Origin of the sequence: Streptomyces sp. NPDC088766 (assembly GCF_044750845.1) — a bacterium.
GTDB lineage: Bacteria > Actinomycetota > Actinomycetes > Streptomycetales > Streptomycetaceae > Streptomyces.
On sequence record NZ_JBIVKQ010000005.1, the window covers coordinates 115187 to 172113 of the forward strand.

The window sequence follows — 56927 nt, forward strand, 5'->3', positions numbered from 1 at the left end:
TCCTGGTCGACCTGCGGCACAGCGGCGCGGGCGACGGCCAGGTCCGCGTCGAGGTGTCGGCGTACAGCGGGGGCCGCCGGCACCCGGTCGGGTCCGACACCGTCCCGCAGTCCCGGCTGCCCGCCTACGTCCAGGACCGGATCGAGGCGGCGTTCGGGTATCTGACGCCGGGCTGCGACGAGTTGATCGCGTTCGCGCTGCCCCGCGACTGGATCGACCTGCCCGTGGACCGCTGGGCGAGCGCGCCCGACGACGACACCCCGCTCGGCTGCGTGCATCCCGTCGTGGTCACCGACCAGGCGCGGCGGCGGGCGGGCACCCGGCACCAGCTGACCCGCGCCTGGAACCGGCTCGACTCCGCGTCCGGCGCCCAGCTGCACCGGGTGGAGTGCGGCACGCCCGAGGAGCCGCGCCGGCTGCGGGTACGGCTGCGGCAGTCCGACGCCTGTCTCGCCGGGTTCGCCACCGCGCCGGCCGCGCCCCGCACCCGGGCCCACTTCGACACCACGCTCACCGCGCCCGCCCCGCTCGTCGTCTGGTCCCGGGAGGGCTGCGACAGCGGCCCCGAGGAGCCCTGCGCGGGCGGCGCCGACTGCACGGGCAAGACCTTCCTGGACCAGCTCGACGACTGCGTGTCCGGCGTCCCGCCCGCGGAACTGCCGCGCCGGATCCTTCAGTTGCGGGAGGAGGCCGACGCCGAGGACGAGCACTGGGCGCGTGACATCCAGCTGCTGTGGGACGACCCGCGCGTCTTCACCGACCCGCACGGCGAGACGGGGGCGCACGTCCGATCGCCCGTGGCCTGACCCGCCCGCCCCCACGCCGAGTCCATCGCACGGAGAGATCCCGCATGCCCCACTGGTCCGTCTACACCGGGAACAGCGAGCCGCACGACGGCATCGACGACCTGCCCGCCCCGCCGCCCTGGCGGGCGTTCGACGGCGGGCCCGTCCTGCCCCCGCCGCGGGACACCGACGACGGGGCGGCCGTCTCCCCCGACCGCGCGCACCGCGCCCGCACCTACGTGGCCGCCCCCGAGACCGTCCAGCTCGTCAACGCCGCGCTGGTGCTGCGCCGGCCGCTGCTGGTCACCGGACCGCCCGGCACCGGCAAGTCCTCGCTGGCCTACGCGGTGGCGCGGGAACTGCGGCTCGGCCCGGTCCTGCGCTGGAACATCACCAGCCGCTCCAGCCTGTCCGACGGCCTCTACCAGTACGACCCGCTGTCCCGGCTGTACGCGGCGCGGCGGGCGGCGTGGCGGGCGGGGGACGGGACGCCCGGGGCGAAGGCGTCCGGTACCGGCCGGCCGGACGACGGCCCGCCCGCGGGCACCGACGTCGAGGAACACCTGCGCCTCGGCCCCCTCGGCACGGCCCTGCTCCCCTACGGCCGCCCCCGCGTGCTCCTCGTCGACGAGATCGACAAGAGCGACCTGGACCTGCCCAACGACCTGCTGAACGTGCTGGAGGAGGGGCAGTACGAGATCCCCGAACTGATGCGCGCCGCACGCCACTCCGGCGACGGCGCCACCGCCGAGGTCCTCGCCGACGGCACGGACGCGCCGGTCGCGGTCACCCGTGGCCGGGTGCGCTGCCGCGCCTTCCCGTTCGTGGTGCTGACGAGCAACGGCGAGCGCGAGTTCCCGCCCGCCTTCCTGCGCCGCTGTGTCCGGCTGCGGCTGCGGCGCCCGGACCACGAGCAGCTCACCGAGATCGTCCGCGCCCACCTCGACACCCCGGCGGGCGAGGCGGAACACCTCATCAACCGCTTCCTGGCCCGCGCCGCCGACGGCGAACTCGCCACCGACCAGCTGCTGAACGCCCTCTACCTCACGGGCGTCGCCGGTCTGGACGCGGACTCCCGCGACGCTCTCGCCGACGAGCTGATGCCGTATCTGAGCGCGACGGCGGACGGCGATGGCTTCTGAGGACCCGCCGACGGCGTCCGGCGGGACCCCGCGGGAGCGCGAGGGCACGGCCGTCGGCAGGCTCGCCGCGCTCCTGACGGCCGCCGCCGGGACCCCGCCGACCCCGCGCGAACTGGCGGAACTGCTGTGGCTGGCCGCACGGTCGCAGGGCGGGCCGCAGGCCGGGGAGCGGCCCGAGGACGGCCCGCCGGCCGGGGGGCGGCCCGAGGAGCGCGTGCCGCCCGCTCCCGCGCGGCCGCGCCGGGACGAGGTCACCGCGCCCGCCCCGCCCCCGGCCGGACCGCCGCCCCCGCCACGCCCCCCGGCCGGGGCCTCCCGCGTCCCCCTGCACCTGCCGTCCCCGGCCCCGCCGCCCCCCGGCGAGCGGGACGGCGGCGCTGCGCTGCTCGCCCCCGCGCCGGCGATGCTCCCCCGCCCCCTCGCCCTCCAACGGGCCCTGCGCCCGCTGAAACGCACGGTGCCGGCGGCCCGCGCCCGGCTCCTGGACGAGCGGGCGACGGCCGACCGCATCGCCCGGCTCGGCGCGCACCCGGACGTCTGGCTCCCCGTGCTGCGCCCGGCGCGCGAGCGCTGGCTGCGCCTGGCCCTCGTGCACGACACCGGTCCGACCATGCCGGTCTGGCGCCCGCTCGTGCGGGAACTGCACACCGTGCTGGCCCAGTCGGGCGTCTTCCGCACGGTCACGCTCCATCCCGCCGGTCCCGACGGCCGGGCCCGGCACGTGCCCGACCCGGCGGACGGGCGGACGCTCACCCTGGTCGTCAGCGACTGCACGGGCCCGCAGTGGCGGCCCGGCCCGGCGGGCACCCGCTGGTACGCCACGCTGCGGCACTGGGCGTCCCGGATGCCGCTGGCCGTCGTACAGCCGCTGCCGGAGCGGCTGTGGCCGGCCACGGCCCTGCCGGCCGAGCCGGGGGTGCTGTCCGCGCCCGGCGCGGCGGCCCCGGCCACCGCCGTGGCCTTCACCCCGTACGACCCCGAGGCCGGCCGCCCGCACCCCGCCGCCGTCCCGCTGCCCGTCCTGGAACCGGGCGCCCCCTGGCTCGCCCACTGGGCGGCGCTGGTGGCCGGCCCCGGCGGCGCACGCGCCCCGGGCGCGGCGGCCTGGCTGACCCCGGCGCCGCCCGAGCGGGACCCGGCGGCCGATCCGGCGGGCCTGCCCGCGCGGGACCTGGTCCTGCGGTTCCGCGCCACCGCCTCCCCGGAGGCCTTCCGCCTCGCCGGCCACCTGGCGCTGGCCGACCCGTCCGTGCCGGTGATGCGCCTGGTGCAGCGCGCGGTGGAGCGCGACCCGCGCCCGCAGCACCTCGCCGAGGTGATCCTCAGCGGCATGCTCACGGCGGTGCCGGGCCCGCCCGGCTCGTACGCCTTCCGCCCCGGCGTCGGCGAACTGCTCGTGCGGACGCTCCCCCGCACCGCGCGCGGCCGCACCCGCGACCTCCTGGAACGGATGGGCCGCCTCATCGACGACCGGGCGGGCCGCGCGGCGGGCGAGTTCCGCGCGCGGACCGGCACCGGGGACGGCACCGGGGACGGCGGGGCGGCGTTCGCGACGGTCACCGAGGAGACCGTACGGCGACTGGGCGCGGGCACCGGCGACGCGGTGCGGCCGGAGCCCGCCGGTTCCGGGCCGGACGACGGCCGGGACGCCACGGCCCGCCCCACCCTGCTCTTCGAGACCGGCACCGACCTCGGCGCCCGCCCCGAGGCGCGGATCAGCCTCGAGTACGCCGTGCACCAGGTCCTGTCCCGCGGCGGTCTGACGCCGCAGCAGTACGAGGTGCTGGTGCGGCCCGACGGGTACCGCGTCCGCGTCGACCCCGGCGTCTTCCTGCTGCCGGTGCTGGCGGCGGCCCTGCGCTGGCTGCCGGGGCCCCTGACCGACCGGGCGGCGGCGCCGCGGCTGCGGGTGACCTTCCGGGACGGGCGGCCGACCGCGCCCCCGCCGCCGCAGGGATCCGCCCCGGTGCTGGTGCTCGTCCCGCCCGCCCTCTACGAGGCGTTCGCCGACAGCTCCGCCGCCGCCGGACCGCACCGATTCCACCCGCTGTACGGGGACGCCCCCGACGCCCCGCCGCTCGCCTGGTACTGCCCGCTGCCCGCGCCGCGCGCCGAGGAGGAGCGGGACCTGGTGCGCGGCCCCCTCATCGCCAGGGGCCCCGACCGGCCGGGCATACCCGTGCCGGGCCGGTCCGCCGTCGTGCACCTGTCGTCCGGGCGCCCGCCCGCCCTCCTCGACCCGGCCGACGCGCACGCCGGGCGCCTGCCGCGGCCGGTGACGTACTACGAGGTCGACCTCACGCCGCGGCAGACCACCCGCACGGTGTCGCTGCCCAGTTCCGGCAAGGGCGACTTCGTGGGGACCGCCGAGCTGACCTGGCGGGTGGAGGACCCGGTGGCCTTCGTACGGGCGCAGACCACGGGGGTCGCGGACCGGCTCCTCGCCCATCTGCTCCAGGCCGCGCCGCGCATCACCCGCCACCACTCGCCGCGCCGTGCGGCCGGGGCGCAGCGCGCGCTCGGCGCGCAGCTGGGCGGGTGGCCGGTGCCGGGGCTCGCGGTGCGCTGCACGGTGCGGCTGGCCCCGGAGTGGGCGCCGCCGCCCGCGTCGCCGCGGCCGGAGCCGGCCGCCGCGTCCGCACCGGCCGGTCTCCTCGCGGGCGCCGACGCCGTGCTGCTCGGCTTCGACGGCCCGGTGGCCCGGCTGTTCACGGCGTCGACGGCGCGCCGGGCCGCGCTGGACCTGCTGGCGGTCGCCGCCGCCGAACGAGGCCCGGGGAATGCGCCGGCGGACCTTGCGTCGCCCCCCGCTCCGGCGCGGGACACGCCGGCGCATCCGCTGGACGTGCTGCGCGGGTACGCCCGCGACCCGCTCGGGCCCCTGCTGCGGGCCCGCCTGGACGAGCTGGAACTGGCGGCCGTCCCGCACGCGCCGACCACCCACCACTGCGTCGCCCTGGTGCGCGCGCTGCACGAGTCGGGCCGGCGGGTGGCCGTGGTGACGGACGTCTGCGAGGAGGCCGTACGCCGCTATGTGGAGCCGTACCGGCTGCCGCTGGACGGCGTCCACGGGCGCGGTCCGCATCCGGCGCCGCTCATGCCGGACCCCGAGCGTCTGCTGGGGGCGCTGCGGTCCCTGGGCGTCGGGGCGGCGGCCGGCGTGCTGATCGGGGCCACGGTGGCGGAGCTGACCGCCGCCCAGCGGGCGGGTCTGCGGTTCGTCGGCCTCGCGCGCAGTCCCACCGTGGAGCAGGATCTGCGGGCCGCCGGGTGCCGGGTGACCGTCCGGTCGCTGACGGAGGTGCTGGAGGCGGCACGCGCCCGGTAGTCGGTGCCCGGCCAGGGACGGGGGCGACGGGCGGCCGGACACCGGCGAACCCCCCGTTCGGCGGCTCCCCGCCCGGCCCCCTCCAGCGGGCGCCCGCCCTCCCGCCCCCGCACGATGCGAAGGAGGGTCACCACCCGGCGGCCCGCTCACGAAGGCCCGGCGGCCGCCACGGCCTGTGCTCTCGGGAGGACCTTCCATGACCGCCAGTCTGGAGCAGCTGCGACGCTGCCACTTCGCCGTCGACCTCGGCGCGGCGCGGACGCGGGTGTACGTCAAGGGGGCCGGCCTCGTCGTCGACCAGCCGTCCGTCGCCGCCATGAACACCCGCACCGGCGCGCTGATCGCGGTCGGCGAGTTCGCCGAGAAGATGACCGGCCGCACCCCGCACTACATCCGCGTCATCCGCCCGGTCTCCGGCGGCACGGTCGTCGACATCGAGATGGCACAGCGCATGCTGCGGCACCTGATCGGCGACAAGATCCGCCGCCAGCTGCGCCGCAAGCCGTTCCTGCGGGCCGCCGCCTGCACCCCGCACGACGCCGACCCGCTGGCCCAGCGCGCGGCCGTCGAGACGCTGGTCGGGCTCGGCGCCCGGCGCGTCGAACTCGTCGACACCCTCATCGCCGCCGCCGTCGGCTGCGGGCTGCCCGTGGAACGGCCGGAAGCCACCATGATCATGGTGTGCGGAGCGGCCGCCACCCAGGTCGCCGTCCTCTCCCTGGGCTCGATCGTGACCGCCGAACGCGTCCCCGTCGGCGGCGAGGCCGTGGACCACGCGATCGTCCAGCACCTGCGCCACGAACACGAGTTGATGCTCCCGAGCCAGTCCGTACGGCCGCTCCAGCTGGCCCTGTCCGGCAACGGCCTCACCCCGGAGGGCCCGGCCTCCACGGAGATCCACGGCCGGGACGTGGCCACCGGCCTGGCCCGGTCCGTGCGGATCGACACCGCGGCCGTACGGGTCGCCATCGAGACTCCGCTGACCGCCGTCCTGGACGGCATCGGACGAGTGCTGCGGGACTGCCCTCCGGACCTGGTGGCCGACCTCGCCGACCGCGGGATCATGATGGTCGGCGGCTCCGCCCTGCTGCCCGGCTTCGACCAGATGCTCCGTGAGGCCACCGGCATGCCGGTGGCCATCGCCGAACGGCCCGACATCTGCGCCGCCCAGGGCCTGGGCGCGATGCTGGAGGGCAGGATCGAGCCGCTCACACTGCGGCCCATCGCGACCGCCTGACGGATCGTCAGCAACCGTACGGGAGGCGTCACAGGCTTTCCGGGGCAGCCCGCGACCGACGCACGGCCCCCGGCGCGACCCCGTTCCCGGCCGGCCGGCAGCCGTGCGTCGGTCGTACGGTGCGCCGCACGGCCTCACGCCGCGAACGCGTGCGGCGTCCTGCCCGGCCCTACGCCGCGAGCGCGTGACCGGGGTGCAGGACGACCTTGGTGTAGCCCTCGACCCGCTGGTCGAACTTCTCGTACGCCCTGGGCGCCTCCTCCAGCGGCACCTCGTGGGAGACCACGAAACTGGGCTCGGCGCGCCCCGCGACGATCATGTCGCGCAGCTGGCGGTTGTACCGCTTGACGTTGCACTGGCCGGTGCCCATCTGCTGGCCCTTCTCGAACATCCTGCCGATGGAGACCAGCAGCTGACCGCGCTTGGCGTGCTCGTCGGGCGCGCCCGGGTCGGACGGCACGTACAGACCCGGTATGCCGAGCATGCCCGTCGGCCGGACCGTCTCCACCAGGGTGTTGAGGACGACGGCGGGTTCCTCGTGGCTCGCGTCGTGCGCCTGGGCCTGGTAGCCGACGGCGTCGACGCCCTTGTCCGTTCCCTCGCCGCCGGTCTGCTCCTTGATCTGCTCGGTCGGATCGCCCTGGGTGAAGTCGATCGGGACGACTCCGATCTCCTCGGCCTTGGCGAGCCGCTCGGGCACCCGGTCCACGCAGAACACCTTCGCCGCACCGCGCAGCATCGCGGAGTACGCGGCCATCAGCCCGACCGGGCCGGCACCGAAGACGGCCACGCTCTCGCCGGGGGACACCTGGGCGAGTTCGCACCCGTGGTAGCCGGTCGGGAAGATGTCGGCGAGCAGCACGAAATCGGTCTCGAACTCGTCGCCCGGCGGCAGCTTCAGACAGTTGAAGTCGGCGAACGGCACCCGCAGCCGCTCGGCCTGCCCGCCGGTGTACGGACCCATGGCCACATAGCCGTAGGCGCCGCCGGCGAAGCCGGGATTGACCGTCAGGCAGAAGCCGGTCTTCCCGGCGAGGCAGTTCTTGCAGAATCCGCAGGCGACGTTGAACGGCATGACGACCCGGTCGCCCTCGGACAGGGAGGTCACGCCCGAGCCGACCTCCTCGACGATGCCGAGGTTCTCGTGCCCGAACACGATGCCCGCCTCGGCCGCGGTCCGGCCCTCGTACATGTGCAGGTCGGAGCCGCAGATGGCGGAGGACGTGACGCGCACCAGCACGTCGTTGGGGTGCTGGATCCGTGGATCCTCGACGTCCCTGACGGTGACACTGAAGGGCTTCTCATAGACGACGGCTTTCACCTGGCTCACCTCCGCGTCGAACGCCGGGTGACGACGGACCGCCCTGACCGAGACCCTGCCGGCACGCACCGGAAGAAGGCCCCCCGGTCCGTTTCGCAGCCCCGGGCGCTCTGGCTCCCACTGGATACTTCCAGGGAACGCCCCTCCCGCACGCGCTGCAACTCCCGGCCGGGCACCGCCCGCGGGAAGGCGCACGCGGTGCCCGCCGGTGCCGTGCGGGCGACACACGGTGCCGCCGGGACCGGGTGGCCAGGTGGTCCGGGCGGCCAGGTGGTCCGGACGGCCAGGCAGTCCGGACGGCCGGGAGGTCAGGACGGCCGGACGGTCCGGACGGCCAGGCAGTCAGGACGGCCGGGAGGTCCGGGCGGTCTAGCGGGCGTGCCAGTGATACCGGCGTTCCGGCCGGCCCGCCTGCCCGTAGCGCAGGGAGACCACCGCGCGGCCCGTGACGGCGAGGTGTTCGAGGTAGCGGCGCGCGCTGACGCGGGAGATGCCGACGCGGGTCGCGCACTCGGCGGCGGAGAGGGTGCCCTCGGCCGTGCGCAGCGCCCGTTCGACGAGCTCCGAGGTCTCCACGCTCATGCCCTTCGGCAGGGCGGGCGCCGCCGCCGGCGCCGCGACCCGGCCCAGCGCCCGGTCCACGTCAGCCTGTCCGCGCACGACCCCGGCGCCCAGTTCGCCGCGCCGGGTGCCGTAGCGCTCCAGCCGGTCCCTCAGCTCCTCGGCGTCGAACGGTTTCAGCAGGTAGTCCACGACTCCGTGGCGGACCGCTCTGCGCACCGCCTCCGCCTCCCGGGCGGCGCTGATCACCATCACGTCGCAGTCGTGGCCGGCGGACCGCAGCCGGGGGACGACGTCCAGGCCGAACATGTCGGGCAGGTAGAGATCGAGCAGCACCAGGTCGGGCTCCAGCTCGGCGGCGGCGGTGAGCGCCCGCTCGCCGCAGTCCGCGGTGCCGACGACGCGGAATCCCTCGACGCTGTCGACGAACCCGCGGTGGATCCGCGCCACCATGAAGTCGTCCTCGACCACGAGTACGTCGATCATCGGACCTCCTCCGTCTCCCTGTCGGCCGGCCGGCCCACGGACATCCACGCGATGAACATGGCGCCCTCCTGCGTGTTGGACACCGACACCTCGCCCCCTCTGCGGGTGCAGACCAGCCGCGTCAGCGCCAGTCCGATCCCCCGGTCGCCGCCCTGTGCGGCCTTGGTGGTGAAACCGTGCCCGAACACCTCCTGCGCGAGCTCCGGGGCCACACCCGGCCCCGAGTCCCGTACGACGATCTCCACGCTGGAGGCGTCCTGGCGGAGTTCGACCTCCACCCAGGCCTCGCCGTCGTGGTCGCCGGCGGCCGGAGCGGCCGCGTCGAGGGCGTTGTCGACGAGGTTGCCGAGGACGGTCGCCACGTCCGCGGAGTCCGTCGGCTCCAGCTTGTCGAGAGCGGTGCGCTCGGAGATCCGCAGCCCGACCCTGCGCTCCGCGGCGAGCGCCGACTTGGCCATGAGCAGCGCGGCGACGGCCCGGTCCCGGACCCGGCTGGTGAGCGTCAGGTCGAGCGACTCGCGGTGTCTGCGCAGGGCACGGACGTACCGTACGACCTCGTCGTGCTCGCCGATCTGGATGAGTCCGGAGATGGTGTGCAGCTGGTTGGAGAACTCGTGGGTCTGGGCGCGCAGCAACTCGGTGCTGCTGCGGAAGGACCCCAGCTCACGCTCCAGCTGGGCGAGTTCGGTGCGGTCGCGGAGGGTGGTCACCGAGCCGAGGCGGCGGCCGTCCTTGGTGACGTCCATCCGGTTCATCACCAGCACCCGGCCCCGGCGCAGGACCACCTCGTCCCGGTGCTCCCCGCCGGTCCCGGACAGGACGTCGTACAGCCTGCCGCCGACGCCCAGCTCGGCCAGGCTCCTGCCGACGCAGTCCTCGGGCAGGCCGAGGAGTGCGCGGCCGACCTCGTTGACGAGGGTGAGTCTGAGCTGGGGGTCGAGCGCGATCACCCCCTCCGCCATCCCGAACAGCATGGCCTCGCGGTGCTCGGCGAGGCCGGCGATCTCCCGCGGTTCGAGGCCGAGGGTCTGGCGTTTGATGCGCCGGGCCAGCAGCCAGGAGCCGGCCACCCCGAGCACGCTGGCGATGCCGAGGTAGGCGAGCAGATAGGAGGAGGCGCCGTTCAGGCGCTGCCAGACCGTGGGCGAGACCCGTCCGATCATGACGGTGCCGAGGTGCTCGCCGAGGTGGTCCGGGTCGGCGCCGAGCACCGGGACCTGGGCCACCAGCTCGCGGACCCCGCCCACCGGCAGTTCTCCGGACCAGCCGCGGGCCAACCCCACGTCGGGGCCCGACACCGGCAGCCGGGTGCCGACCAGGGTGGGGTTGGTGGCGGCGACGATTCTGCCGCGGGCGTCGGCGACCGTCACGGAGGAGACGTTCGACTGGGTCAGCCTGGTCTGCAGCAGCGGCGCGAGGGTCTCGGCGGGCGCGGGCCCGGCGAGCTGGCTGCGCAACAGGGGGTTTCCGGCCATCTCCTCGGCGAGGGCGGTGACCCGGCGGCCCTCCACCCGGTCGAAGGTCGCCTCGGACTGTGCCAGCGAGACAGCGGCCACCGCGACCAGCACGACCAGCACGATGGCGAGCTGCAGTACCAGCAGCTCACCGGCGAGCGTATGGCGACGTGACGCAACGACCACTATGAACTCAACCTTCAATGCTCACACAAGGCAGACGGGCTGTCCGGGGAATCGCACAATCATGGCGCCGGACTCGCCCAAGCGAAAGAGATGAGCCATGAGATCTCGCAGAGCCGCGTTTCTCACCGCGCTTGCCACCGTGTCGATGCTCTCCGTCAGCGCCTGCGGCGCCACGGCGGAGAAGGAGGACTCGGGCGGCGCGGGCGCGGGCGACAAGCCCGTCTCCGGACTGCGCCTGATGGTCCCCAACACGCCGGGCAGCGGCTACGACACCACCGCCCGCACCGTCGCCCAGGTCATGCAGGACTCCGAGGTCGCCTCCGGGGTCCAGGTGTACAACCTGCCCGGCGCGGGCGGCACGGTGGGCCTGCAGCGCCTGGTGAACGAGAAGGGCAACGGCAAGCTGGCCATGCAGATGGGCCTGGGGGTCGTGGGAGCCGCCCACACCTCGAAGTCGTCGGCGACCCTGACCGACACCACCCCGATCGCCAAGCTGATCGAGGAGGCCGGCGCGATCGTCGTGTCCAAGGACTCCCCGTACAAGACGATCGACGACCTCGTCACCGCGTGGAAGAAGAACCCCAGGAAGGTCGCCGTGGGCGGCGGCTCCTCGCCGGGCGGCCCGGACCACCTGCTGCCGATGCAGCTGGCGCAGGCCGTCGGCATCGAGCCGAAGCAGGTCAACTACGTCGGCTACGACGGCGGCGGCGAGCTGCTGCCCGCCATCCTGGGCGACAAGGTCGCCTTCGGCGCCAGCGGCTTCGGCGAGTTCCTCGACCAGATCGAGGCCGGCCAGGTGCGGGTCCTCGCGGTGACCAGCGAGAAGCCGATCGACGCGGTGAAGGACGCCCCCACGCTGAAGGACTCCGGCATCGACCTGGTCTTCACCAACTGGCGCGGCATCGTCGCCCCGCCCGGGATCACCGAGGCGCAGAAGAAGACCTGGACCGACAGCCTGACCAGGATGCACGACTCCGAGCAGTGGAAGACCGAGCTGACCAAGCGCGGCTGGACCGACGCCTTCGTCACCGGCGACGCCTTCAGCACGTACCTGAAGAACCAGGACAAGTCCGTCGGCGGTCTGCTGACCGAGCTCGGGCTGGCATGAGCGCCCCGACGGACGAGCTGAGCACGAAGAGCACCCGTCCGCCGGAGGGCGGGGACCGCGCGCAGTACGGCGTGTGCGCGTTCGTCGCCCTCCTGGGCGCCGCGGTGATCGTCGACGCGTTCGGGATCCCGCACGTCAACAGCGGCACCGACCCGGTCGGGCCACGCACGGTGCCGCTCGTCCTCGGCGTCCTGCTCGTGCTGGTCGCCGCCCTGTACGCCGTCGACGTGGCCCGCGGCGGCCACGGCGAACCCGAGGCCGGCGAGGACGTCGACCTCTCCCAGGGCAGCGACTGGCGCACGGTCCTGCTGCTGACCGGCGTGTTCCTGGTGAACGCGGTGCTGATCGAACCGCTCGGCTGGGTGATCAGCGGGACGCTGCTCTTCTGGGGCACGGCCCTCACCCTCGGCAACCGGCACTACGTCCGCAGCCTGCTGATCGCGGTGGCGCTGTCCCTCACCACCTTCTACGCCTTCGCGATCGGGCTCGGTGTGAACCTCCCGGCCGGTGTCCTGCAAGGAATCCTGTGATGGACAACCTGAACAACCTCATGCAGGGCTTCGCGGACGTCCTCGCCCCGATGAACCTGCTGCTGGCGCTGATCGGCGTCGTCATCGGCACCGCGGTGGGCGTCCTGCCGGGCATCGGCCCGGCGATGACGGTGGCCCTGCTGCTGCCGATCACCTACGGAATGGAGCCGGTCCAGGCGTTCATCATGTTCGCCGGCATCTTCTACGGCGGCATGTACGGCGGCTCGACCACCTCCATCCTGCTGAACACCCCCGGGGAGTCGTCCTCGGTGGTGACGGCCATCGAGGGCAACAAGATGGCCAAGGCGGGCCGGGCGGCGCAGGCCCTGGCCACCGCCGCGATCGGCTCCTTCGTGGCGGGCACCATCGGCACGCTGCTGCTGGTGCTGGTGACCCCCTTCGTGGTCCGGTTCGCGGTCGGTCTGGGCGCGCCGGACTACTTCGCCCTGATGCTGCTGTCGTTCATCGCGGTGACGTCCGTGCTGGGCTCCTCCCGCATCCGCGGTCTGATCTCGCTGCTGCTGGGGCTGACGATCGGTCTGATCGGCATCGACGCGGTCTCCGGGCAGCAGCGGCTCACCCTGGGCGTTCCGCAGCTGGCGGACGGCATCGACGTGGTCGTCGTCGCCGTCGGCATCTTCGCCGTCGGCGAGGCGCTGTGGGTGGCCGCGCACCTGCGGCGCAGGCCGGCCGAGGTCGTCCCGGTCGGGCGGCCGTGGATGGGCCGGGCCGACTGGAAGCGGTCGTGGAAGCCCTGGCTGCGGGGCACGGCGTACGGTTTCCCGTTCGGCGCGCTGCCGGCCGGCGGCGCGGAGATCCCCACCTTCCTGTCGTACGCCACCGAGAAGCGGCTGTCGCGGCACCCCGAGGAGTTCGGCAAGGGCGCGATCGAGGGCGTGGCCGGTCCCGAGGCGGCGAACAACGCCTCCGCCGCCGGCACCCTGGTCCCGATGCTGGCCATCGGCCTGCCGACCAACGCGACCGCCGCGGTGATGCTCGCCGCGTTCCAGTCGTACGGCATCCAGCCCGGGCCGCTGCTGTTCGAGCGCGAGGCGAGCCTGGTGTGGGTGCTGATAGCCAGCCTGTTCGTCGGCAACCTGCTGCTGCTCCTGCTGAACCTGCCGCTCGCGCCCGCCTGGGCGAAGCTGCTGCGGATCCCGCGCCCCTATCTGTACGCGGGGATCCTGTTCTTCGCGTCGATGGGCGCGTACGCGGTCAACGCCCAGCCGCTGGACCTGTTCCTGCTGCTGGTGCTGGGCCTGCTCGGCTTCGCGATGCGGCGGTTCGGACTGCCCGTGCTGCCGCTGATCGTCGGCGTGATCCTCGGCCCGCGCGCCGAACTCCAGGGCCGGCGCTCCCTTCAGCTGTCCGGCGGCGAACTGTCCGGCCTGGTGGGCGGACCGGTGTCCTGGACCGTCTACACGGTGATCGTCCTGGTGCTGGCCTGGCCGCTGGTCCGGCGGTTCGTGGTCCGTCCCCCGCGTCGCGAGACCCCCGCGTGAGCGAAGAGTGCCCGAAGAGGCAGGAGGAGAAGCTGACATGACCGTACTGGTCGGATACGTGCCCTCACCCGAGGGGGAGGCCGCGCTGCGGGCGGGGATCGACGAGGCCCGGCTGCGCGGCGAGAGGCTGCTGGTGGTGAACACCTCGCGCGGGGACGCCACGGTGGATCCGCGGTTCGCGCAGGAGCCCGAACTGGCCCATGTCCGCGAGGACCTGGCCGCGCTGGGCGTCGAGTTCGACATCCGCCAGGTGCTCGGCGGCCGGGACGCGGCCGAGGAGATCGTCGAACTGGCCGCGGGGGCGGACGTGTCCCTCGTGGTGATAGGCCTGCGGCGGCGGAGCGCGGTCGGCAAGCTGATCATGGGCTCGGCGGCGCAGCGGATCCTGCTGGACGCCGGGTGCCCGGTCCTCGCGGTGAAGGCGGCGGGTTAGGCGATGATCTGGAAGACGTTCGGCTGGTCGTTCGCCGTCACGGCGCTCGGGCTCGCCTTCGCGGCGTGGCAGTGGGGCTGGAAGGCCTTCGGGATCGTCCTGATCCTCTCCGTCCTGGAGATCTCGCTGTCGTTCGACAACGCGGTGGTCAACGCCGGGATCCTGAAGAAGATGAACGCCTTCTGGCAGAGGATCTTCCTCACCCTCGGCATCCTGATCGCGGTGTTCGGCATGCGGCTGGTCTTCCCGGTGGTGATCGTGGCGATCAGCGCCGAGGTGGGCCCGGTGGAGGCCGTCCGGCTCGCCCTCGACGAGCCGGAGCGGTACCAGGGCCTGGTCACCGACGCCCACCCGGCGATCGCGGCCTTCGGCGGCATGTTCCTGCTGATGATCTTCCTGGACTTCGTCCTCGAGGAGCGGGAGATCGCGTGGCTGGCCTGGCTGGAGCGGCCGCTGGCCAGGCTGGGCAAGGTCGACATGCTGTCGGTGTGCGTCGCGCTGATCGCCCTGGCGGTGACGGCGACGACCTTCGCGACCCACGCGCACGTCAGCACCGGCCATGCCGACAAGTCGGCCACCGTGCTGCTCTCGGGTGTCGCCGGCCTGATCACGTACCTCGTGGTCGGCGGTCTCTCCGCCTACTTCGAGAACAGACTCGAGGACGAGGACGAGGACGAGCAGGAGCAGGAGGAACAGGAGAAGGAGGAGGCGGCGGCGGTCCGGGCCGGGGGCCGGCCGGTCTCGGCGGCCGCCCTGGCGGGCAGGGCCGCGTTCTTCCTCTTCCTGTACCTGGAGGTCCTGGACGCCTCCTTCTCGTTCGACGGGGTGATCGGCGCCTTCGCCGTCACCAACCACATCTTCTGGATGGCGCTCGGCCTCGGCATCGGCGCCATGTACGTCCGGTCGCTGACGATCCACCTGGTCCGCCAGGGCACCCTGGACGACTACGTCTACCTCGAACACGGCGCCCACTACGCGATCGGGGCCCTCGCCGTGATCCTGCTGGTCACCGTGGAGCACCAGATCAGTGAGGTCGTCACCGGTCTGATCGGAGTGGTCCTGATCGCGGCCTCGTTCCTGTCGTCCGTGCGCCGCAACAAGGCGCTCGAAGCGGCCGGGGCGGGCCGGCCGACCCCGGCGGAGGAGACCGGCCGGTCCCTGACCGCGTAGTGCCCGCACCTCGTCCTTCCCTCGCGCAGCCGGCTCCGCCCCCTCGTCGGGCGGAGCCGGCTGCGTGTCCGTGACACCGCGTCTTCGCGTCTCCGCCTCTCCGGTCTCCGGTCTCCGGTCTCCGCGCCGGGTTCCCCGTATGGCCGACGTGGCCGACGTGGCCGACGTGACCGGCACGATCCGCCACCGCACCGTCCTGCGCGACCGTCCCGCCGACGGCCGATGCCTGCGAGCCGTGCCCGACGGGGCGAACGTCGCCCGATGCTGCACTAGCCTCTTCACCCTCAACGAAGGCGAACTGACTTACGTCGAACACCGTTTAGGGGAACACACGTGTCAGATCAGCGGCCGTCGCCGTCGGACCCGGCGACGAGCGAGGCCACCGCGCTGCGGCAGGCAGGCGCCTCCCCCCTGCGTCCGGACGACCCCGAACAGGTCGGCCCCTACGTGCCGTTGGCCCGGCTGGGCAGCGGCGGCATGGGACGCGTCTACCTGGCACGCCCCGTCGACGACAGCCCCGGCCTCGTCGCCCTGAAGGTGATCCGGCCGGAGTACGCGGAGGACCCCCGCTTCCGGCGCCGGTTCGAACGGGAGGCAGCCGTGCACGCCAGGCTGCGCACCCCGCACGCGCCGAAGCTGTGCGGCACCGGTTTCCGGGACGAACTGCTGTGGATGGCCACCGAGTACCTCCCCGGACCGGACCTCGCGCAGGCCGTACGGGAGGACGGCCCGCTCGCCACCGCAACGGTCTGGCAGGTGGCGGAGCACCTCGCGCGGGCCCTGTGCGAACTCGCCGCCGCGGACATCGTCCACCGCGACCTCAAGCCGTCCAACGTCCTGCTCACCCTCCGCGGCGCGCACCTCATCGACTTCGGCATCTCCAGGGCGGCGGAGGCGAGTTCGATCACCGGCACGGGCAACCGGGTCGGCACCCCCGCCTACATGTCGCCGGAGCACCTCAGGACGGGCCGCTCCGACACGGCGTCGGACGTGTTCTCGCTGGCGGGGACGCTGGTCTTCGCGGTGGCCGGACGGGCCCCGTTCGGCGACGGCACCGGCGTCGACGTCATGCACCGGGTGGCCTTCGAGGAACCCGACCGGGAACTGCTCGGCGAGATCTCGTCGACGGACCCGGCACTCGGCTCGCTGCTGTCGGCCTGCCTGGCCAAGGAGCCCGGCCGGCGCCCCACCCCGGCGGAACTCCTGCGGACGGCCGCACGGCACGCCGGCCCGCCCGGCTGGCCCGACCCGCTGGGCGGCAGGGTCCTGGCCCGGCAGCGGGCGTACGAGGTGCTGTTCCGGATCCCGGTCGACCGCAGGGCCCGCTTAGCCCGCCCCACCCCGGCACCGCCCCCTCCGCCCGCTCCGCCCGCTCCGCCCGCGGAACCGACGCCCTCCCCCGCGGCGACGCACCCGCCCGGCACCCCTCGCGGCGGCCGGCGCCGCAAGCCGCTGCTGGCCGGCGCCGCCGTCGTCGCCCTCTGTCTGACCGCCGCGGGAATCTACGCCCTGACCGGCCGGAACATCCCCGCCACGGCCGGCTCCCCCGGATCGGCCGCGACCGCCCCCGCCGACTCCGGTGCGGGTTCCGGCGGCACCGCCTCCTCCCCCTCGCGCGGCATCCGCGGCGGCGCGTCCACCAGGGGCGGTGTGTCCACCGGGGGCGGCAGCGCGGCCCGCCCCGACGGCTCCACCGACGAGACCTCCGGCCCGCTCGCCACCGCCTCCCCGTCCCCCTCCGACGGCCGTACGCCCACCCCCGCCGCCCCACCGGCCGGACCCGGTGCCTCCACCGACCCCGCCCCGGCCCCCAGCAGCCCCGCCGCGGAGCCCGTGACCGCGCCCTGGAACACCGACTGCACCCACTACCTCGGCAGCGGCCGCACCCGCCGGGGCGACACCGGAAAACGCGTCCTGCAGGTGCAGTGCATGCTGACGAAGCGCGGCTACGGCCTCGGCGACAGCGACAGCGACGGCGACTTCGGCCCCGGCACGGAAACCGCCGTACGCGATTTCCAGAACGACCGGGGACTGACGGGCGACGGCATCGTCGACCACGACACCTGGACGGCCCTGCACGCCGAGGACTGACGGCCGGACGCCCCCTCAGGACGCAACGGGCCACGGCCGGTTACGTCCATACGATCTCCCTTCTCACCCCCGTGACCTGCGGCGAGAGTAGTTCCTGCCACCGGGCGCACCACCCGCTGCGAACCCTCACAGCTGCACCTGCAGGGCAGCTGTCCGGGGAGCGACGTGCCATCGCCCGCTCGACTTCCACGCCGCAGGAGAACACCATGAAGCTGGGCAACACCGTTCGTCGCGCCTCCGCCGCCCTCGCCGTCGGCGCCATGTCCCTCGGACTGGTCACGGTCACCGGCGGAGCCGCGCAGGCCGCCGCCTCGTGCACCGGTGACGTGTCGATCTACGGCACGCTGTCGGACGGCAAGCTGACGTACACCCAGATCGCGCCGAACACCGGCGACCGGGTCAAGACGCTGATCGGGCCGGCCCTCGGCTTCACGCCCAAGGCGATGGCGACCCTCAACTTCAACACCGTCCTGGTCACCTCGACCGCCGGCGACCTCTACCGGGTGGACGTGCAGACGAACAACACCTCGCTCGCCCTCGCCGGGGTCGAGAAGATCTGGGACGGCGGCTGGACCTTCGACAAGATGGTCTACGACGGCGCCGGTCATCTCTACGGAACGGTCGAGGGCCAGCTCCACCAGTACCTCGTGTCGCAGGACAAGCCCCAGGGCTCGGCACACATAGGCCAGCACGTCGTCATCGACACCGGCTTCGTCCTGAAGACGCTGGCCGCGGCCGGTGACGACCGCATCATCGCCTCGACGGCGGACGGCCGCCTGCTCAGCTACAAGATCAACGGTGTGAACGACTGGGACCGCGCGGTCCTGAAGTCGAGCGGCTGGTCGGGGGTGGACTCGCTCTCCTCGCCGGGCGGCGGCCTCTACTACGGCCGTACCAACGGCGGCATGTACTGGTACCACGACGTGGACCCGACCGACGGTGACGGCAGTGACATCGCCTACCACACCAACGACCCGGTGGACGCGTCCGGCTGGACCCAGAGCCTGCTGTCGGCCTACGCGGACAACTGCGCCTACGTGGCGCCGGCCCCTCCGAAGTCCGTACAGGGCGGCACGATCTACCGCAACGAGGTCATCGCCCGGGCCAAGGACTGGTACGGCCGCAACGTCCAGTACAGCCAGACCGCCTACGCCACCGACGTCGACGGCGACCACTCCTACCGCACCGACTGCTCCGGCTTCGTCTCCATGACCTGGCACCTCACCACCTCGCTGACGACGTCGACCCTCCCCAGCGCGGGCACGCAGATCTCCAAGGCCGACCTCCGGCCCGGTGACGCGCTGAACTCCAGCAGCGAGGGGCACGTGGTCCTCTTCGCGGGCTGGAAGGACCAGGACGCGGGCTCCTTCTACTACTACTCCGAGGGCAGCCCGAGCTCCGACATGAACTACTCGACCGCCAACGTCTACAGCGGCACCATCGACAGCCACCCGGCCTCGTCGTACGTCGCCCTGCGCTACGACAAGATCGCCTGACACACCGCCCGACGCCCCGAAGGCCCCGCCGATCCCGGCGGGGCCTTCCCGCGTTCCGGCCGGCTGCCCCGGAACGGCCGTCCCGGAACGCTGTCGTCCCCCTCTCAAGATCACCTACGCTCCGTGGAGCCGATCAGACCCGCGTGACCGAAGGAGCCCTCACCGTGCAGCAGACCGGCAGATTCCCCACCGCCGCAACAGCCACCGCAGCAGCCGTGGCGGCAGGCCTGCTCCTTGCGTCAGCACCCGCCGGGGCGGCGCCGAACTGGCAGACGGTCTCCACCGGCCCCACCTGGAGCTGCGCCCCCACCGTCGTCCACACCGCCGGGGCGGGCGTGGGCCTCCAGGCCTGTCTCGTGCGCAACGCGAACGACGACGCGCAGACCGTCCTGGTGGTCGTCAACAACTCCGGCTCGGCCGTGACGGTCTCGGCAACCGTCACCTCGGACTTCGCGGCCTCCGCCGGCTGCTCGACGTACACCCTGACGGCCGGAGAGCGCCGGGGCTGCTTCGGTACGACCGCGCACGTGCCGGACTGCCTGTACGGCGCCGGCCACCCCGACCCCGACGGCCAGACGTACGGCGGAAGCGCCCGGCTCACCGTGAACGGCGTGACCGGGTCGACCAGTTCACCGAGGACCGGCTGCGTCCCCGCCTGAGACACCGCGGCCCCGGCGGCCCCGGCTCGGACGGCTCACGTGAAAGGGCGGCGCCCCCTCGGTCCGAGGGGGCGCCGCCCTTTCGCGTGTGTCCAGGTGATCAGTACCAGTTGTTGGCCCGCCAGAAGTCCCACGCGCCGCACGGCGAGCCGTAGCGGCCGTCGATGTAGCTCAGACCCCACTTGATCTGGGTGAGGGGGTTCTCCTTCCAGTCGTCGCCCGCGACGTCCATCTTGGAGGCGGGCAGCGACTGCGGGATGCCGTAGGCGCCGGAGGACGGGTTGGTGGCGTTCCAGCGCCAGTTGCTCTCGTGGTCCCAGAGCTGCTCGAGGCAGGACCACTGGGCGGAAGTGGCCCAGGCGGTGTCCTTGTTGTTCATCATCTGCCGGCCGGCGGCCTTGACCTCGGTGATGTTGTCGCGGTCGACCGTGTCCGTGGTGGTGGTGCAGGTGTAGGTGCCCGGCTGGGCGGACAGCAGCTTCTGCGTCCAGCCGCTGGTGTTGACCGGGTCGTCCAGGTGGTAGGAGATGTCGGAGCCGGAGCCGTCGGTGGGGTTGGCGTCCTTGTACCAGTACATGGCACCGGTCGAGAGCCGGCCGTAGTAGAGGCCGCCACCGGGCGAGACGAGCTGGTTGAAGCCGGACCAGCCGGACGTCTTCAGGGCGTTGCTCTTCCAGGAGCCGGCGCCGGCGATCGAGTAGTCGAGCAGGCGCCCGTCCTCGGTGGTGGCGCTGAGCCGGTCGTCGCCGGTGGCGGTGAGCGTCTTCAGGACGAACCCGGTGTCGATCTCGGTGCGCACCCCGATGTGCTGGGAGCCCGCGGGCTTGTCCTCGGTCACGTTGTAGCGCAGCAACAGGCCCGCGGCCGTCGTGCCGTAGAGGTGCCCGTGACCGTCGTAGGTGAGCTTGTCATGGGTCCAGCCGCTGTCGGCGATCTTCACCGGTGCGTTGAGCAGGGCCAGGCTGGTGTTGTTGGTCTTGATGTCGACGCGGTAGAGGGCGCCGGCGGTCGACGTCATCAGCACGGTGTTGAAGTTGAGGGTCGCCATCGCCTTCGGCTCGAAGCCGAGGTCGGGACCGACGAGCACCTTGGCGAGGTCGCCGGTGGCCGGGTTGATGCTGCTGAAGGTCAGCCTGCCGTCGTCGAGCACGCCGTAGATGTTGACCCCGCCCGAACAGGTGGTGGCCGCTTCGGCGGTGGAGGCGGTGACCGTGAGGAGTCCGGTGGTGAGGACGCCGGCGGTCAGCAGGCCCGCGACTCTACGGCCGGTCGTGCGGATGTTCTTCACTTTTCGGTCCCCCTGGGGCGAGTGCGATCGGTAGGTCGGGCATCGGAAGGCGGCCGGCGGCGCGACCCGTGCGCGAGGTGCGTGCCGCGCGGCGGAGGCGGCGGTCGGCCTACTGCCAGCCGGCGTCGGCCGGGGCGACCTGCCAGCCGGCATCGGCGACGACGGAGAAGGAGGTGTCGGCTTCGGACAGGGACGCGACGGCCGGGGCGGCGACGGACGCGGCGATGACGAGGGAGGCGACCGCGGCGGCCTTGGCGATCCGAGTGCGAAGCATGACTGGTCCCGTTTCTGAGTCGGTTGCGGTGTCCCGGTCCGGTGGCCGCGTCCCGCGGTGACGCTCGCCCTGGCCGGTGATCAATAGCTTCGCCGCAGCTCAAGTCCGTGAGAAGGGCTCATGGATGGACGGAAGGGGCCTTGGACTCATACGTCCACGGCGGCCGTTTCAGTCCACCGGCTGCGGCACGAACGCCAACGGCAGCAGCGGCACCCCCGCGCCGGTCAGCCGTGCCGACGCCAACTGCGGTACGGCGCGCCGCAGTCGGCCGCAGACCCGGACGGCCCGCTCCTCCGCCTCGTCGAGCGCACCGGCCACGACATAGAAGCCGAGCGTGAGCGCGGACGAGGAGCGGGGGTGCACGGCGACGTGCTCGACACGGTCACCGGGGAGAATCGCTGATCGCACCAGGACCTTCACGTCGTGCGGGAGTTGCTCTCCGCACGGCAGTTCCAGATGCGTGTGCACAAGGTACATGCGCTCCAGGGTCGCAAGCGGAGAACCCCTCGGAGCCCCTCCGGTATGGCCGGTTGAGGCCGGGGCCCGTTCCGGCCCCACCTCTCTCCCCGTGACGATGCCTCACCTCTCTGCGAAGATCTTGTTCGAATCAGGGACGTGCCGTGCAGAAAATGGGGGGCCACATGCTGACCGCACTCGGACTCGACACCGTCGCGGAGACGGTGTACCGCGCCATGCTCAGAGAGCCGACGGCAGGCGTCACGGCGCTCGCCACCGAGGTGGGGCTGCCCGAGGAAGAGGTGCGCGACGCCCTCGACACGCTGAGCGAACTGGCTCTGGTGCGTCCCGCCGCCGGGGACGCGGGCCGGCTCCGCGCGGTCTCCCCCGACATCGGCATGGAAATCCTGATGGCCCGCCAGCAAGCGCAACTGGCGGCTCACCAGCGGCGTCTGGAGGCCTCTCGGGCGGCCGCGGCCCAGCTCATATCCGAGTACGCCGAGCTCCGTCCGGACGCCAGTCATCCGGGTGTGGAGCAGCTCGTCGGACTCGACCGGATCCGCGACCGGCTGGCGGTGCTCACCCGTGAGGTGACAAAGGAGTTCCTGGCCTTCGCGCCGGGCGGACCGCAGACCGCCGAGAACATGGCCGCGTCACGGCCGCTGAACCAGGACCTCCTCGGCCGCGGGGTCCGCATGCGGACGATCTACCTCGACAGCGTCCGCACCCACCGGCCGACCGTCGAACACGCCACCTGGCTCTCCGGGCTGGGCGGCCGGGTCCGCACGGTCCCCTCCCTGCCGACCCGCATGATCCTCATGGACCGGCGGATCGCCATGATCCCGGTCAGCAGCGACGACACCGCCGCCGGAGCGGTCCTCCTGACCGGGCAGGGCACGCTCACCGCGCTGTGCGCGCTCTTCGAGACCACCTGGGAGGCCGCCCAGCCGCTCGGTGAGGTCGTCCCCACCGATCCCCACGGCCTCACCGGCCAGCAGGCGACCGCCCTGCGCCTGCTGGCCGAGGGCCACACCGACGAGACGATCGCCAAGCGGCTCGGGGTCTCCCACCGCACGGCCCGGCGGATCGCCTCCGAACTGATGGACCGCCTCGCCGCCCGCAGCCGCTTCGAGGCCGGCGTCCGGGCCGTCCAGCAGGGCTGGCTTCCGGCCTGCCCCTGACCGCGCGGCCGCAGATCCCGCCCGGTGTCCTCCCCGGGGTTCGCGAGGGTGACCCGAACAGGTACCGGGCCGCGCCCGTCGGCCGGGGTGGACAAGCCGCAGGCGGATGCCCGGTTACGGTCGGTCGGCGAGCGGCCGGGACCGGCCGGCGTACGGGAGGTGCAGTTGTGTCGACCACGGGCCCACGATCCACTGTCGCGATGCTCCCGGTCATCTCGGGACTCGCGCTGGCTTTCACCATCACGGCCGTCGACCCGCTGGTCCTCAGTCTGAACATGCCGCAGATCAGCCGGGCCCTCGACGTGCCGCCCGACGCCGTCGGGTTCCTGGGCGGCGCGGCGACGCTGATCGTGGCCGCCGCAGTGCTCGCAGTCGGCAGCCTCGGGGACGCATTCGGGCTCAAGCGGCTGCTGATGCTCGGGCTGGTCGGCGACATCGTCGTCAACCTGCTCTCCGCGATCTCCCCCGGCTACGTCTTCCTGCTGGTGACGCGCCTCCTCGACGGTCTGGCGCTGGCCGCGATCCTGGGCGTGTCGATGGCCCTGCTCAAGGCGTCGGTGCCGCCGGAGAAACGGCCGACGGCCATCGGCATCTTCATGGCCATCGACATGGTGATGTGCGGGGTGGTCCCCGCGGCCGGGGGCTGGGTGGTGGAGGCCGTCGGCTGGCGGTGGCTGTTCCTGGTCGCCCCCCTGCTGTCGCTCATCGCGCTCTGGCTGACCGTGCGGCACGTCACCGAGCCCCCCGTCCTGCAAGGGCGCAGGATCGACGTCGTCGGCATCAGCCTGGTCGGCGTCACCCTGCTGACCCTCGTCCACGGCGTCGCCGAGGCGGAGAACGGGATCTCCCAGCGCCAGGCCTGGCTGCCGCTGGCGATCAGTGCGGTCGCCGGGGTGCTGTTCGTGCTCCGTGAGCGCCGGACACCGGACCCGGTACTGGACCTGTCGCTGTTCCGCAGCGGCCCGTTCGCGGTGGCCGCACTGGCCAGCCTGACGCTCAACTTCCTCGTCGCCGGGTTCAGTTTCGCCCTCGGGCAGTTCGGCAGTGTGATCCTCTCGCTGCCCCCGCGCACCATCGGTCTGCTGTTCCTTCCCGGCACCCTGGCGATCGCGGCCGGTGTCATCCTCGCCGGGCGCCTGATCGGGAAGTACACCCCCCGGCCGGTCCTCATCACCGGCCTGCTGGTGATGGTCGCGGGCGGGCTGCTGATGGCGGCCACCGCCGATCCCGCGATGGCGCTGTGGATCGTCGTACTGGCGACCTGGCTCACCAACCTCGGATCGCTGGTGACCTCCTCGGCCGTGGCCGAGACCATCCTGGCGTCCGCCCCACCGGGGAAGTCCGGCGCCGTGGCCTCCGTGCAGCCGGCGTTCGGAATGACCGGCTACGCGCTCGGCCCCGCCGTATACCTCCTGCTGCTCAACCTCTTCTTCCAGCGGCAGTGGCTCAACGACGCCGAAGCGCGCGGCATTTCCGTCTCCGAGGCCCAACAGGCGGTGGACGCGACACGCAGCGCGATGGCCCACAGTCCGGGCACCGCCGGGTACGACCCGAACCTGCTCCAGCAGTCCGGACTCGACCTCGGGCTGGACTTCACCGACGGCCTGCGGCTCACCATGCTGGTCGTGAGCCTCCTGCCGATGGCCCTGGCCGTGGTGGCGTACCGCGTCATGCCCCGACGGCCCCGCACCACACCGGAGGGACCGACCGGGTCACCGGCCGCGGGGTCCTGATCCCGAACGCCACTCGGTCCGAAGGCGAGAAGGTCCCTTCGGCTGTCCGGCCCGGCGCGGAGGGTGCTCACCTCCTCGTGGGCGGCCACCGGGCGATGTCCGGCTGTCCGCCAGGGGATGCACGGCCGGACGCAGCGGGCGAGCATGGAAGAAAAGGGATGTTTCCCATGGAGGTTCCCATGACCGACAACGAGACCTTCGTCCGTGATCTTTTTCGGGCGTGGAACGAACGGGACTACGACTCGATCGCCGGGTCCGTCTCTCAGGACTGCACCCTCGTCGAGGAGGGCAGCGGAAGGACGCTGAAGGGTCCGGAGGGCTTCACCCAGCTCGCCAGAGCGATGTTCGACGCGATGCCCGACGGCACCTTCACCCTCGACCACCTCACGTCCCAGGGGGACACGGTGGTCGTCGAGTACACGGGCAGCGGGACCCAGACCGGCGACCTGGTCCTGCACGCGGGCACCGTGCCCGCCACGGGGCGTCAGGTCACGGTGCACGCGTGCGACATCTACGAGGTCGAGGACGACAAGATCAAGCGGGGCCGCGCCTATCTGGACACCGGCGCCATCATGAGCCAGCTGGGCCTGACCGAGCAGCTGCGGGGCTGACGGGAGTACGTCCGCGGCGGAGGGCTCCGGCCACGCCGACGACCGGGGGGCCGACGGCCGGGGGCCCAGAGCTGGTTTCGGCTGTCGGCTGTCGGCTGTCGGCTGTCGGCTGTCGGCTGTCGGCTGTCGGCTGTCGGCTGTCGGCTGTCGGCTGTCGGCTGTCGGCTGTCGGCAGCTTCCGACGGCACCGGCGGCACCGGCGGCTCGGGGGTCACGCGGTCGGCCCAACGGACCGCTCCCCGGCGGCGGAACCGGCGGGCCTGCGTAACATGAGGGCTGTGACAGCCCGTGCACAACACCTCCGAGCGTCATCACCCACGGGGTGGTGGCCGGCACCGCTGGTGCTCGGGCTGCTGATCGGCCTGTTCGGCATGCACGGCCTCGCGCCGGGTGGAACCGCCGTCAGCCGTCACCCCTCGTCCTCCTCCCACTCCGCCCACTCCTGGGGCCCTTCCCACTCCGTCCGCCCCTCCGCCGCCCCGCAGCACGCGGACCCGGCGGTGGTGAGTGCCGAACGCGTCTGCCACGGCGGCGGTGACGGCCGCGGGCACGCGGAGCATGCCGATCCGACGTGTTCCTCGGGCGCCGTGGGTGCGGGCCCGCTCCTTCCCGTGCCGGCACTCGACCCCACCGGTCAGGCGGTGGACCTGGTGGGCAGCCGCTCGTCCACGGCGACCGGACCGGAGGGCGGTCGCGCGCCTCCGTCACTCGCCGAGCTGCAACTCCTGCGGATATAGGCCGGTTCCGAGCCGTGTCGCCGCCGCCGCGCGTATCGCGGCGGGCAGGCGTACGGCCCTCCGCCACGTCCCGCGCCCTTCGCGCGCCCGTTCGCACACCGCAGGAGTTTCCGCATGACCAGCACTCGTTCCCTGATCCGCCGCGCCGCGCTCGGCACGGCGGCCGTCACCGCCGCTCTCGTCCTCGCCGCCTGCGGCAACGACGACGGCGGTTCCGACTCCGGAGCCGGCGCCGGCTCCGCGGCCGAGGGGTCGGCCTCGGCGAGCGCCGAAGCACACAACGACCAGGACGTGTCCTTCGCGCAGGGCATGATCCCGCACCACGAGCAGGCCATTCAGATGTCCCGGACGGCCGAGAGCCGTGCCTCCTCCAGCGAGGTCAAGGACCTCGCCGCGCGGATCGAGAAGGCGCAGGACCCGGAGATCACGGCCATGTCCGGGTGGCTGAAGGCGTGGGGGGAGGACGTGCCGGCGTCCATGCCCGGCATGGACCACTCGATGCACGGCACGGACGAGTCCTCGGGCCCGGGCATGCCCGGGATGATGGACGCCGAGGACATGGACGAGCTGATGAAGGAGTCCGGCAAGGGCTTCGACTCGATGTTCCTGACCATGATGGTCGAGCACCACGAGGGGGCCGTGGAGATGGCCACCACGGAGAAGGAGAAGGGCCGGTACGCGCCGGCCAAGGAGATGGCCGCGGACATCATCACCACGCAGAACGCCGAGATCGAGGAGATGAACAAGCTCCTCGGCAAGAGCTGACGACACCACCGTGCGGGGTCCGGGCCGCGACGGGGCGGCCCGGACGTCAGGGTCTGGTGAGAGGGCCGGCGTGCAACGCGCCCAGGCGGCGCCGGTACTCCTCCTCGTCGATCTCCCCGCGGGCCAGCCGCTCCCGGAGGATCTCCTCGGGCGTGGGCGCGGCCGGGGTGTGGGTGTGCTGCCGCGGGCTGTTGAGGGCGCGGATGAGCAGCACGACGACCGTGATGACCAGGGCCCAGAACAGAATCATGCCGGCCGACATCGCGAACCAGCCCCACCCGCCGACGTCGTGGTCGTACCAGAACATCATCGCCACTCACCTGCTCAGGCGTACCGGCGAAGGGGAGCCGGACGCCCCCCGGGACTTCTCGACTTCACCGACATGGTCCCTCCGGCCGGGGTGGCGGGTCAAGGGCCGTTGTTGCAGGCCAGACGTCTTCTCCCAGACGGTGATGGAGGAGGTGCTACGGCTGGAGGCGGAGACGGAGACGGAGACGGAGACGGAGGCGCGGGGATGGGCACCCCGGAAAGCACTCCGCCCCGCCGGGCGAACCCGGCGGGGCGGAGACGAGCACGAGGACCAGGTCTCAGATCCATCGTGCCGGGAGTTCAGGGAACCCCTGGCCGACCGTCGAGAAGCTCGGACACGGCAGGGACCGGACAAGTTCGGAACCGGCCGGCAGCGCCGGGTCCGCCACCACGACATGGACCCGGGGCGGGCGGGCGGGGTCGCCGATCGGCAGACCGCGACGCCCCAGTTCGCACAGTGCCGACCTCCTCCTCAACACCGCGTCCCTGCCGGCACACCGGTTCACCGGAATCAACGCCCTCCCTCCGCCCGAGACCTGGCCGACCGTTCCCCGCCCGGTCCTGCGAAACCGCTACGTCGCCCTGCTGAACTCCCAGCACCGGGGCCTGCATCAGCTGCCCCACAGGCATCACCTGCAATCCCGTCACCGGCTTGACCAGGTGAACACGACAAGTAGTTCAGCCAGCGGACCCGCAACGGCCAAGGTGCTTCCCCGGCCCCACACGGGCATAGGTCAAGAGCGCGTCCGTTCTGACCTTCGGCCCCGCACACGCGGGGACAACTCCTTGTCCGTCTTGCCCGGTTGGTTGAACTGCGGGTCGGCCCCGCGCACGTGGGGATGGCTCCGAGGTGGCGGTCGCGTTCGGTGCGCCGAAGCTGTCGGCCTCACGCATGCGGGGATAGGTCGTAGTGATGCGCCCCGGAGACATCGATCACCGAGGTCGGAAGCCGACAGACGCGTTCCTGCCTCCGGAGATCAGGCTCGTGCGTCTCGCTGCTGGACTTCCTTGAGGACTCCGGCCACCGTCGCGAAGTCATTGTCCACGTGGAGGACGGTGTGCCCATGGTGTACAGCTGTCGCACACACCAACAGGTCGATCGCTCCCGCCGCCCGATGCCGGCCCCTCTGGGTCAGTTTGTACTGGGCGGTGTCGACCCACCGCCAGGCGTTCTTCGGAACCGGGGAGAGCAGACAGAGCGCGTCCAGTTCCTCGGCCAGCTCATCTCGGTGAGACGGGCTGGTCGCCGAGTAGAGGAATTCGGCACGTGTCGGCTCGCAGAGGTGGAACACCCCGGCGGCGATGTGTCCCTCCCAGGGGCGCAGCGCACCTGGGGTACGGAACAGATGCCACAGAGCCGAGGTGTCCACCAGATACGTGATCACTCGAAGGCCTCGCGCCGCGCACGCTTCTCGGCTTCATGCGCCGCTGCGGCCTGCTCGAACTCGCCGCGCTCACCTCGCGCAGCCAGCTTCTCCGCGGCCTCAAGCCTCCTGATCCGCGCCACGTAGTCCCGAAGCGCCGTGTTGACGGTCTCCTTCTTCGTCGTGGCACCCATGAGCCGCATGGCCTCGGCCAGCGCCTCGTCGTCGAGATCAATCTGGGTGACGGACACCGGACACCTCCAACGTCCGCAATGTATGCAACCAAGATACATCACCAACATTGCACACGGTCGCCGATCGCAACAGACCGCTCAAGGGAGGCGCGCAGGATGCCGAGGTGTTTCCATTCGGACTGCTTCCCGACGCAGACGGATCAGCGGCGCCTGCCGCACCCCGACAGGAATCACCCCATGGCACCTATGACCGACTTGACCGTGATCGGCGTCCCGAATCTGCCCTGCCGATCATGAGAACACGTATCGAGACGCTCCACGAGCGTCCCCCAACTCGCCGCCAAGCTCGCATAGTTGCCGGCCAGCTCGATTCTCCTCGCGTAGCGAGTGGTGGGGCGGGTGGGACTCGAACCCACGGCCGGCGGATTATGAGTCCGCTGCTCTAACCGGCTGAGCTACCGCCCCATAGCGGCGTGTCGCGTACACGTGTGCGCGCCGTCTGCCGCAGCATAGCCGCTCATACGATCTCACGCTCCGCCTGGTCCGACGCCGCATGACCATGAGGACCGCGCTGTCGCCTGCCCGTTTCCGGGCGACATGAAAAAGGACCCCTAAGGGTCCTCGATCACGATGCTCCCCCGACTGGACTCGAACCAGTAACCTGCCGGTTAACAGCCGGCTGCTCTGCCAATTGAGCTACGGAGGACCGAGCTCCCCCGACTGGACTCGAACCAGTAACCTGCCGGTTAACAGCCGGCTGCTCTGCCAATTGAGCTACGGAGGAATGCCTCGTTCGCATCGAACGCCCCTGCCTGGGTATTCGCCAGGGGGCGGACGCTCGCTGCGACACATACATTAGCGCAAGCAGGGGGGTGCTCCGCCAATCGGTTCCCTCCGGCACCGATGCCGCACCGCAGACCTACACGAGGAAAGGGTGGCCGTCATGCGCTACCGGCTCACGTTCGTCGTCGGACTCGCCCTGGGTTACGTGCTCGGCACGAAGGCCGGGCGGGAGCGCTACGAACAGCTGAAGAAGTCCGCGCGGCAGGTCGCGCAGAACCCCGCCGTGCGCAACACGGCGGAGTCGGCGGCGCAGCAGGGCCGCCAGTTCGCGGGCAAGGCGTACCACGCGGTCAGCGACAAGGTCGGGGACCGGATGCCCGAGTCGGTCGCGGGCCGGGTCCGTTCCCTGCGGGACCGGAACGCGCACAGTGACGGATCGGACGACTGGGGCACCAGCCATCCCTAGGGCCTCTCGTTCGGACCGGGCCGGGCTCGTCGGCCCGGTCCGAACGAAAGACCCCAGAGCGTGCCCGGCCGACGCGGTCACCCCCCGCGGTGCGGCAGAATTTTGCGTATGGGGATAGTCGCCGGGTTGGACAGTTCGCCCGATTTCACTCGCATCGTCGTCTGTGACGCGGACACAGGGGCCGTGCTCAGGCAGGGCTACGCACCGCACCCGGTGGAAGGTCCCGACGGTGCCGGCCGTCCCTCCGACGTCGATCCGCAGGCCTGGCTGCTCTCCCTCGGTGAGGCGGCCGGCGGCGGACTGCTCGAGGGCGTGCAGGCGATCGGCGTGTCCGCGCAGCAGAACGCGGTCGTGCCGCTCGACGCGCAGGGCGGCACCGTGCGTCCGGCGATGGTCGGCGGCGACAAGCGCGCGCAGGTCGCGGCGGCCGATCTGATCGACGCGCTCGGCGGCCGGGAAGCGTGGGCGCAGGCGGTCGGCTGTGTGCCGCAGGCCGCGCAGCCGGTGACCAAACTGCGCTGGCTGGCGAAGAACGAGCCGGACGCCGCGCTGCGCACCGCCGTGCTGCTCCAAGCGCACGACTGGCTCGTGTGGCAGCTCCTCGGGCGGCCGGTGCGCCGCACCACCGACCGCGGCGGCGCCTCCGGGACCGGGTACTGGTCGGCGGCCACCGGCGGCTACCGGCCCGAGCTGGTGGAGCTGGCGCTCGGTCACCAGGCCATGCTGCCCGAGGTGATCGGCCCCTCCGACGCGGCGGGCACGACCCCGGAGGGCCTGCTGATCTCGGCCGGCACCGGCGAGACCATGGCCGCCGCGTTCGGGCTGGGCATCGGCCTCGGGGACGCGGTCGTGTCGCTGGGCGCCTCCGGGTCCGTGATGGCCGTACACCCCGCGGCCCTCGTCGACCAGAGCGGCATGATCACCTCGCTGGCGGACGCGACCGGCATGCACCTGCCGGTCGTCACCACCCTGAACGCCGTACGGACCCTGCGCGGGGCCGCCGAGCTGCTCGGCGTGGCCGATCTGGAGACGCTGTCCGATCTGGCGGTGAAGTCGACCCCGGGATCGCACGGGCTGGTGCTGCTGCCCTACCTGGAGGGCGAGCGGACGCCCAGTCTGCCGCACGCCGCGGGCACCCTGACGGGTCTGCGGCGCGAGTCGATGAAGCCGGAGCACTTCGCGCGGGCGGCGTTCGAGGGCATGCTGTGCGGGCTCGCGGACGCGCTGGACGTGCTGCGCGGCCGGGGCGTCGAGGTGCGGCGGGTCTTCCTGCTCGGGGCGGCGGCCGAACTGCCGGCCGTGCAGGCGGCGGCACCCGCGCTCTTCGGGGCGCAGGTCGTCGTACCGCAGCCCGCGGACTACGCGGCGATCGGGGCTGCGCGGCAGGCCGCCTGGGCGCTCGGGGTGTCACAGGGCACGCTCGATCCGCGCACTCCGCCGGCCTGGCCCGGCCCGGCGGCGCAGGTGCTGGACCCGGGTGAGGAACTGGCCGTGGGGCAGGCCGTGCGGCAGCAGTACGTGTCGGTGCGGGAGCAGACGCATCCCACCGCGTTCCGCTCGTAGGGCCGGGTCGGGCCGGGGCCGGGGCCTGGGGCGGTCCCTTGGCACAACGCTGTCGGCTTAATCGGTTGAGGTAACACCGGTGGAGTGTCGGACGATAGGGGCCAGGGGCAACCAGTGCCCCGCGCCCCGCCCACTCCGAGAGACGTAGCGTGCTCATACGACTTCTGCGGACCTATCTCAGGCCCTACAAGAAACCCATCGTCCTGCTGGTGCTGCTCCAGTTCCTCCAGACCTGCGCCACGCTCTACCTGCCCACGCTCAACGCCGACATCATCGACGAGGGCGTGGTCAACGGCGACACCGGTTACATCCTTTCCTACGGCGCCCTGATGATCGGCGTCTCGCTGGTGCAGGTGGTCTGCAACATCGGTGCCGTGTACTACGGCGCGAGGACGGCTTCGGCGCTCGGACGGGACGTGCGGGCCGCCGTCTTCGACCGGGTGCAGTCCTTCTCCGCCCGCGAACTCGGTCAGTTCGGCGCGCCCTCCCTGATCACCCGGACCACGAACGACGTCCAGCAGATCCAGATGCTGGTCCTGATGTCGTTCACGCTGATGGTGTCCGCGCCGATCATGTGCGTGGGCGGCATCGTCATGGCCCTCGGCCTGGACGTGCCGCTGTCGGGGATCCTGGTGGCCGTGGTGCCGCTGCTGGGCATCTGCGTGACGCTGATCGTGCGGCGGCTCAGGCCGCTGTTCCGGTCCATGCAGACGCGGCTGGACACGGTGAACCGGGTGCTGCGCGAGCAGATCACCGGCAACCGCGTCATCCGCGCCTTCGTCCGCGACGACTACGAGGAGCAGCGCTTCCGCGACGCCAACGCCGACCTCACCGGCATCTCGCTGAAGGCCGGCAACCTGCTCGCGCTGATGTTCCCGGTGGTCATGACCACGGTGAACCTGTCGTCGATCGCGGTGGTGTGGTTCGGCGCCCACCGGATCGACAGCGGCGGGATGCAGATCGGTGATCTGACCGCCTTCCTCGCCTACCTCCTGCAGATCGTCATGTCCGTGATGATGGCCACCTTCATGTTCATGATGGTGCCGCGCGCCGAGGTGTGCGCCGAGCGCGTGCAGGAGGTCCTGGACACCGAGTCCAGCGTCGTCCTGCCGAAGGCGCCGGTGCGTGACCTGCGGCGCCACGGCCACCTGGAGATCCGGGGCGCCGGCTTCGGCTACCCGGGCGCCGAGGAGCCCGTGCTCAAGGGCGTCGACCTGGTGGCGCGGCCCGGGGAGACCACCGCCGTCATCGGCTCGACGGGCAGCGGCAAGTCCACGCTGCTCGGGCTGGTCCCCCGGCTGTTCGACGCCACCGAAGGGCAGGTCCTCGTCGACGGCGTCGAGGTCGCGGACCTGGACGCGGCGCTGCTCGCCAGGACGGTCGGGCTCGTGCCGCAGAAGCCGTACCTGTTCGCCGGCACGGTCGCCACCAACCTCAGGTACGGCAACCCGGACGCAACGGACGAGGAACTGTGGCACGCGCTGGAGGTGGCCCAGGCCGCGGCGTTCGTGCGCGAGCTGGACGGCGGGCTGAACGCCCCCGTCGCGCAGGGCGGGACCAACGTGTCCGGTGGTCAGCGGCAGCGGCTCGCCATCGCCCGCACGCTCGTGCAGCGCCCGGAGATCTACCTCTTCGACGACTCCTTCTCCGCCCTCGACTACGCCACCGACGCGGCGCTGCGGGCGGCCCTCGGCCGGGAGACCGCCGAGGCGACCGTCGTCATCGTCGCCCAGCGGGTGGCCACCATCCGTGACGCCGACCGGATCATCGTGCTGGACGGTGGCCGGGTCGTCGGCGAGGGCACCCATCAGGAACTGATGGCGGACAACGAGACCTACCGGGAGATCGTGCTCTCCCAGCTCACGGAAGCGGAGGCTGCCTGATGGCCGGGCCCATGGGGCGCATGATGGCCGGGACGGGACCGGAGAGCCGCACGCTGGACTTCAAGGCGTCCGGCCGGCGGCTGCTCGCCCACTTCAAGCCGGAGCGGCTCACCCTCTACGCGATGCTGGCTTGCGTCGTGCTGAGCGTGGGCCTCAGCGTGGCCGGGCCGAAGATCCTCGGCCGGGCCACCGACCTGGTCTTCGCCGGCATCGTCGGGCGGCAGATGCCGGCCGGGGCGTCGAAGGACGAGGTCCTCGACTCGATGCGCGAGCGCGGTGACGGCGATGTCGCCGACATGCTGCGCGGCACCGACTTCACCCCCGGCCAGGGCATCGACTTCGACGCCGTCGGCCGGGTACTGCTGTTCGCGCTCGCGGTGTTCACGGTCGCCGGCCTGCTGATGGCGGTGGCGACCCGGCTGGTCAACCGTGCGGTCAACCGCACGGTGTACCGGATGCGCGAGGACGTGCAGACGAAGCTGTCGCGGCTTCCGCTGTCGTACTTCGACAAGCGGCAGCGCGGCGAGGTGCTGTCCCGGGCGACCAACGACATCGACAACATCGGGCAGACGCTCCAGCAGTCGCTGGGCCAGCTCGTGAACTCGCTGCTCACCATCGTCGGCGTGCTGGCGATGATGTTCTGGGTGTCGTGGATCCTCGCCCTGGTCGCGCTGGTCACCGTGCCGCTGTCGGCGGTCGTCGCGGCGCGCGTGGGCAAGCGGTCGCAGCCGCACTTCGTGCAGCAGTGGCGCACCACGGGCAAGCTGAACGCGCACATCGAGGAGATGTACACCGGTCACACGCTGGTGAAGGTGTTCGGCCGGCAGGAGGAGTCGGCGCGGCAGTTCGCCGAGCAGAACGAGGCACTGTACGAGGCCGGGTTCAAGGCGCAGTTCAACAGCGGGATCATGCAGCCGCTGATGTTCTTCGTGTCGAACCTCAACTACGTGCTGGTGGCCGTGGTCGGCGGGCTGCGGGTCGCCACCGGCTCCCTGTCGATCGGTGACGTGCAGGCGTTCATCCAGTACTCGCGCCAGTTCTCGATGCCGCTGACGCAGGTCGCGTCGATGGCGAACCTGATCCAGTCGGGCGTCGCCTCGGCCGAGCGGATCTTCGAACTGCTGGACGCGGAGGAGCAGCAGGCCGATCCGGTGCCGGGCGTGCGGCCCGAGGCACTGCGCGGGCAGGTGGCGCTGGAGCACGTGTCCTTCCGCTACGACCCCGACAAGCCGCTGATCGAGGACCTGTCGCTGGTCGTCGAACCCGGCCACACGGTCGCCATCGTCGGCCCCACCGGCGCCGGCAAGACCACGCTGGTCAACCTCCTCATGCGGTTCTACGACGTCACCGGCGGGCGCATCACCCTCGACGGCGTCGACGTCACGCGGATGTCCCGCGACGAACTGCGCGCCGGGATCGGCATGGTGCTCCAGGACACCTGGCTGTTCGGCGGCACCATCGCGGAGAACATCGCGTACGGCGCCTCGCGCGAGGTCACGCGCGGGGAGATCGAGGAGGCGGCGCGGGCGGCCCACGCCGACCGGTTCATCCGCACGCTGCCCGACGGCTACGACACGGTGATCGACGGTGAGGGCAGCGGGGTCAGCGCCGGTGAGAAGCAACTGATCACCATCGCCCGGGCGTTCCTGTCCGACCCGGTGATCCTGGTGCTCGACGAGGCGACGAGTTCCGTCGACACGCGTACCGAGGTGCTGATCCAGAAGGCGATGGCGAAGCTGGCGCACGGGCGGACGTCGTTCGTCATCGCGCACCGGCTGTCGACGATCCGGGACGCCGACACCATCCTGGTGATGGAGAACGGGGCGATCGTCGAACAGGGCACGCACACGGAGCTGCTGACGGCGGACGGGGCGTACGCGCGGCTGTACAAGGCGCAGTTCGCCGAGGCGGTGGCGGAGGTGGACTAGGGCGTGTTTCGAAAGTGGCGTCGTCTGCCCGAAGGGCAGGCCCGGCGGCGTCTGGTGCGTGCGATCGCAAGGCGGAGGGTCGCCCCGATACTGGTTGTATCGGGGTGATCCCGACAACGCGGCGAGCGTGCGTGCCAGACGTCGCCAGGCAGACGGGACTTTCGAAACACGCCCTAGGGTCCGCCGAAGGCGGGAAGGGGGCCGCCCGGCGGGCGGCCCCCTTCTCAGTCCAGGTAGCCCCTGAGCTGGTCCGCGAAGGCGTGGTCGCGGAGTCTGCCGAGGGTCTTGGACTCGATCTGGCGGATCCGCTCCCGGGTGACGCCGAAGATGCGGCCTATCTCCTCCAGGGTGCGGGGGCGGCCGTCGGCCAGACCGTAGCGGAGCTGGACGACCTTGCGCTCGCGCTCGCCGAGCGTCGACAGCACCGCCTCCAGGTGCTCCCTGAGCAGCAGGAACGCCGCCGACTCCACGGGGCTGGCGGCGTCGCCGTCCTCGATGAGGTCGCCGAGGGCCACATCGTCCTCCTCGCCCACCGGGGCGTGCAGGGAGACCGGTTCCTGGGCCAGTCGCAACACCTCCCCGACCCGCTCGGGGGCGAGGCCGAGCTGGGCGGCGACCTCGTCGGCGGTGGGCTCGTAGCCGCGTTCCTGCAGCAGCCGGCGCTGGACGCGGACCACGCGGTTGATCAGCTCCACCACGTGCACGGGGACGCGTATGGTGCGGGCCTGGTCGGCGAGCGCGCGGGACATGGCCTGGCGGATCCACCAGGTGGCGTACGTGGAGAACTTGTAGCCGCGGGCGTAGTCGAACTTCTCGACCGCCCTGATCAGGCCCAGGTTTCCCTCCTGGACGAGGTCCAGCATGGTCAGGCCGCGGCCGACGTAGCGTTTGGCGACCGACACGACGAGGCGCAGGTTCGACTCGATGAGGCGGCGCTTGGCCATCCGGCCCATGACGACCAGCCGGTCCAGGTCGAGGGCGAGGTCGCCGTCCACGTCGGGGGTGCCGCTCAGCTTCGCCTCGGCGAACAGGCCGGCCTCGACCCGGCGGGCCAGTTCGACCTCCTCGGCGGCGGTGAGCAGCGGGATCCGGCCGATCTCGCGCAGGTACTGGCGGAACAGGTCCGAGGAGGGGCCGGAGGTGTCGACGAAGCGCGGGGCGGGCGTCTCGACGGGTTCGAGGGCCTGGTCGAGGGTTTGGTCGAGGGCCTGCTCGGGGGGTTCGGTGAGCGCCTCGGCAGGCGGCTCCTCGGGTGCCGGGCCGGCCGGCTCGGGCTCCGCTTCCATGGCCGTCTCCGGGTGGCGCACGGCACGGTTCTGCGGCGGGACCGCGACCAGGACGCCCGTCCCGCCGTCCGGTTCCGTGCCGTCGGTGCGCGTGTCGGTATGGGTGGGGGTCCGGGTCTGCACGGGGGCGACCTCCAGGGTGATCGCTGCCGAGGGGCGCGGCAGCGCTGCTTCGAGGGCGGAGTGGGCGGTCTCGCCGCTGTCCGTCCCGTACGCGATGAGCGGAACCGCGGGGGTGGGGGACCCGCCGGGGACGGATCGGCCGCGCTCCGAGGACTCAGGCACCGCCACCCAGTGTGGGGTACGACACATCACCGCCACGAGGGGCGTGCGATGACTTTTTGCGTCCGGGCCGTGACCGCCTGCTGACCGCGGAGGTCAGGACGTGCTCACAGAGCCGCGGCTCCGTGTCCGCGCAGTGCCTGGTCGTACTGCTGGAGGACCCACAGTTCGTTCTGGACGGCGGCCAGTTGGGCCGGGTCGCCGCCGGCGGACAGCCGGGCCAGCTGGGACTGGACGTCACGGATGCGCCGTTCGACGGCGCGGCGGCGGACGGTGACCAGCTGGGCACCGGCGTACACCTCGTCCACCGCCTTGCGCATGATCGTCTCGACCGCCAGCTCCGTCACCATCGCGCGGACGGTGTCGTCGGGGGCGGCCTCGCGGACGCGGACGAGGTAGTCCTGCGGGTCCTGCGTGCCGTACTCGGCGCCGCCCGCGTCCTGGATCGCCGCGCGTACGGCGGCGTAGGGGGCGGCGGTGAACTCGTCGACGCCGTACGCGTCGAAGGCCGGGGAGACCAGCTCGGGGCGCTGGAGGGCGAGCTTGAGCAGCTCGCGCTCGGTGGCGTAGACGGGATTGCGCAGAGTGAGGGCGGGTCCGGTGACGGCGGGTCGCGGGGCGGCCTCGTAGGACGGGACGGAGCCGCCGCGGGCCGGCGCCGGGCCCCTGCCGCCGCGGTCGCGGGCCCAACGGGCCAGCTGCGCCACACGCTTGACGACGAACTGGGTGTCGAGGATGCCGAGCATGCCGGCCAGCTGGACGGCGACCTCGTGCTGGGCGCCGCTGTTCTTGATGCGGGCGACGACCGGGGCGGCCTCGTCGAGGGCGGCGGCCCGCCCGCCCGGGGTCTCCAGGTCGTAGCGCGCGACGATCTGACGCAGGGCGAACTCGAACAGCGGGGTGCGGGGTTCGACGAGGTCGGCGACCGCCTCGTCGCCCTTGGCCAGCCGCAGGTCGCAGGGGTCCATGTTGTCCGGCGCGATGGCGATGTACGTCTCGGCGGCGAACTTCTGGTCGTCCTCGAAGGCGCGCAGGGCCGCCTTCTGGCCGGCCGCGTCGCCGTCGAAGGTGAAGATCACGCGCGCGGAGCCGTTGTCCATCAGCAGCCGGCGGAGGATCTTGATGTGGTCGGTGCCGAAGGCCGTGCCGCAGGTCGCGATGGCGGTGGTGACGCCGGCCAGGTGGCAGGCCATGACGTCGGTGTACCCCTCGACGACGACCGCGCGGGAGGACTTGGCGATGTCCTTCTTGGCGAGGTCGATGCCGTAGAGGACCTGCGACTTGCGGTAGATGGCCGTGTCGGGCGTGTTGAGGTACTTGGGGCCGTTGTCGGTCTCGTAGAGCTTGCGGGCGCCGAAGCCGACGACCTCGCCGCCGATGTCGCGGATGGGCCACATCAGCCGGCCGCGGAAGCGGTCGATGGGGCCGCGGCGGCCGTCCTGGGCGAGGCCGGAGAGGATCAGTTCCTTGTCGCTGAAGCCCTTGCCGCGCAGGAAGCGGGTGAGGTGGTCCCAGCCCTGGGGGCTGTAGCCGACGCCGAAGTGGACGGCGGCGGCCTGGTCGAAGCCGCGCTCGGCGAGGAAGATCCGGCCGGCGTCGGCCTCGGGGCTGACGGCGAGCTGTTCGGCGTACCACTCGGCGGCGATCTTGTGGGCCTCGACCAGGCGGATGCGTTCGCCGCGCTGGTGGGAGGGGTTGTAGCCGCCCTCCTCGTAGCGCAGGGTGATGCCGGCCTGGGCGGCGAGGCGCTCGACGGCCTCGGAGAAGGTGAGGTGGTCGACCTTCATCACGAACGTGATGGTGTCGCCGCCCTCCTGGCAGCCGAAGCAGTGGAAGAGGCCCTTGCTGGGGCTGACCTGGAAGGACGGTGACTTCTCGTCGTGGAAGGGGCACAGGCCCTTGAGGTTGCCGCCGCCCGCGCCTCGCAGCTGGAGGTACTCGGACACCACGGCGTCGATCGGAACCGCGTCCCGAACCGCCTTCACGTCCTCGTCGTTGATCCGTCCTGCCACGTGCTGATTCTACGGGGGTGCGCGGACACCCCGGGGCGCCGCGGCGCCGCCCCGCCGGGGCGCCCCGGGGTGTCCGCGCGGGCGGCCGGGGACCGCAGCGCGCGCGGAGCCGCGGAACCCGCGGGTCAGTCCACCTGGGCGCCGAGGGTGTCCAGCGGCGCCCGCGGATCGGCCAGCGCCTCCGTGTCGACCCGTCCGCGTGAGCGGATGAGCCGCTGGATCTGCTCTGTGACGTCCCACACGTTCACGTTCATTCCCGCCAGCACCCGCCCCTCCTTCACCCAGAACGCGATGAACTCCCGCTTCCCCGCGTCCCCGCGGATCACCACCTCGTCGTACGTCCCCGGCGGCGCCCACCCGCTGTACTCCATCCCCAGGTCGTACTGGTCGGAGAAGAAGTAGGGCACCCGGTCGTAGGTGACGTCCTTGCCGAGCATGGCGCGGGCGGCGGCCGGTCCGCCGTTCAGGGCGTTGGCCCAGTGCTCGACGCGCAGGGTGGTGTCGAACAGGCCGTGCGGGAAGGACGCCACGTCGCCGGCGGCGTGGATGTCGGGGTCGGAGGTGCGCAGCCGGGTGTCCACCGCGATGCCGCCGCCGTGGACGCGGTCGGCCAGCTCCAGTCCGGCGGCCTCGGCGAGGGCGGTCCGCGGGGCGGCGCCGATCGCGGCGAGCACGTCGTGCGCCGGGTGTTCCTCGCCGTCGTCGGTGCGGGCGGCGAGGACCATGCCGTCCTGGCCGACGATCTCGGTGAGCCGGACGCCGAAGCGGAAGCGGACGCCGTGCTCGCGGTGCAGTTCGGCGAAGACGTTGCCCAGTTCGGGGCCGAGGACGCCGTGCAGCGGGGTCGGCTCCGGTTCGACGACGGTGACCTCCGCCCCGTACTCGCGGGCCGCCGCCGCGATCTCCAGGCCGATCCAGCCGGCGCCGGCGATCACGATGTGGCCGTTGTCACGGCCGAGTGCGGCGAGGACGCCCTTGAGGCGCTCGGCGTGGGCGAGGCGGCGCAGGTGGTGGACGCCCGCGAGGCCGGTGCCGGGGATGTCGAGGCGGCGGGGTTCGGAGCCGGTGGCCAGCAGCAGCTTGTCGTAGTGGACGAGGGTGCCGTCGTCGCCGAAGCGGACGGTCCTGGCCGTGCGGTCGATGGCGTCGACGGTCTGGCCCAGGTGCAGCTCGACGTCGTTGCGCGCGTACCAGGCGGGCTCGTGCACGAAGACGCTGTCGCGGCTCTCCTTGCCGAGCAGGAAGCCCTTGGAGAGCGGCGGGCGCTCGTAGGGGTGGTCCCGTTCGTCGCAGATCAGTATCACGCGGCCGGTGAAGCCCTCGGCTCTGAGCGTCTCGGCCGCCTTGGCGCCGGCCAGGCCTCCTCCGACGATGACGAATGTCTGATCCGCGTCGACCACGTGATGCCTCCTCGTAACAGTGCCGCCACCCGAGCGTCCCGCACGCGGCAGGCCGGGGGAAGAGGGGGTGACCCGATCAGGCCACGGAGTGTCACCTTCGGGCCCGTCCGGCCGCCCGGCCCGCCCGGCCCGTCCGGTTCACGGCCCGGTGGTCAGGCGGGCGTGCAGCGAGCGGGCCGAGACGTCGGTGAGCGAGGCGATCTGGTCGACGATCACCCGCTTGCGGGCACGGTCGTCCGCGGCCCGGTCGAACAGGGCACGGAACTGGGGGTCCAGCCCGTCGGGGGCGCGTGCGGTGAGCGCCTCGGCGAGCTCGCCGATGACCACGCGCTGGTCGGCGCGGAGCAGCTCCTGCTCGGTGCGCTGCATGACGTACCAGTCGGCGACGGCCTTGAGGACCGCGCACTCCAGGCGCGTCTCGCGGGGTACGACGAGTTCGGCGCCGTAGCGGGTGAGCCGCCCGGACCCCCATCTGGCGCGTGTGGCGGCCTCGGCGGCCAGGCAGAAGCGGCCGATGAGCTGGCTGGTGGCGTCCTTCAGGCGGGCCTGGGCCACGGCCGTGCCGTCGTAGCCGTGCGGCCACCACTGCTGGTCCTGGAGGCGGTCGAGGGCGGCGGCGAGTTCCGCCGGGTCGGTGTCCGCGGGCACATAGCGGCCGACGGCGACGCGGAAGACCTCCGCGCGCTCCGGTTCGGCGTGCAGACTGCCCGGGTCGATGTGGCCGGCGTGCAGGCCGTCCTCCACGTCGTGCACCGAGTAGGCCACGTCGTCCGACCAGTCCATGACCTGCGCCTCGAAGCACGTGCGCGTGCCGGGGGCCTCCTTGCGAACCCAGTCGAAGACGGGGCGGTCGTCCTCGTAGACACCGAACTTGGGGGACGCCGGGTCGGTGGGGTGGGCGCCGCGCGGCCAGGGGTACTTGGTGGCGGCGTCGAGGGTGGCGCGGGTGAGGTTGAGGCCGACGGAGCCCTCGGGGGTGAAGCGCTTGGGTTCGATGCGGGTGAGGAGACGCAGCGACTGGGCGTTGCCCTCGAAGCCGCCGCAGTCGCGGGCGAATTCGTTCAGCGCCTGTTCGCCGTTGTGCCCGAACGGGGGGTGGCCGAGGTCGTGGGAGAGGCAGGCCGCCTCGACGAGGTCGGGGTCGCAGCCGAGGGCCGCGCCCAGCTCCCGGCCGACCTGGGCGCACTCCAGGGAGTGGGTGAGGCGGGTGCGGGGGGTGGCGTCCCAGGCGTCGGTGCGGGTGCCCGGGGTCACCACCTGGGTCTTGCCGGCGAGCCTTCTGAGCGCCGAGGAGTGCAGGACACGGGCGCGGTCGCGCTGGAAGGCGGTGCGGCCGGGGCGCTTGTCGGGCTCCGCCGCCCAGCGTTGTGTTGACGGCTCGTCGTAGGGCATGTCCCGACATTAAGCGGCGGCGGTGACAATCGGGGCGCCACGCGGCTGCCGGGTCCCGCGGAGGTGCGCGGTCCCACCGTCGCGCGCCCCCTCAGGCGGCGTTGCTGCCGACGGTCTGCGCGCGTGCCCGGTCGTAGCGGTGCAGGACCAGGCGGGCCATCGCCTCGTGGGTGCCGAGGGGGGCCGAGGCGATCCAGGGCGCGGCCTGCGCGCACTCGGTGGCGAAGCGGCCGGGAGCGGTGAAGCAGGAGGCGACGGCCACCCGGTGGCGGCCCCGCGCGGCGAGCGCGCGGACGGCGGCGGGGACGGTGGGTGCGGCCGTGGAGGCGTACGCCGGGACCACGGGGACGCCGAGGCGGTCCGCGAGGAGCCGGGCCGTACGGCCGGTGTCGACGGCCGAGTCCGGGTCGCGGGAGCCCGCCGCCGCGAGGACCACCGCACTGGTGCGGCGCTCGGCGTCCGTCATCCGGGTGCGCCAGCCGGCCTCGACGAGACGCGCGTGCAGCGTCTCCACGAGCAGGGGGTGCGGGCCGAGCGGTGCGGCCACGCGCGTGTGCACCCGCGCCGCGGCGGCCGTCTCGGGGATGTCCCGGCGCACGTGGTAGCCGCGGCTCAGCAGCAGCGGTACGAGGACGGCGCCCTCGGCGTGCGCCGTGCCCGCCGCGTCGAGGCCGGCGAGGGTGTCCGACAGCAGCGGCTCGTTGAGCTCGATGTGCCCGAGGTGCACGGGCAGGCCCGGGCGCAGGTCGCGGACGCCGTCCAGGAGCGTGCTGACGGTCCGCAGGGCGCGCGGGTCGCGGCTGCCGTGGGCGACGACCACCAGCGCGGGCGGGCCGGGGCGCCGGCGGCCGTCGAGCGGGACGGGGCCGGGCCGGCGGGCGGGCGGGGGGCTGATCCGGTTCATGAGGTGCGCCGTACTGTCGAGGTGGGTGCCACCGGGCAGCGGGCTGCCGGGGCGGTGGTGGGACTCGTCGTACATGGAGGGTGACGCCGTCATGAACCGATCGTGGCGGCACGAGGTTGCACCCCCGTTGCGCGACCGTCACGAGTGTTTTCCGGGCGTTCACGGCGCGCGTGGGCGCGATGTGAGGTGCGGCGGGCGGTGCGGTGCGGCGGGCGGTGTGAGCGGCGTGACGTGCGGTGGACCGAACCGGATCCCGGCCGGTCGCGTCTTACCCGGTCGAAGCCGGAAGGACGGTCCGGACGGCCGGCAGGGGGCACCGCATGAGGATCCGTCGACCGCGGCTGCCGCGTACCCGTACCGGGTGGCGGCGGCTGGTGCAGGGGGTGATGGCCGCCTGCGTGCTCGGGCTGCTTCCGGCCACCTGGCTGTACGTCTCCACCGCGGACCGGCTGGGCACGACGGCCGACGCGCCGCGCACCGATGTCGCGGTGGTGTTCGGTGCCGGTCTGTGGGGCGGGGAGCCGTCGCCGTACCTCGCGCACCGGCTGGACGCGGCGGCGACGCTGTACCGGGAGGGGCGCGTCAGGGTCGTGCTCGTCACCGGGGACAACAGCCGCGAGGACTACGACGAGCCCGACGCCATGCGCACCTACCTGACGAGGCACGGCGTCCCGGACGCGCGGATCGTCAGCGACTACGCGGGTTTCGACACCTGGGACTCCTGCGTGCGCGCCAAGAAGATCTTCGGGGTCGACCGGGCGGTCCTGATCAGCCAGGGCTTCCACATCCGGCGGGCGGTCGCGCTGTGCGAGGCGGCGGGCGTCGAGTCGTACGGCGTCGGCGTCGCCGCCAAGCATGACGTGACCTGGTACTACGGGGGCGCGCGGGAGGTCCTCGCGGCCGGCAAGGCGGCGCTGGACGCGGTGTTCGAGCCGGATCCGCGGTTCCTGGGGCCCCGGGAGCCGGGGGTGCGCGAGGCGTTGGCCGGGGCCGAGGACCGGGGCCGTGCCCCGACCGGACACCGTCCGCCGGCCTGACCCGGCCCTGGACGCGGCCGGCGGCGGGGCGGCCGCGCGCTCCCGCCGCCGGGTTCGTCAGCGCCCCTGGAAGCGCGGCGGGCGTTTCTGGAGGAACGCCGCCATCCCCTCCTTCTGGTCGTGGGTGGCGAACAGGGCGTGGAAGACCCGCCGTTCGAAGCGGATGCCGTCCCGCAGACCGGTCTCCAGGGCCCGGTCGACGCACTCGCGGGCCGCCCGCACCGCCGCGCGGCCGTACGAGGCGATCGTCGCCGCCGCTTCGAGGGCCTCGGGCAGGACCCGGTCGTCCGGGACCACGCGGGAGACGAGGCCGCAGCGTTCCGCCTCCGTGGCGTCCATCGTGCGTCCGGTGAGCACCAGGTCCATGGCCTTCGCCCGGCCGACCAGACGGGTCAGCCGCTGGGTGCCGCCGATGCCGGGGATCACGCCCAGTCCGATCTCGGGCTGGCCGAAGACCGCCGACTCCCCCGCGACGACCAGGTCGCACATCATGGCCAGCTCGCAGCCGCCGCCCAGGGCGTGGCCGTTGACGGCGGCGATCTTCGGGGTGCGCAGGTCCGCGAACTCCTCCCAGTCGGCGAACCAGTCCTCGGCCGCCATGTCGACGGCCGACTTCCCGGCCATCTCCCTGATGTCGGCGCCCGCCGCGAAGGCCCGGTCCGAGCCGGTGACGACGAAGCAGCCGGTGTCGGGGTCGGTGTCCAACGGGCGCAGGAGTGCGAGGAGTTCGGCGAGGAGTTCAGCGCTGAGGGCGTTCAGGACGTGCGGGCGGTGCAGGCGCACGGTCACGACGCGGCCCTGCCGTTCCGCCTTGAGATGGTTCATGTGCCTTCTCCTTCCGTCGGGTCACGAGTCCCAGATCGCGCCGTAGGCCGGGATGCCCCGCCGCTCCAGGCCGTGGACCACCTGCCAGGTCAGCTTCTTGTTGGAGATGCAGATGACCGCCTCGGCGCCGAAGTCCCGCCAGGCGTCGTGGGCGAGCCGGACCATGTCGGGCTTGCCGTGCCGGGCGGTGTCCCGGATCAGGGCGTGCGGCTGGACGGCGAGGATCGCGTCGACCAGGGCGTCGCCGTAGGTCGCGCGGGGGTCGCGGGTGGCCCAGACCAGGCGGGAGGGGACCTTCGCGGCGAGGAGGTGGGGCAGGCAGGGGCCGATGCCGCTGCCGGTCGCCACGTAGACGACCTTCTTGAACAGCACCTCGATGTTGGCGACCCCGGCGGTGGTGATGCCCTTGACCCACACCTGTTCGGGCAGGTCGTCGATGAAGGAGCCGGTCCAGTCGCCGGCCCGGGAGATGGTGAGCCGGAAGCCGGACTCGCCGGGGGCGGGGACGTTGGCGAAGGAGTGCCATTCCTTCAGCGGGCTGCGGCTGATCGCGGTGGAGGAGCCCGCGAAGGGGGTCTCGCCGTGGTCGAAGCGGGCCAGCACGACGTGGGAGGAGGGGCGTTCGAGACGGACGTCCACCTTGCGCAGCCGCAGCCAGGGCAGGGCGACGCTGAAGGTGACCAGCGCGAGCACCCCGACCTGCGCGGGGCCGGGCGACGACAGCAGCGTGTGCGTCCAGAACAGGGCCAGGGCCGTCCAGCCGCCGAAGCGGTGGATCTTCTCGAAGTGGTCGTGGTGCCGGGCGCGGAAGGCCGGCAGCGCGGTGGCGACGATCAGCACGAGGAGGGCTGTCAGGGTCCAGCCGACGGCCCTGAGCGCGCCGTTCGGCGTCGTGAGCGTCAGCGCCAGGAACCAGGCCGTTCCCGCCAGTGCTCCGCCGACGTGCAGCCCGCCGAAGTGGTAGACCTTGCCGAGCGTCCAGCGGGCCCGCAGCGGCCAACTGGTCGGGGCGGCGGTCGCCAGCCGGAAGAGGAGGTTGACGACGTACTGCTGGCGCACCAGGACGGCGAGCGCGAGGTTGGCCAGCGCCGCGTGCCCGAGGGTGGAGGTGGCGAGGGGCCGGGAGAGCACGGCCGGGGCCGCGTTGACCAGCAGGACCAGGGCCGCGAGGCGGTGGTGGTGCATCAGGCGGGGGTGCTTGAGCAGACGGCGGACGGGCGGCAGGAGCGGCGGGAGGTCGCCGGTGTCCCGGCGGGGCCGGGGCGGGGACGTGGTCATCGGGTCACCGCCACGCGCCGCTCGAGCAGGTCGAGGAGGGCCTGCTTGTCGACCTTGCCGCGGTCGGTCTCGGGGAGGCGGGCGAGCGGCAGGACCTGCTCGGGCACGCAGTAGTACGGCAGGGCGTCCGCGACCGCGCGGCGGGCCGCGTCCGGGTCGACGTCGGCCGGGCAGACGAAGGACACCAGGGTGCGGGCGTCGCGTCTGAGGGTGACGGCGCGGGTGCAGCCGGCGGCGGTCTCCAGGACGGCGGAGACGGAGTCCAGTTCGACGCGGAAGCCGCGCACCTTGACCTGGTCGTCGGTGCGGCCGAGGTGTTCGAGCTGTCCGTCGGGGGTCCAGCGGCCGAGGTCGCGGGTGCGGAACATGCGGCGGCCGCCGCCGAGGAAGGGGTCGGGGGCGTATCGCTCGGCGTTGAGGGCGTCGTCGCCGAGATAGCCCGCGGAGACGCAGTCGCCGCCCGCCCACATCTCGCCCGTCTCGCCGATGGGCAGGGGGCGGCGGTCGGCGTCGAGGACGTAGACGGTGTTGTTGGGGGTGGGGCGGCCGATGGTGAGCAGGGGGGCCGACGGGTCGTGCCGGCTCATCGTGTTGACGATGGTCGTCTCCGTCGGGCCGCAGCAGTTGTGGAAGGCGGCCCGCCGCGCCCAGCGGTCGGCCAGCGGTCGCGGGCAGGGCTCCCCCGCGACGGCGACGGTGCGCACCCGCGGGCAGTCGGCCGGGTCGAGGCCGGACAGCACGGTCGGGGTCGCGACGAGCACGTCCGCCGTACGGGCCGCCGCGGCGATGTCCTTGCCGCGGATGACGAGGGTGCCGCCGTGGACGAGGCAGCCGAGGATCTCCCAGGCGGCCATGTCGAAGGCGATGCTGAGGAGCTGGGCGACGCGGTCGCCGGGCCGGACGCCGAGGTCGCCCGGCCCGGTGAGCAGGAGGTTGGCGACGTTGCGGTGGGTGACCTTCACGCCGTTGGGGCGGCCGGTGGTGCCGGAGGTGAACAGGACGTAGCAGCCGTCGTCGCCGGTGACGCGGACACGCGGAGCCGGGGCGTACGGCAGCGGCTCGTCGAGCCGGAGCAGCCGGTGGCCGTCCGGAAGCGGCACGCGGTGGGCGTGCTCGGCGGCCGTGAGGACGATCCGGGTGCGGGCGGTGCGGACGACGTGGGTGAGCTGGGCCGGGGGCGCGAGGCCGATGTCCTGCGGGACGTAGGCGGCGCCCGCCTTCAGGATGCCGAGCAGGCCCACCAGCATCGGGATCGAGCGGCGGACGAACAGGCCGACGTGGTCGCCCGGGCGCACACCCTCGCGGACCAGGCGGGCGGCGAGGGCGTCGGCGTGGCGGTCGAGCTCGCCGTAGGTGATGCGGGCGCCCAGGTGCTCGGCGGCGACCAGGTGCGGTGCCGCCGACGCTTGCCGGGCGACGGCGTGGTGCAGGAGCGGGTCGGGGACGGGGACGGCGGGGCCTTGGCCGTACTGCCGGAAGAGACGCCGGTCGTGGGGGGTCAGATGGCGCAGAGGCATGATCGGGTGGCCTCCTGGCTGTTTCGGGGTCGGATTGCCACCGGCGGGGAATTCGCAGGTGGATGCTGCCGTCGTGAGCGGCGGGCGTACCCGGTGCAGAACGCCGTGCGGAGTCGTGCTGGCGCTGCGCGTAGCGAGAGCGTAGTGCGGCTGCTTCAACTCTCAACCAGGTCGGATCGGCCAAGAAAAGCGCGCAATGAGCCACATGTGGCATCTTCCGCCCCACCGGCAACGTGGGTGCCGGTCGGCGACGACCTGAAGGTGGCCAGGTCCGTGCCTCACGCCGCCGGGCCTGCGGCGGGGAGGTTGCCGTGCCGGTGGCGTAACAGGGAGCCGCGGCGCACGTAACAAGGCCGAAGCACGCTGAACCGCATGGAGACCACCTCGACGCCCACCCACTGCCCGTACTGCGCCCTGCAGTGCGGGATGAACCTGTCGCCCACGCCGGAGGGGGGCGTCGAGGTGACCGAGCGCGCGGACTTCCCGGTGAACCGGGGGGCGCTGTGCGGCAAGGGCCGCACGGCGCCGGCGGTGCTCTCGTCCCGGGTGCGGCTGACCTCGCCGCTGGTGCGTTCCGGCGGCACGCTCGTGCCCGCCGGCTGGGACGAGGCACTCGACCGGATCGCCGGTGAGCTGGGCAGGATCCGGGCGGAGCACGGGCCCGACGCGCTCGGGGTGTTCGGCGGGGGCGGGCTGACCAACGAGAAGGCGTACGCCCTCGGCAAGTTCGCGCGGGTGGTGCTCGGCACCTCGCAGATCGACTACAACGGCCGCTTCTGCATGTCGTCCGCCGCGGCCGGCGGCATCAAGGCCTTCGGCCTGGACCGGGGGCTGCCGTTCCCGCTGGAGGACATCCCGAGGACCGGCTGCGTGATCCTCGTCGGGTCAAACCTCGCGGAGACCATGCCACCGTCACTGCGCTTCTTCAGCGAACTGCGGGAGAACGGCGGCACGCTGATCGTCGTCGACCCGCGCCGCACGAAGACCGCCGAGCAGGCCGACCTGCATCTGACGCCCCGGCCCGGCACCGATCTCGCGCTGGCGCTCGGACTGCTGCACCTGATCGTCGCCGAGGGACGGGTCGACGAGGAGTACGTGCGGGAGCGGACGTCCGGCTGGGAGGAGGCCCGGGCGGCGGCGATGGCGCACTGGCCGGAGCACGTGGAGCGGATCACGGGGGTGTCCGTTCCGCAACTCCGGGAGGCCGTGCGGATGTTCTGCGAGCCGGAGGCCGCGATGGTGCTCACCGCACGCGGGCCCGAGCAGCAGTCCAAGGGCACCGACACGGTCGGCGCGTGGATCAACCTGTGCCTGGCGACCGGCCGGGCGGGGCGGCCGCTGTCCGGTTACGGCTGTCTCACCGGGCAGGGCAACGGGCAGGGCGGGCGTGAACACGGCCAGAAGGCCGACCAGTTGCCCGGCTACCGCAAGCTGGACGACCCGGCGGCCCGCCGGCACGTGGCCGGGGTGTGGGGGGTGGACCCCGACAGCCTGCCCGGTCCGGGGCGCAGCGCCTACGAGCTGCTGGACGCGATGGGCACCGACATCCGCTCGCTGCTGCTGATGGCGTCCAACCCGGTGGTGTCCGCGCCGCGTGCCGCGCACATCGAGGACCGCCTCGGGTCCCTGGACTTCCTGGCCGTCTGTGACGTGGTGCTGTCGGAGACGGCCGCGCTCGCGGACGTCGTGCTGCCCGTCACCCAGTGGGCCGAGGAGACCGGGACGACGACCAGCCTCGAGGGCAGGGTGCTGCTGCGGCGGCGGGCGGTCACTCCGCCCGAGGGGGTGCGCAGCGATCTGGAGGTGCTGCACGAACTGGCCGCGCGGCTCGGGGTGGAGAAGGGTTTCCCCACCGACCCCGAGGAGGTCTTCGACGAACTGCGCCGGGCCAGCGCGGGCGGGCCCGCGGACTACTCCGGGATCACCTACCGGCGCCTGGCGGAGGAGAACGGGGTCTTCTGGCCCTGCCCGGAGCAGGCGGAAGCGGCGGGGGCGGAAGCGGCTGCGGCTGGTGCGGCGGCGGTGATGGAGGGGACGCCGACGACGGCCGTGACCGACGACGGGGAGGACACCGGTTTCGACGTGCTCCCGGAGGACCCCGCGCACGACGACGCCGGCACCGTCCACCCCGGCACGCCCCGCCTCTTCCTCGACCGGTTCGCCACGGACGACGGCCGGGCCCGTTTCGTGCCGGTCTCGCACCGGCCCACCGCGGAGGAACCGGACGCGGAGTACCCGGTCCTGCTCACCACCGGGCGGGTGGTGGCCCAGTACCAGTCCGGCGCCCAGACCCGGCGCGTGGACGAGCTGAACGCCGCCGCGCCCGGCCCGTTCGTGGAACTGCACCCCCGCCTCGCGGCGCGGCTCGGCGCGGCCGAGGGCGATCCGCTGGCCGTCGTGTCGCGGCGGGGCCGGGCGGTGGCACCGGCCCGGATCACCAGCGGCATCCGCCCCGACACCGTCTTCATGCCCTTCCACTGGCCGGGCGAGGGCCGCGCCAACACGCTGACGAACCCGGCCCTGGACCCGACCTCGCGGATGCCCGAGTTCAAGGTGTGCGCGGTGCGGGTGGAGATCGCCGGGAGCCGGCCTTCGCAGGACTGACGGGCGGCACCCACCGCGAGGTGCCGCCCGTCGGTGTTCCCGGGAGCGGGAGCGGAAGCGGTCAGTTGACGTTGACCGCGCTCCAGGCCGCCGCCACCGCGTTCTGTTCCGTGCTGCCGACGCCGTAGAGGTCACGGGCCGCGTCGAGGGTGGTCGTGCGGGCACCGGCGTAGTTCGTGGAGGAGGTCATGTAGACGGTCAGCGCCCGGTACCAGATCTTGCCGAGCTTGTCCCGGCCGATGACCGTCAGCGTCGAGCCGTTGGACGTCGGGGAGTTTTAGGTGACGCCGTTGACGGTCCGGGTGCCGCTGCCCTCCGCGAGGAGGAAGGCGAAGTGGTCGGCGGAGTTGCCGTCCCTGGAGGGCTTGTCCATGTAGCGCAGGGCGTCCCGGCCGAAGCCCGGACGGACGATCTTCTCGCCGATGAGGTGGTCGCCGACGTCGGAGGTGTTGCCGGCGTGGAACTCCACGAGGGTGCCGAAGACGTCGGAGATCGCCTCGTTCAGGCCGCCGGACTCGCCCGAGTAGGTCGGCCTGGCGGTCTTCGAGGTCACGCCGTGGCTCATCTCGTGCCCGGCCACGTCCAGCGACACCAGCGGGCCGAGCTGGGTGCCGTCACCGTCGCCGTAGGTCATGCAGAAGCAACTGTCGTCCCAGAAGGCGTTGTTGTAGGCGTTGCCGTAGTGGACGCGGTTGCAGGAGCCCTTTCCGTCGTTGCCGATGCCGTTGCGGCCGTGGACGTTCTTGTAGTAGTCCCAGGTCACGTCCGTGCCGTACTGCGCGTCCGCCGCGACCGTGGCGCGGCCGGCGGTCGCGCCGGTCCCCAGTGGTTGTCGGCGTCCGTGAACACGGTCGAGGGGGGGGCGCGGCTGATGCAGATGCCGAAGATGCACAGGTCGGTCTTGTCGGCCGCGTCGCCGGTGTACGTGTTCCCGCGGGTGGGGTCCTTGAGCTGGTACGTCGCCCCGGAGAGGGTCGTCTCCAGCGGGACCGTGCCGCCGTACAGCGACGCACCGTCGCCGGTCGCGGTCTCCAGGGTGTCCCAGGCGTCGATCTGGGCACCGGTGCGGGCGTCACGCGGACCGGTGCCGGTGCCGGGCCCGTCCGGGGTCACCCGTTCACACCCCCTTCCCGCACCCTTCGGCCGCTTTTCCGCAACCCGCCCCGAACACCCCGGTGACCTGCGGGAACGACCGGGGATGCACCCTCGCGGCCGAGCCGTCCGACACCCGTTCACCACATTCCTGACGTTCTCTCGGGAAGCGGGCCCGCGTCGCTGCCACTTACCTCGGAGGAGCAGGGGCGCGACTGACGCAGCGGCACATGGGGATGTCGCGGGCCGCCCCCGCGAAAGCTCGGAGGAGCACCGATGCGACGTACCGCCGCCCGACTGCTGACCGGTGCCGCGTTCGCCGCGGCCACCGCGGCCGGGCTCGCCGCGCCCGTCCAGGCCGCCGCCGCCTCCAAAAGCGGCAGCCTGGAGGTGTACCCCTCCACCGCCGTACCGGGCGGCCAGGTCACCGTGAACACGGCCGCCTGCGGCGACCCCGGGGCGGCCGCGGGCGACGCCGGCGCGGTCGGCGCCGGCCCCTTCACGCTCGCGCCGAGCAGCCACGACGGCCAGGCGATCGGGCAGTTCCAGGTGCCGCCGAGCGCGCAGCCGGGGACGTACGAGATCGTCGCGCAGTGCGCCGCCGACGGGCGCAGGATCGCCGGGGACCTGGTGGTCGTCCTGAGTTCCGTGCGGGAGCAGGTGTATCCGCGCGGAAGTGTGAAGACGGGGGTCGGCGGCGCTCTGGGCCCCGATCCCGTGCAGACCGCGGCCGGTGTGACGGCTCTCGCCGTCGCCGCCGCGGGCGGTACCTGGCTCCTGCATCGCCGGGCGAGAGGCGACGGGATCTGACGGACACCCTCCGCTGTCCGTCCGCCGGTACCGCATGTCCCCTCCCCCTCCGGGTCCGACGCCCCTCGCGGCCCGGAGGGGGCACGGGGTTCCGTCAGGGAGAGGGGTGCTCACGCATGCGCAGAGTCGTCGGCGACACCGTCATAGCCGCCGTGACCGCGGTCGCCCTCTGCTCGGGTGTGTGGCTGCTGCACGGCGCCGGGACGCACGCCCCGCCGCAGCCGTCGGCCGCCGAGGCCCGTCCGGGCGGCGTCGACCCGCGGTCCGCACCCGCGCTGCCGCCGTCCCCGCCCGACCGCGTCCGCATCCCGTCGATCCGGGTCGACGCCCCTCTCACGGGCCTCGGCCTGACGAAGTCCGGCAGCCTCGACGTGCCGCCGGCCGCGCGGAAGAACCTCGCCGGCTGGTACGAGTCCGGCACCACCCCCGGTGAGACCGGCACCGCGATCGTCGCCGGGCACGTCGACAACGCGGACGGCCCGGCCGTCTTCTACGACCTCGGCGCCCTGCGCAGGGGCGCCACGATCGAGGTGGACCGGCGCGACGGCGGGGTCGCGGTGTTCACCGTCGACGCGGTCGAGGTGTACGACGCCCACGGCTTCCCCGACGAGAAGGTCTACGGGGCGGCGGCCCGGCCCGAGTTGCGGGTGATCACCTGCGGGGGCGGGTACTCGCGGGCGACCGGCTACCGGGGGAACGTGGTGGTGTTCGCGCACCTGACGGGGAGCCGGTGAAAGGCCACGACGTCACAGGGATCGTCTGGGTGTTCTGTCCACGGAGGCTGGTGACAGAACACCTAGGCCACCCACTGCTCGTACGCGAGGTTCGCCACCAGCGCGAAGACCACCGTCAGCAGCACGATCCGGACGAAGCCGCTGCCCTTCTTCAGGGCGGTGCGGGCGCCGAGCATGCCGCCCACGAGGTTGAAGGCGGCCATGGGGAGCGCCAGTTGCCACAGGACCGCGCCCTGCCAGGCGAACGTGGCCAGGGCGCCCGCGTTGGTGCAGCAGTTGACGATCTTGGCGGTGGCGGAGGCGGTGACCAGGTCGAGGTGGAGGACGGCGGTCAGGGCGAGGACGAGGAAGGTGCCCGTGCCGGGGCCGACGAGTCCGTCGTAGAAACCGATGCCGAGACCCGCGAGGCCGATCGCGGCGAGGACGCGGCGCGGGCCGGCCGGGCCGGTGGCGGGGGCGGTGCCGAAGGCCGGGCGCAGGATCACGAAGGCGGCGACGCCGAGCAGCACCACCATGATCACCGGCTTGAGGACCTCCGTGCTCATCCCGGCCGCGAGGAAGGCGCCCGCGGAGGACCCGGCGAGCGCGGCGAGCCCGATCCGTACGGCCACCCCCACGTCGACCGGCGCCTTGCGGGCGTACGTCACCGCCGCGCCGGAGGTGCCGACGATCGCGACCGCCTTGTTGGTGCCGAGCGCGTGCGCGGCCGGCGTGCCGGCCGGCAGACCCAGCAGCAGGACCGGCAGCAGCAGGAGCCCGCCCCCGCCGACCACGGCGTCGATCCAGCCGGCCGCGAGCGCGGCGAGACAGAGGACGGCGACCATGGTCAGTGATATGTCGGGCATGATCGCGACCCTAGGGACCGGATGCATGGCACGTCCATCGAACTGAGGCACTTCTGAGGACGGGGCCGGTCACACGCACCCGCGCCGGGCGGCGGGAAGCTCGCACAGGCCCCCTCGTGACCCCCGGGAACCCTCACATCCGGGCCCCGCCCCCGCTGAGGGCAGTGTTCCTCTCGGGAAACAACGGTGATGCGGCCGGGTAACCTCCGCACCGCACGCTCGGTGTCATGACCTCGAACGAGCGTGTGGTGGTGATCGGAGCCGGCCTGGCGGGCGTACGCCTGGCCCGCCGGCTCGGTGAGCTGGGCACGCCCGCCCTGCTGATCGGCGAGGAGGAGCACCGGCCCTACAACCGGGTCCTGCTCGCCGAGGTGCTGGCCGGCCGGTACGCCCCCGAGGTGATCGCGCTGCCCGCGCCCGCCGAACTGGTCCGGACCCGGGTGACCGGCATCGACCGCAAGCGGCGCAGCCTGGCCTGCGCGGACGGCCCGGAGATCGCATACGACACGCTGGTGCTGGCCACCGGCTCCAACCCGGTGCTGCCGCCGCTGCGCGGACTGTTCACACCGGACCGCGAACTGCCCGAGGGCGTCCACGCCTTCCGCACCATGGACGACTGCCTGGGGCTGTCGAAGGCGGTCCGGCCGGGCGTGCGGGCCGTCGTCATCGGCGGCGGCCTCCTCGGGGTCTCCGCCGCCCGCGCGCTCGCCGTCCGCGGCGCGCAGGTGGTCCTCGCCCAGCAGTCCGAGCGGCTCATGGAACGCCAGCTCGACCCCGACGCCTCGGCTCTGGTGCTGCGGCACCTGCGGGACCTCGGCGTCGAGGTGCACACCGAGTGCCGGGTCCGTGACGTGGCTTGCGCCGGGGGCGCCGTCCGCTCGGTGGAGATGGCCGACGGATACGCCCTCGACGCCGACCTGGTGGTCCTGGCCTGCGGTGTCCACCCGCGCACCGGCCTCGCGAAGGAGGCCGGACTCGCCGTCCACAGGGGCGTCCTCGTCGACGACGAACTGCGCACCTCCGACCCGCACATCCGTGCGATCGGGGACTGCGTCGAGCACGGGGGCGAGGTCTACGGGCTCGCCGCGCCCGCGCTGGAACAGGCCGACGTCCTGGCCGAGTTGCTTGCCGGTGACGCCGGCGTCCGCTACTCGGGGACGCGTTCCCTCACCCGCCTCACGCTCCACGGGCACCCCGGCCCCGGCCGCACCACCCCCGGCCGCACCGCACCCGCCCTCACCGCCTTCGACCTCGCCGCGTTCGGCGAGACCGAGGCGCGCCCCGGCGACGACGTCGTCCGGCTCACCGACGCCACCCGCGGCACCTACCGCAAGGTCGTCGTCCGCGACGACCGCCTGGTCGGCGGCGTGCTGGTCGGCGAACTCGGCACCGTCGGCGCGCTCGCCCGCGCCTGGGAGGGAGCAGAGCCGCTCCCCGACGACGGCCCCCTGCTCCACCTGCTCACCAACGATGGAGGCCCTGAATGACCGCCGCCCCGGGGGCCACCCCCACGATCGTCCTCGTCGGCCACGGCATGGTCGGCCAGCGCTTCCTCGAGGCACTCGCCGACCGCGGCCTGACCGCCACGCACCGCGTGGTCGTGCTGTGCGAGGAGCCCCGCCCCGCGTACGACCGCGTCCAGCTCACCTCGTACTTCTCGGGAAGGACGCCCGAGGAACTCTCCCTGACCGACATGGGGTTCATCAAGGACCACGGCATCGAACTGCACGTCGGCGACCCGGCGGAGACCGTCGACCGTGACGCCCGCAGGGTGACCGCCCGTTCGGGCCTGGTCGTCGACTACGACGTGCTGGTGCTGGCCACCGGCTCCTACCCGTTCGTGCCGCCGGTCCCGAACAAGGACGCCGAGGGCTGCTTCGTCTACCGCACGATCGAGGACCTCCTCGCCATCGAGGAGTACGCGAAGTCGCGGGCCACGACGGGCGCGGTGGTCGGCGGCGGCCTGCTCGGCCTGGAGGCCGCGGGCGCGCTGAAGGGCCTCGGGCTCACCTCCCACATCGTGGAGTTCGCGCCGCGCCTGATGCCGGTGCAGGTCGACGAGGGCGGTGGCGCGGCCCTGCTGCGCACCATCGAGGAGATGGGTCTGAGCGTCCACACGGGCGTCGGCACCCAGGAGATCGTGACGGACGCCTCCGGTGCCGTCACCGGCATGAAGCTGTCCGACGGCTCCGAACTGGCCACCGACCTGGTGGTGTTCAGCGCCGGTGTCCGCCCCCGCGACCAGCTGGCCCGCGCCTCGGGACTGACGGTCGGCGAGCGCGGCGGCATCGCCGTCGACGAACAGTGCCGCACGGTCTGCGACCCGCACGTCTTCGCGATCGGCGAGTGCGCGCTGGCCGCCGACGGCCGGGTGTACGGCCTGGTCGCCCCCGGTTACGAACAGGCCGAGACGGCGGCCGCGGCCATCGCCGCCGACGAGGACGAGCAGAAGTCGTTCACCGGCGCCGACCTCTCCACCAAGCTGAAGCTGCTCGGCGTCGACGTGGCCTCCTTCGGCGACGCGCACGGCACCGCCGAGGACTGCCTGGACGTCGTGTACTCCGACTCCCGCTCGGGCCTGTACAAGAAGCTGGTCATCGGCCGCGACGGCACCCTGCTGGGCGGCATCCTGATCGGCGACGCCGACGCCTACGGCACCCTGCGCGCCCTCACCGGCTCCGTCCCGCCGATCTCCCCCGAGTCGCTGGTCCTGCCCGCCGGGGCCGGCGGCGGCGACCGGCTCGGCCCGTCCGCGCTCCCCGACGACGCGGTGATCTGCTCCTGCCACAACGTCACCAAGGGCACCATCCGCGGCGCGGTCACCGAGCACTCCTGCACCACCGTGCCCGAGGTGAAGAAGTGCACCAAGGCCGGTACCGGCTGCGGCAGTTGCGTCAAGGTCCTCGGCCAGCTCGTCACCGCCGAGCTGGAGGCGAGCGGCGTCGAGGTCGACAAGGGCCTGTGCGGCTGCTTCACGCAGACCCGCGAGGAGCTCTACGAGATCGTCCTCGCCCTGCGCGTCAACACCTACCAGGACCTGCTCGACCGCTACGGCCGCGACGGCGCGCGGGGCGGCGACGGCTGCGACGTCTGCAAGCCCGCGATCGGCTCGATCATCGCCTCCCTCGCCCCCGTGATCGGCGCGAGCGGCTACGTCCTGGACGGCGAGCAGGCCGCGCTGCAGGAGACCAACGACCACTTCCTCGCCAACCTCCAGAAGAACGGCTCCTACTCGGTGGTGCCGCGCATCCCCGGCGGCGAGGTCACCCCCGAGGGCCTGATCGTCATCGGCGAGATCGCCCGCGACTTCGGCCTCTACACGAAGATCACCGGCGGCCAGCGGATCGACATGTTCGGCGCCCGCGTGGAACAGCTCCCCCTGATCTGGGCCCGCCTGGTCGACGCCGGCTTCGAGTCGGGCCACGCCTACGGCAAGTCCCTGCGCACCGTGAAGTCCTGCGTCGGCCAGACCTGGTGCCGCTACGGCGTGCAGGACTCCGTCCGCATGGCGATCGACCTGGAGCTGCGCTACCGGGGCCTGCGCTCCCCGCACAAACTGAAGTCCGCCGTCTCCGGCTGCGCCCGCGAGTGCGCCGAGGCCCAGTCCAAGGACTTCGGCATCATCGCCACCTCCAACGGCTGGAACCTGTACGTCGGCGGCAACGGCGGCGCCACCCCGCGCCACGCCGACCTCCTCGCCCAGGACCTCACCGACGCGGAACTGATCCGTCTGATCGACCGGTTCCTGATGTTCTACATCCGCACCGCCGACCGGCTGGAGCGCACCTCGACCTGGCTGGAGCGCATCCCCGGTGGCCTGGACCACGTGCGGGACGTGGTCGTGGAGGACTCCCTCGGCATCTGCGAGGAGCTGGAGTCCCTGAT

The 56927-nt window shown here is 72.8% G+C and carries 45 protein-coding genes, 3 tRNA genes and 1 pseudogene (2 of these 49 running past the window's edge); 27 read left to right on the forward strand and 22 right to left on the reverse strand.

Annotated elements, in window-relative coordinates:
* From ACIP5W_RS09585 to ACIP5W_RS09600, 4 genes are all read left to right on the forward strand, one after another.
* Nucleotides 1-806 carry the end of a trypsin-like peptidase domain-containing protein gene (locus tag ACIP5W_RS09585; RefSeq protein WP_401469294.1) on the forward strand. Its footprint begins 892 nt before the window's first position, so the window shows 806 of its 1698 coding nt (coding positions 893-1698); its start codon lies beyond the left edge, outside the window; the stop codon is at nt 804-806.
* Between the two features lie 44 nt (nt 807-850).
* The gene (locus tag ACIP5W_RS09590) at nt 851-1927 is read left to right on the forward strand and encodes an AAA family ATPase (RefSeq protein WP_401469297.1); all 1077 of its coding nucleotides are present in this window, start codon (nt 851-853) and stop codon (nt 1925-1927) included.
* Nucleotides 1917-5255, forward strand: a complete 3339-nt coding sequence (locus ACIP5W_RS09595; RefSeq protein WP_401469300.1) for an SAV_2336 N-terminal domain-related protein — start codon at nt 1917-1919, stop codon at nt 5253-5255. Before ACIP5W_RS09590 ends, ACIP5W_RS09595 begins: the two co-directional genes overlap by 11 nt.
* 196 nt (nt 5256-5451) lie before the next feature.
* Nucleotides 5452-6492 carry a rod shape-determining protein gene (locus ACIP5W_RS09600; protein WP_401469302.1) on the forward strand — a complete coding sequence of 347 codons (1041 nt, stop codon included), beginning with the start codon at nt 5452-5454 and terminating at the stop codon, nt 6490-6492.
* Between the two features lie 169 nt (nt 6493-6661).
* Here ACIP5W_RS09600 and ACIP5W_RS09605 read toward each other — a convergent pair whose 3' ends face one another.
* From ACIP5W_RS09605 to ACIP5W_RS09615, 3 genes are all read right to left on the reverse strand, one after another.
* Complete coding sequence (locus ACIP5W_RS09605; RefSeq protein WP_401469757.1) at nt 6662-7813, reverse strand: glutathione-independent formaldehyde dehydrogenase; 1152 nt, start codon at nt 7811-7813, stop codon at nt 6662-6664.
* A gap of 369 nt (nt 7814-8182) precedes the next feature.
* Nucleotides 8183-8860: a response regulator gene (locus ACIP5W_RS09610; RefSeq protein WP_401469304.1), complete on the reverse strand. Its 678-nt coding sequence runs from the start codon at nt 8858-8860 to the stop codon at nt 8183-8185.
* A complete protein-coding gene (locus ACIP5W_RS09615) occupies nt 8857-10500 on the reverse strand; it encodes an ATP-binding protein (protein WP_401469306.1) in 1644 nt (547 codons plus the stop codon). The genes ACIP5W_RS09610 and ACIP5W_RS09615 overlap by 4 nt, the downstream gene beginning before the upstream one ends.
* A 145-nt stretch (nt 10501-10645) precedes the next feature.
* On the opposite strand from ACIP5W_RS09615, the gene ACIP5W_RS09620 reads away from it, so the two are divergent.
* The 8 genes from ACIP5W_RS09620 (at nt 10646) to ACIP5W_RS09655 (ending at nt 19489) form a co-directional block, all read left to right on the forward strand.
* Complete coding sequence (locus ACIP5W_RS09620; protein ID WP_401469760.1) at nt 10646-11608, forward strand: Bug family tripartite tricarboxylate transporter substrate binding protein; 963 nt, start codon at nt 10646-10648, stop codon at nt 11606-11608.
* Nucleotides 11605-12138, forward strand: a complete 534-nt coding sequence (locus ACIP5W_RS09625; protein ID WP_401469309.1) for a tripartite tricarboxylate transporter TctB family protein — start codon at nt 11605-11607, stop codon at nt 12136-12138. The genes ACIP5W_RS09620 and ACIP5W_RS09625 overlap by 4 nt, the downstream gene beginning before the upstream one ends.
* Nucleotides 12138-13640: a tripartite tricarboxylate transporter permease gene (locus ACIP5W_RS09630; RefSeq protein WP_401469312.1), complete on the forward strand. Its 1503-nt coding sequence runs from the start codon at nt 12138-12140 to the stop codon at nt 13638-13640. The genes ACIP5W_RS09625 and ACIP5W_RS09630 overlap by 1 nt, the downstream gene beginning before the upstream one ends.
* A 37-nt stretch (nt 13641-13677) precedes the next feature.
* Nucleotides 13678-14073 (forward strand): universal stress protein, encoded by a 396-nt coding sequence (locus ACIP5W_RS09635; RefSeq protein ID WP_401469316.1) that lies wholly within the window; start codon nt 13678-13680, stop codon nt 14071-14073.
* Nucleotides 14074-14076: 3 nt separating this feature from the next.
* Complete coding sequence (locus ACIP5W_RS09640) at nt 14077-15243, forward strand: DUF475 domain-containing protein (protein ID WP_401469319.1); 1167 nt, start codon at nt 14077-14079, stop codon at nt 15241-15243.
* Between the two features lie 333 nt (nt 15244-15576).
* Nucleotides 15577-17334: a protein kinase gene (locus ACIP5W_RS09645; RefSeq protein ID WP_401469322.1), complete on the forward strand. Its 1758-nt coding sequence runs from the start codon at nt 15577-15579 to the stop codon at nt 17332-17334.
* A gap of 206 nt (nt 17335-17540) precedes the next feature.
* Nucleotides 17541-18830 (forward strand): hypothetical protein, encoded by a 1290-nt coding sequence (locus ACIP5W_RS09650; protein ID WP_401469325.1) that lies wholly within the window; start codon nt 17541-17543, stop codon nt 18828-18830.
* A 143-nt stretch (nt 18831-18973) separates the two neighbouring features.
* Nucleotides 18974-19489 (forward strand): hypothetical protein, encoded by a 516-nt coding sequence (locus ACIP5W_RS09655; protein ID WP_401469328.1) that lies wholly within the window; start codon nt 18974-18976, stop codon nt 19487-19489.
* Between the two features lie 100 nt (nt 19490-19589).
* On the opposite strand, the gene ACIP5W_RS09660 is transcribed toward ACIP5W_RS09655, so the two are convergent.
* From ACIP5W_RS09660 to ACIP5W_RS09670, 3 genes are all read right to left on the reverse strand, one after another.
* A complete protein-coding gene (locus ACIP5W_RS09660; protein ID WP_401469331.1) occupies nt 19590-20777 on the reverse strand; it encodes a tachylectin-related carbohydrate-binding protein in 1188 nt (395 codons plus the stop codon).
* 109 nt (nt 20778-20886) lie between these two features.
* Nucleotides 20887-21051 carry a hypothetical protein gene (locus tag ACIP5W_RS09665; protein WP_401469334.1) on the reverse strand — a complete coding sequence of 55 codons (165 nt, stop codon included), beginning with the start codon at nt 21049-21051 and terminating at the stop codon, nt 20887-20889.
* A gap of 168 nt (nt 21052-21219) precedes the next feature.
* Nucleotides 21220-21528 carry a hypothetical protein gene (locus ACIP5W_RS09670; RefSeq protein ID WP_401469336.1) on the reverse strand — a complete coding sequence of 103 codons (309 nt, stop codon included), beginning with the start codon at nt 21526-21528 and terminating at the stop codon, nt 21220-21222.
* 164 nt (nt 21529-21692) lie between these two features.
* Between ACIP5W_RS09670 and ACIP5W_RS09675 the strand changes: the two genes are divergently transcribed.
* The 5 genes from ACIP5W_RS09675 to ACIP5W_RS09695 all read left to right on the forward strand — a co-directional run bounded on the left by ACIP5W_RS09675 (nt 21693) and on the right by ACIP5W_RS09695 (nt 26534).
* Nucleotides 21693-22688 carry a helix-turn-helix domain-containing protein gene (locus tag ACIP5W_RS09675; RefSeq protein WP_401469339.1) on the forward strand — a complete coding sequence of 332 codons (996 nt, stop codon included), beginning with the start codon at nt 21693-21695 and terminating at the stop codon, nt 22686-22688.
* Nucleotides 22689-22888: 200 nt separating this feature from the next.
* Nucleotides 22889-24421, forward strand: a complete 1533-nt coding sequence (locus ACIP5W_RS09680) for an MFS transporter (RefSeq protein WP_401469342.1) — start codon at nt 22889-22891, stop codon at nt 24419-24421.
* Between the two features lie 179 nt (nt 24422-24600).
* Nucleotides 24601-25032, forward strand: a complete 432-nt coding sequence (locus tag ACIP5W_RS09685) for an ester cyclase (protein WP_401469345.1) — start codon at nt 24601-24603, stop codon at nt 25030-25032.
* A 269-nt stretch (nt 25033-25301) separates the two neighbouring features.
* On the forward strand, nt 25302-25769 hold the full coding sequence (locus tag ACIP5W_RS09690; RefSeq protein WP_401469348.1) for a DUF6153 family protein: 468 nt from the start codon (nt 25302-25304) through the stop codon (nt 25767-25769).
* A 114-nt stretch (nt 25770-25883) separates the two neighbouring features.
* Complete coding sequence (locus tag ACIP5W_RS09695; RefSeq protein WP_401469351.1) at nt 25884-26534, forward strand: DUF305 domain-containing protein; 651 nt, start codon at nt 25884-25886, stop codon at nt 26532-26534.
* 46 nt (nt 26535-26580) lie between these two features.
* Here the strand turns inward: ACIP5W_RS09695 and ACIP5W_RS09700 are convergent, their stop codons facing one another.
* The 6 genes from ACIP5W_RS09700 to ACIP5W_RS09725 all read right to left on the reverse strand — a co-directional run bounded on the left by ACIP5W_RS09700 (nt 26581) and on the right by ACIP5W_RS09725 (nt 29185).
* Nucleotides 26581-26844 (reverse strand): SHOCT domain-containing protein, encoded by a 264-nt coding sequence (locus tag ACIP5W_RS09700; protein WP_401469354.1) that lies wholly within the window; start codon nt 26842-26844, stop codon nt 26581-26583.
* A gap of 976 nt (nt 26845-27820) precedes the next feature.
* The gene (locus ACIP5W_RS09705; RefSeq protein ID WP_397959237.1) at nt 27821-28228 is read right to left on the reverse strand and encodes a PIN domain nuclease; all 408 of its coding nucleotides are present in this window, start codon (nt 28226-28228) and stop codon (nt 27821-27823) included.
* A complete protein-coding gene (locus ACIP5W_RS09710) occupies nt 28225-28458 on the reverse strand; it encodes a type II toxin-antitoxin system VapB family antitoxin (RefSeq protein ID WP_401469358.1) in 234 nt (77 codons plus the stop codon). The genes ACIP5W_RS09705 and ACIP5W_RS09710 overlap by 4 nt, the downstream gene beginning before the upstream one ends.
* A gap of 331 nt (nt 28459-28789) precedes the next feature.
* Nucleotides 28790-28866, reverse strand: a tRNA-Ile gene (locus tag ACIP5W_RS09715).
* Nucleotides 28867-29034: 168 nt separating this feature from the next.
* Nucleotides 29035-29107 (reverse strand) — tRNA-Asn (locus tag ACIP5W_RS09720).
* Between the two features lie 5 nt (nt 29108-29112).
* A tRNA-Asn gene (locus ACIP5W_RS09725) sits at nt 29113-29185 on the reverse strand.
* 159 nt (nt 29186-29344) lie between these two features.
* On the opposite strand from ACIP5W_RS09725, the gene ACIP5W_RS09730 reads away from it, so the two are divergent.
* The 4 genes from ACIP5W_RS09730 to ACIP5W_RS09745 all read left to right on the forward strand — a co-directional run bounded on the left by ACIP5W_RS09730 (nt 29345) and on the right by ACIP5W_RS09745 (nt 35024).
* Entirely contained in the window at nt 29345-29650 is a 306-nt protein-coding gene (locus tag ACIP5W_RS09730; protein WP_366057674.1) for a YtxH domain-containing protein, read from the forward strand.
* Between the two features lie 108 nt (nt 29651-29758).
* Nucleotides 29759-31213: an FGGY-family carbohydrate kinase gene (locus tag ACIP5W_RS09735; protein ID WP_401469361.1), complete on the forward strand. Its 1455-nt coding sequence runs from the start codon at nt 29759-29761 to the stop codon at nt 31211-31213.
* Nucleotides 31214-31362: 149 nt separating this feature from the next.
* Nucleotides 31363-33096: an ABC transporter ATP-binding protein gene (locus ACIP5W_RS09740; RefSeq protein ID WP_401469364.1), complete on the forward strand. Its 1734-nt coding sequence runs from the start codon at nt 31363-31365 to the stop codon at nt 33094-33096.
* Nucleotides 33096-35024, forward strand: coding sequence for an ABC transporter ATP-binding protein (locus tag ACIP5W_RS09745; protein ID WP_401469367.1), 1929 nt, complete (start codon nt 33096-33098; stop codon nt 35022-35024). The genes ACIP5W_RS09740 and ACIP5W_RS09745 overlap by 1 nt, the downstream gene beginning before the upstream one ends.
* 224 nt (nt 35025-35248) lie before the next feature.
* Here ACIP5W_RS09745 and ACIP5W_RS09750 read toward each other — a convergent pair whose 3' ends face one another.
* The 5 genes from ACIP5W_RS09750 to ACIP5W_RS09770 form a co-directional block, all read right to left on the reverse strand.
* Nucleotides 35249-36595, reverse strand: a complete 1347-nt coding sequence (locus tag ACIP5W_RS09750; RefSeq protein WP_401469370.1) for an RNA polymerase sigma factor — start codon at nt 36593-36595, stop codon at nt 35249-35251.
* Between the two features lie 104 nt (nt 36596-36699).
* Entirely contained in the window at nt 36700-38604 is a 1905-nt protein-coding gene (gene dnaG, locus ACIP5W_RS09755) for a DNA primase (protein WP_401469373.1), read from the reverse strand.
* Nucleotides 38605-38729: 125 nt separating this feature from the next.
* On the reverse strand, nt 38730-40004 hold the full coding sequence (locus ACIP5W_RS09760) for an NAD(P)/FAD-dependent oxidoreductase (RefSeq protein ID WP_401469376.1): 1275 nt from the start codon (nt 40002-40004) through the stop codon (nt 38730-38732).
* A 138-nt stretch (nt 40005-40142) separates the two neighbouring features.
* Nucleotides 40143-41396, reverse strand: coding sequence for a deoxyguanosinetriphosphate triphosphohydrolase (locus ACIP5W_RS09765; RefSeq protein ID WP_401469379.1), 1254 nt, complete (start codon nt 41394-41396; stop codon nt 40143-40145).
* A gap of 91 nt (nt 41397-41487) precedes the next feature.
* Nucleotides 41488-42393, reverse strand: coding sequence for a sirohydrochlorin chelatase (locus tag ACIP5W_RS09770; RefSeq protein WP_401469382.1), 906 nt, complete (start codon nt 42391-42393; stop codon nt 41488-41490).
* A 227-nt stretch (nt 42394-42620) separates the two neighbouring features.
* Here ACIP5W_RS09770 and ACIP5W_RS09775 point away from each other — a divergent pair, with 227 nt between their 5' ends.
* Nucleotides 42621-43337 (forward strand): vancomycin high temperature exclusion protein, encoded by a 717-nt coding sequence (locus tag ACIP5W_RS09775; RefSeq protein ID WP_401469385.1) that lies wholly within the window; start codon nt 42621-42623, stop codon nt 43335-43337.
* 57 nt (nt 43338-43394) lie between these two features.
* On the opposite strand, the gene ACIP5W_RS09780 is transcribed toward ACIP5W_RS09775, so the two are convergent.
* Genes ACIP5W_RS09780 through ACIP5W_RS09790 form a run of 3 tightly spaced genes read right to left on the reverse strand, consistent with a single transcriptional unit; the run spans nt 43395 to nt 46957 of the window.
* Nucleotides 43395-44162, reverse strand: coding sequence for an enoyl-CoA hydratase-related protein (locus ACIP5W_RS09780; protein ID WP_401469388.1), 768 nt, complete (start codon nt 44160-44162; stop codon nt 43395-43397).
* A 21-nt stretch (nt 44163-44183) separates the two neighbouring features.
* Nucleotides 44184-45440: a hypothetical protein gene (locus tag ACIP5W_RS09785; protein ID WP_401469391.1), complete on the reverse strand. Its 1257-nt coding sequence runs from the start codon at nt 45438-45440 to the stop codon at nt 44184-44186.
* A complete protein-coding gene (locus ACIP5W_RS09790; RefSeq protein ID WP_401469394.1) occupies nt 45437-46957 on the reverse strand; it encodes an amino acid adenylation domain-containing protein in 1521 nt (506 codons plus the stop codon). The genes ACIP5W_RS09785 and ACIP5W_RS09790 overlap by 4 nt, the downstream gene beginning before the upstream one ends.
* 372 nt (nt 46958-47329) lie before the next feature.
* On the opposite strand from ACIP5W_RS09790, the gene ACIP5W_RS09795 reads away from it, so the two are divergent.
* Nucleotides 47330-49561, forward strand: a complete 2232-nt coding sequence (locus tag ACIP5W_RS09795) for a molybdopterin oxidoreductase family protein (protein WP_401469397.1) — start codon at nt 47330-47332, stop codon at nt 49559-49561.
* A gap of 61 nt (nt 49562-49622) precedes the next feature.
* Here ACIP5W_RS09795 and ACIP5W_RS09800 read toward each other — a convergent pair.
* A pseudogene (locus tag ACIP5W_RS09800) lies at nt 49623-50635 on the reverse strand (M4 family metallopeptidase); the annotation flags it as partial.
* Nucleotides 50636-50929: 294 nt separating this feature from the next.
* On the opposite strand from ACIP5W_RS09800, the gene ACIP5W_RS09805 reads away from it, so the two are divergent.
* Together ACIP5W_RS09805 and ACIP5W_RS09810 are read left to right on the forward strand one after the other, a co-directional pair.
* A complete protein-coding gene (locus tag ACIP5W_RS09805; RefSeq protein WP_401469400.1) occupies nt 50930-51463 on the forward strand; it encodes a hypothetical protein in 534 nt (177 codons plus the stop codon).
* Between the two features lie 116 nt (nt 51464-51579).
* The gene (locus ACIP5W_RS09810) at nt 51580-52197 is read left to right on the forward strand and encodes a class F sortase (protein ID WP_401469403.1); all 618 of its coding nucleotides are present in this window, start codon (nt 51580-51582) and stop codon (nt 52195-52197) included.
* A 62-nt stretch (nt 52198-52259) separates the two neighbouring features.
* Here ACIP5W_RS09810 and ACIP5W_RS09815 read toward each other — a convergent pair whose 3' ends face one another.
* Nucleotides 52260-53042 (reverse strand): sulfite exporter TauE/SafE family protein, encoded by a 783-nt coding sequence (locus tag ACIP5W_RS09815; protein ID WP_398093856.1) that lies wholly within the window; start codon nt 53040-53042, stop codon nt 52260-52262.
* 227 nt (nt 53043-53269) lie between these two features.
* Here ACIP5W_RS09815 and ACIP5W_RS09820 point away from each other — a divergent pair, with 227 nt between their 5' ends.
* Together ACIP5W_RS09820 and nirB are read left to right on the forward strand one after the other, a co-directional pair.
* Nucleotides 53270-54529: an NAD(P)/FAD-dependent oxidoreductase gene (locus ACIP5W_RS09820; RefSeq protein WP_401469406.1), complete on the forward strand. Its 1260-nt coding sequence runs from the start codon at nt 53270-53272 to the stop codon at nt 54527-54529.
* Nucleotides 54526-56927: the 5' portion of a nitrite reductase large subunit NirB gene (gene nirB / locus ACIP5W_RS09825; protein ID WP_401469409.1), read on the forward strand. Its footprint extends 205 nt past the window's final position; the window shows 2402 of its 2607 coding nt (coding positions 1-2402); its start codon is at nt 54526-54528; the stop codon falls past the right edge of the window. Before ACIP5W_RS09820 ends, nirB begins: the two co-directional genes overlap by 4 nt.

What these genes read in the sequence shown, in the direction of transcription:
- ACIP5W_RS09745 (WP_401469367.1), top strand. Translation starts at nt 33,096, where the DNA reads ATGGCCGGGCCCATGGGGCGCATGATGGCCGGGACGGGACCGGAGAGC.
- ACIP5W_RS09810 (WP_401469403.1), top strand. Translation starts at nt 51,580, where the DNA reads ATGCGCAGAGTCGTCGGCGACACCGTCATAGCCGCCGTGACCGCGGTC.
- ACIP5W_RS09795 (WP_401469397.1), top strand. Translation starts at nt 47,330, where the DNA reads ATGGAGACCACCTCGACGCCCACCCACTGCCCGTACTGCGCCCTGCAG.
- ACIP5W_RS09625 (WP_401469309.1), top strand. Translation starts at nt 11,605, where the DNA reads ATGAGCGCCCCGACGGACGAGCTGAGCACGAAGAGCACCCGTCCGCCG.
- ACIP5W_RS09685 (WP_401469345.1), top strand. Translation starts at nt 24,601, where the DNA reads ATGACCGACAACGAGACCTTCGTCCGTGATCTTTTTCGGGCGTGGAAC.
- ACIP5W_RS09695 (WP_401469351.1), top strand. Translation starts at nt 25,884, where the DNA reads ATGACCAGCACTCGTTCCCTGATCCGCCGCGCCGCGCTCGGCACGGCG.
- ACIP5W_RS09635 (WP_401469316.1), top strand. Translation starts at nt 13,678, where the DNA reads ATGACCGTACTGGTCGGATACGTGCCCTCACCCGAGGGGGAGGCCGCG.
- ACIP5W_RS09690 (WP_401469348.1), top strand. Translation starts at nt 25,302, where the DNA reads ATGAGGGCTGTGACAGCCCGTGCACAACACCTCCGAGCGTCATCACCC.
- ACIP5W_RS09665 (WP_401469334.1), bottom strand. Translation starts at nt 21,051, where the DNA reads ATGCTTCGCACTCGGATCGCCAAGGCCGCCGCGGTCGCCTCCCTCGTC.
- ACIP5W_RS09610 (WP_401469304.1), bottom strand. Translation starts at nt 8,860, where the DNA reads ATGATCGACGTACTCGTGGTCGAGGACGACTTCATGGTGGCGCGGATC.
- ACIP5W_RS09700 (WP_401469354.1), bottom strand. Translation starts at nt 26,844, where the DNA reads ATGATGTTCTGGTACGACCACGACGTCGGCGGGTGGGGCTGGTTCGCG.
- ACIP5W_RS09765 (WP_401469379.1), bottom strand. Translation starts at nt 41,396, where the DNA reads ATGCCCTACGACGAGCCGTCAACACAACGCTGGGCGGCGGAGCCCGAC.
- ACIP5W_RS09780 (WP_401469388.1), bottom strand. Translation starts at nt 44,162, where the DNA reads ATGAACCATCTCAAGGCGGAACGGCAGGGCCGCGTCGTGACCGTGCGC.
- ACIP5W_RS09595 (WP_401469300.1), top strand. Translation starts at nt 1,917, where the DNA reads ATGGCTTCTGAGGACCCGCCGACGGCGTCCGGCGGGACCCCGCGGGAG.
- ACIP5W_RS09680 (WP_401469342.1), top strand. Translation starts at nt 22,889, where the DNA reads ATGCTCCCGGTCATCTCGGGACTCGCGCTGGCTTTCACCATCACGGCC.
- ACIP5W_RS09805 (WP_401469400.1), top strand. Translation starts at nt 50,930, where the DNA reads ATGCGACGTACCGCCGCCCGACTGCTGACCGGTGCCGCGTTCGCCGCG.
- ACIP5W_RS09670 (WP_401469336.1), bottom strand. Translation starts at nt 21,528, where the DNA reads ATGTACCTTGTGCACACGCATCTGGAACTGCCGTGCGGAGAGCAACTC.
- ACIP5W_RS09650 (WP_401469325.1), top strand. Translation starts at nt 17,541, where the DNA reads ATGAAGCTGGGCAACACCGTTCGTCGCGCCTCCGCCGCCCTCGCCGTC.
- ACIP5W_RS09785 (WP_401469391.1), bottom strand. Translation starts at nt 45,440, where the DNA reads ATGACCACGTCCCCGCCCCGGCCCCGCCGGGACACCGGCGACCTCCCG.
- ACIP5W_RS09590 (WP_401469297.1), top strand. Translation starts at nt 851, where the DNA reads ATGCCCCACTGGTCCGTCTACACCGGGAACAGCGAGCCGCACGACGGC.
- ACIP5W_RS09790 (WP_401469394.1), bottom strand. Translation starts at nt 46,957, where the DNA reads ATGCCTCTGCGCCATCTGACCCCCCACGACCGGCGTCTCTTCCGGCAG.
- ACIP5W_RS09820 (WP_401469406.1), top strand. Translation starts at nt 53,270, where the DNA reads ATGACCTCGAACGAGCGTGTGGTGGTGATCGGAGCCGGCCTGGCGGGC.
- ACIP5W_RS09640 (WP_401469319.1), top strand. Translation starts at nt 14,077, where the DNA reads ATGATCTGGAAGACGTTCGGCTGGTCGTTCGCCGTCACGGCGCTCGGG.
- ACIP5W_RS09730 (WP_366057674.1), top strand. Translation starts at nt 29,345, where the DNA reads ATGCGCTACCGGCTCACGTTCGTCGTCGGACTCGCCCTGGGTTACGTG.
- ACIP5W_RS09675 (WP_401469339.1), top strand. Translation starts at nt 21,693, where the DNA reads ATGCTGACCGCACTCGGACTCGACACCGTCGCGGAGACGGTGTACCGC.
- ACIP5W_RS09770 (WP_401469382.1), bottom strand. Translation starts at nt 42,393, where the DNA reads ATGACGGCGTCACCCTCCATGTACGACGAGTCCCACCACCGCCCCGGC.
- ACIP5W_RS09620 (WP_401469760.1), top strand. Translation starts at nt 10,646, where the DNA reads ATGCTCTCCGTCAGCGCCTGCGGCGCCACGGCGGAGAAGGAGGACTCG.
- ACIP5W_RS09600 (WP_401469302.1), top strand. Translation starts at nt 5,452, where the DNA reads ATGACCGCCAGTCTGGAGCAGCTGCGACGCTGCCACTTCGCCGTCGAC.
- ACIP5W_RS09630 (WP_401469312.1), top strand. Translation starts at nt 12,138, where the DNA reads ATGGACAACCTGAACAACCTCATGCAGGGCTTCGCGGACGTCCTCGCC.
- ACIP5W_RS09735 (WP_401469361.1), top strand. Translation starts at nt 29,759, where the DNA reads ATGGGGATAGTCGCCGGGTTGGACAGTTCGCCCGATTTCACTCGCATC.
- ACIP5W_RS09775 (WP_401469385.1), top strand. Translation starts at nt 42,621, where the DNA reads ATGAGGATCCGTCGACCGCGGCTGCCGCGTACCCGTACCGGGTGGCGG.
- ACIP5W_RS09815 (WP_398093856.1), bottom strand. Translation starts at nt 53,042, where the DNA reads ATGCCCGACATATCACTGACCATGGTCGCCGTCCTCTGTCTCGCCGCG.